Below are 55,411 nucleotides of genomic sequence, written 5' to 3' on the forward strand. Positions count from 1 at the left end.
AACACGCCCAAGAGATAGGCTTTGGGGCTGCGCCATAATGAGCCGGGCGCGCCAAGGCGTGGACCGGGCAGGGGGCGAAAGCCGCGGGCCGGTTCATGGGTGATGCGTGCGATCACACCCCACAGGACCAGCGCGGCTAAAGTCAACAAGATCCAGGCGGCCAGCGCATGGTTCCAGGCCATGATCTGGGCATAGATTGGCGTTAAAAATCCGCCCAACGCCGCCCCGCCCATGATGATAGTGGTATAAATCCCCATCATCCGGCCCATATCTTCACGGCTATGATGTTTGATGAAGGAGGGCAGCAAAGTCTGGGCAATGGAAATACCAATGCCCGCAAAAACCGCCGAGCTCATCAACCCGCTGGCATTATGGCCATAATAGCGCTGGGCAAAGGCCAAACCGATCAGGCTCAGCCCCATCAAGATCCCGATATATTCCCCCAAGATGCGCCGGATATAGGCCGCGAAGAAAGCACCCATACCCATTAGGGCAATCGGCAAGGTGGTCAGCAGGCTGACATTGCGCCCGGAAAGCCCGGTATGGGCTTGGATCTGATCGAGCATCGGTCCCAGGCTGGAAAGTGGCGGCCGAAGATTGACCCCAACAGCGATCATTAACAGCACAATAATGCCCGCCGACAGCGGTGAAGGGCGTAGCTGGGTCATGGCGAGCGATCCAGGTTTGAAGAGATGTCGTCAAATGGAAATGGCCCTTGCCCTTCGCAAGTGCAAGGCAGAGCCTATGTCTCAAGCCCGCTCACGGCTGCGTGCGTGATGCACGATTAAGCACAAACCCGTATGTGTACGGGGCATTGTCCTGAGACAATCATCGTCTTTTTAGAGGGAAAGGTGCGCAGAATTGCGGATTGAACCCTATTTTAGGGGGGACAGAAAAAGAATTCTCTTGCATACATACCAACTGGTTGGTACTTAAGGGGTGGATTCAAGGGAGGCTGAGATACTCAAACAAGGAAGCTCGCTTGAACACAAATCACACTGTGAGGTTTAGCGTTTTCAACTGACATCTTTGGGTCAGGAGATAGGCTAAAGCACCCACACTCATCGAGCACCAAACCGGCTCAAAACCTCAAAGGGGACTATGATGCGCGCCGTACCGTATTTAACATTCAACAGCCAATGCCGTGAGGCTTTTGCCTATTACGAAAAGCATTTAGGGGCCGAGATCCTCTCCATCATGGGCTATGAAGATACCCCGATGGCGCAGGAAGCTACGCCCGCCAATCCGAATGATGTCATGCATGCGGCGATGAAAATCGGCAGCTCCACCATTCTCGCTAGTGATGCCTTCAATGGTGGTTATGTTGCCCCGGCCGGTGTGTTTGTCGCGATCCAGATCGCTGACAAGGTCGAGGGCGAGCGCATGTTTAACGCGTTGGCCGAGGGCGGTGAGGTGATCATGCCGTTTGAGAAAACCTTCTGGGCGGAAGGCTTTGGCATGGCGTGTGATAAATTTGGCGTTCGCTGGATGGTCAATTGTGACCCAAGTGTAGAAGCATAAGCTCATAAAAGAAGGGTGCGCGCCGGTCAGGCTATAACGCGCGTACCCTTTGCCTTAGTCGAACAGGCACTTTTGCCCTGATTGGGGTGCGCCATACCCATCAGGATCATTCAGGAAGGTTTGGGCTTGATCGCGCACGCCCTGAAGTGTTTCTGTGTCCATGCGCTCTAAATTGCGATAGGCGAGCGCCATGCGCCGATTGCCTTTGAAGCGCTCCTGATGGCGGGCCAGAAAATCCCAATATAAAAAGGTAAAGGGGCAAGCCTTGGGGCCGGTGCGCACTTTGGGATCAAAGGCGCACCCGGTGCAATAATCGGACATGCGCTCTATATAAGCACCTGAAGCGGCATAGGGTTTTGAGCCTAACACCCCGCCATCGGCAAACAGCGCCATGGCGTGGGTATTGGGTAATTCCACCCATTCGAACGCATCGGCATAAACGCCTAAATACCACGCCCCGACGGCCTTCGGGTCCAGGCCTGCCAGCAGGGCAAAATTGCCCGTGATCATCAGGCGCTGAATATGATGGGCATAGGCATGATCGCGGGTGTTCGCGATGGTCGTGGCCAGACAGCGCATCGGTGTTTTTGCCGTCCAGTAAAAGTCCGGTAAGGGGCGATGGGCCTCCAGGGCATTGGTTTCGCCATAGTCTGGCATCAAATAATCATAGAGCCCGCGCACATATTCGCGCCAGCCCAGGATTTGGCGAATAAAGCCTTCGACGGCATTTAAGGGCGCATCCCCGGCCGCATAGGCCGCTTCGGCGCGCTGACACACCTCACGCGGATCGAGTAAGCCGATATTGAGATAGGGCGCAATCAAGGCGTGATACACGAAGGGCGCGCGCGCCGACATGGCATCCTGGTAATCGCCAAATTGGCTGAGGCGATGGGTGATAAAATGATCCAGCTCGGCCAGCGCGCCTTCACGGGTCACGGCCCAGTTAAAGGCTTTCAAGGTGCCAAAATGATTGGGGAAATGGCTCTCGACCAGCGTTAAAACCCCTCGGGTTATGGCGTCTGGCTTATGGGGATAGCGCTGGGGCGGGCGCAAATCCTTGGGCAGGGCTTTGCGGTTTTCGCTATCGAAATTCCATTGCCCGCCCATGGGCTTATCACCCTCCATCAACAGGCCTGTGCGCCGGCGCATCTCGCGATAGAAATATTCCATGCGATAGGATTTGCGTCCCTTGGCCCAGTCGCGAAATCCGGCGCGCGTGCAGAAAAACCGATCATCGGGGCGGACTTCGACTGCGATGTCGAAGCGCGCGGGCCAGGCCGCAATCATCTCGCGCACGCGGTGCTCGCCTGGCTCGGTCACGATTAGTTTTTGCGGGCTGAGATCACGCCAGGCGCGCTCAACCTCGCTTGAAAAGCTTCCCGTATTCTCTGGATGATCCAATGAGATATAGCGCACCTTATAGCCCTTGGCGCGCAAGGCCATGGCGAAATGGCGCATGGCGGAAAGGATGAAGGCGATTTTCTGTTTATGGTGGGGGGCATAATGGGCTTCGGCGCTGACCTCCATCATCAAGACCTGATCTTGCGCGCGATCAAAGCTCTTCAAGGCTGAGAGGTTTAAGGACAGTTGATCGCCCAGGATCACAACGAGATGTCTCATGGCTGGACCTCATGAGCGGGGCTGGGTCGTGCGGCGCGGCAGCGGGCTGAGCAATATTTCACCTCATCCCAGACCGCAGCCCATTTTTTTCGCCAGGCAAAAGGGCGCTGACAGCTCCCGCAGATCTTGTGTGCCAGATCGCCTTTTTTCACCATCCGGGCCATGACTAGCCGACACTGGCGATGGCGGCGCGCCCGCCATCGACACCGAAGACTTGCCCGGTGATCCAGCCCGCCTGGTCGCTGATCAGAAAGTCAATCAGGCCCGCGACATCCTCAGGCTCGCCTAAGCGTTTCAGCGGGTGCATCTGGCCAATGGCTTCGGCCATTTTCTCTGAGCGCAAAATCGGCTGAGCCAAGGGCGTTTTCGTCAGGGAGGGCGCCACGCAATTGACGCGGATATGGGGGGCAAGCTCGGCGCTGAGCGCCACGCTCAACCCCTCTACGGCCGCTTTGGCCATGCTGATCGAAGCGTGGGCGACGAAGCCCTTGCGCGCCGCCACGGAGGAGACGAGCACGACGCTGGCATTGTCAGCGGCTTTAAGCGCGGGCAGAAGCGCTTGAAGGGTTTGCGCGGCCCCTAGCGCATTAAGGTGGTAATCGTTGAGGAAGTCTTCAGGTGTGAGCCGGGCAAAGGGTTTCAAATTGATCGAGCCCACCGCATAGACCAGGCCGCTCACCGGGCCGTCAATCGCTTCAGCGAGTGTCTTTAGATCCTCGCCCTTGTTGACATCGCAACGGGTGTAGCGGGCTTGATACGCCTCGCTTAACGCTTTTAGACGCTCTTCATTGCGCCCGACCAGATGGACGCGCTCACCGCGTGCATGGGCAAGGTGTGCGACCCGTGATCCAATGGCTCCAGATCCCCCGACGATAACCAGCGTCATACCAACCTCGTTCCTTTTTGTGGTAATTGACAAGATACGCGCGAGGTGCGCGCTTGGATCAAAATTATCCGACGCGCCGGGTGTGATCCAAAACGCGTGAGGCCACGTAATCCATAAGACGCCTGATCTTCACCGCAAAGGAATGGACCCATGCTACAGACGATCTTGTTATACGTGATTACGGTCGTGGTCTTTTTGGGCCTTGATTTTTTCGGGATTAAATTCCTAGTGCGCCCGGTCTTTGAACGCCATCTGGGTGATTGGTTGATGATCCCGCCGCGCATGGTGCCGGCTGCCATCTTCTACCTCTTCTATATTGCGGGGCTTTTATGGTTCGTCTCGTTACCCGCTTTGAAGGCGGGCTCCCCGATGCAGGCCTTGATCGGCGGGGCAATTCTGGGCGCGCTCTGCTATGGCACGTATGAATTCACCAGCTATGCGGTGTTGCACCGTTGGTCGTTTGAACAAGTGGTGATTGATGTGGCTTGGGGCAGTGTTTTGACCGGGGTTTGCGCCTGGGCCGGCGTGGTCGCCCTGACGGGTAAGCTAGCGTAATTTCGCCGCTAATTTCAGCGATAGCCCATAGGGCAGGATCCGGAAAAGCTTCATGAAAAGCGTAAAGCGTTTGGGATAATGGATCTCAAACGCTTTACCCGTTAAGCCCTTCAAGGTACGCCGGGCCGCTTCTTCAGGGCTGATCAAAGCGGGCATGGTGAAGCTGTTTTTGTCGGTCAGGCGGGTTTTGACAAAACCGGGACAGACCAGACGCACATCGACCTGGGGGGCAAGCTCTACCTTCAACGTCTCAGCCAAATTATTGACCGCGGCTTTACTGGCGCAATAGCCTTGCCCCTTGGGAAGGCCGAAATAGCCCGCGACAGAGCCAAATAGCACCAATTGCCCCCCCGGTTTGAGCAGGGATGGGGTCAACTGCGCGATGGCAAAACAGCCCAATAGATTGACCCGGATAAGCGCGTCCAAGCGCTGGGGATCGAGATCCATAACCCGAGAGGGATCATAGAGCGCGGCGGTGTTGATGACGCCATCCAGGGGCGTGCCCGCCAAAGCCTCAACCGCGCGTTCTAAACTGGCGCGTTCGCCCAAATCCACCGGCAAGACGCGGGCGGACTGACAGCCCTTGGCGAGATCCTCCAAAGCGGCTTCATCGCGCGCCGACAGGATCAGGTGAGCCCCGGCGTCATCCAGGGCTTCGGCCAGCGCACGGCCAATCCCGGCGCTCGCCCCGATAATCCAATAGGTTTTGCCCGCAAAGGCCTTGGCATAACTCATGATTTAAATCCGAAAGGCGGGTTGTAACAGGCTGGGGATCCAACCTTTGAACCGCAAGGGGGCGTCAGTGGCGGCCAGGCAAATACAGACCTCGCCCGCATCGGCGATGGGTTGGTGCATCAGGTCATCGCGGGCGGTTTGCACATCGCCGCGCTGGAAATGGCCTTCGCTATCAGAGAACGCGCCCTGTAACACCAAAGTCAATTCCAGTCCGCGATGGGTGTGATGGGGCACGGCGCGCCCGGGGGGAATGTAAAGCAGGCGCACCGATCCGCCCTGATCTTCATGCAGGATATGCTGACGGATCCCCATGCCCAGCGGCGCCCATTTGGGCGGTGCGCCCTTGAGCGCGGCCATAACCGGGGCGGGGAACGGGCCGGAGCCCTTTGGCGCGGGTGCAGGTTTATAGGCGGGATCATCCAGCGCGTTCAGCACATTAGCGCGCAGATCTGGATTGACCGGTTCGTGATCGCTGGCCTCCATCAACGCGCCGCCAATCATGTCGAGGGCATCGGCGCGCGCGCGGCAGGTATCGCACAGGCTCAGATGGGCGGCGACGACCAGGCTATAGGCCTGGGGCAGACGTCCCAGCGCATAGGCGTCAATCAAGTCATCACTGATATGGTGGTGAGTGTCGTGCATGGTCATCTCAAGTCTTTCAACTCGCGTCGTAACCGCTCCAATCCCAGGCGAATACGCGATTTGATGGTCCCTAGGGGCAGGTTGTTGATCGCGCTGATTTTGGAATGCGCAAGATCGTCAAAGAAGGATTGCTCTAACAGCTGTCTTTGCTCCGGGCTGAGCGCGGCCAAGGCTTGGCGAAGGCGTTCGCCCTCTTGTTCCAACGCTAGAATCTGAACGGCATCGGGTTCATCACTGACCTGCTCGGGCATGTCCTCGGGCGAAGGCGGCGGGGTGCGCCGGATCACATCAATCTGGCGATTGCGCGCCATGCGATAGATCCAGGCCCCGGCTTCGGCCCGGTGAGGATCAAACTGAGCGGCCTTATGCCAAACCCTCAACATGACATCTTGAACGACATCATCGGCATTCGCCGCGCCGAATTGTCCGCGTGACAACATGGCTTTCAGGCGCGGGGCGAAATAATCGAACAGCTTGGCAAAGGCCGCCTTGTCGCGATGATCGCGTACCGCGATCAGCCAGCGCGTGGTTTCATTAAATGTCGTGTCTTTGATTTTGGGCGTGTCGTCCACGATCTCCTCGCACTCCATTATGCCATCACGCACAGCATGAAGGGCCAAGGCTGTGTCGCCTTGCCATGCATCATAAGAGGGGGTCGTGTCTACGCGCAACATACCCCAATTACGCACACCAGCGCGATCTGGATCACACGCGCGAAAAAAAATAGACCGGACGACTTTTTATGATCCAAAATAGAGCCGCGCGCGTAACCCTTTTTGAAGTCTTAATGTGGAGTGTGCGCCTTGCCCTTTGATCATCCTCAGCCAAGTGCTCAAAATATTGCAATTATTGGCGGTGGGATTTCCGGGCTCGCCGCGGCATGGGCGCTATCGCCCCATCACAAGATCACCCTGTTCGAGGCGCAAGAGCGCATCGGCGGCCACGCACGCACGGTTGTGGCCGGGCGGCGCGGGGATCAGCCGGTCGATACCGGCTTTATCGTCTTTAACTACGCGACTTATCCGCACTTAACCGGCTTGTTTCGTGATCTGGATATCCCGGTTGAGCGCTCCGACATGTCCTTCGGGGTCTCGCTGGAAGGCGGCAAGGTCGAGCTGGGCTTTCATTCCGCAGGCGGGATCTTTGCCCAGCGCACAAATCTGTTTCGGCCTTCGATCTATGCAATGATCAAGGACATCCTCACCTATAATAAAGATGCTGAAGCGGCCGTGCGGGCTCATCCGGGCCTCACCATCGGGGCTTTGCTCGATCAGCTGGGCCTGGGTCAGGCGTTTCGCACCTATTATCTCTATCCGATGTGCGCGGCGATCTGGTCGACCCCGCCCCAAGACATCGAAGGCTTCCCGGCTGAGGCCCTGATCCGGTTTATGCGCAATCATGCCTTGATGTCTGTGGGCCATCACCATCCCTGGTGGACGGTGAAAGGCGGCAGCCAGACCTATGTCAAGGCGTTGGTTAAAGCCCTTGATGCGCGCGGGGTTGAGATGCGGGTCAATTGCCCGATTACCAGTGTGCGTCGTGACACGATGGGCGTCAGCGTCAAAACCGCCCGCGCCGAGGTGGAGGTCTTTGATCAGGTCATTTTCGCCTGTCACAGCGATGAGGCGTTACAGGCGCTGAAAGATCCCAGCCCGGCAGAACATAAGGCGCTCAGCGCAGTGCGGTTTCAGGATAATCACGCGGTGTTGCATTGTGATCCTCAGGTGATGCCCAAACGGCGCGCCTGCTGGTGTTCCTGGGTCTATCAAACCCCGGCCGGGCATGATCCGGCCCAGCCCGTAGGGGTCAGCTATTGGATGAACAGGCTGCAAAACATCCCCGATGATGACCCGATGTTTGTCACGCTGAACCCCGTGCATGAGATTGCCCCGGAACGCATTTATGATCAGGTGACTTTCCGCCATCCGGTGTTTGATCAAGGTGGCCTTCAGGCCCAGGATGATCTTCGCGCCCTCCAAGGACAAAACCGCACCTGGTTTGCCGGGGCTTGGCTGAGAAATGGCTTCCATGAAGATGGTTTTGCCAGTGCCATGCGTATTGCGCGCCAGCTCAACCGCAATGAGGCGCTGTTATGAGCATGATGACCCTGCCAGAGCGCTTGCGGGCGGGCGAGGTGCTCTATCACCGCGCCGAGGTGATGCATGCGCGCACGGGTGATTTCACACACCGCTTCACCTATGCGGCGGATTATATTCTTTTAAACCTGTCTGCAGCGCGCTCTAAAGCTTTGCTCGCTCGCAATCGCTTTAGTCTTTACAGCGTCTATGACCGCGATCATGGCGGTCAGCGCGGCGCAGGCGAGGGCGAGGCCTGGGCCTGGCAACGCTTTGCTGAGGCCGGGTTCGCGCACGGTGAAGACAGTGTTCTGGGCCTGATGACCCAGCCGCGCTTTTTAGGCTTCTGGTTTAATCCGGTCAGTTTTTGGTGCCTGTGGCAGGGCGAGGATCTGGTCGCGGTGATCGCTGAGGTCAATAACACTTTCGGTCAACGCCATAGCTATCTGTGTCACAAGGATGATCATAGCGCGATGAGCGCAACGGACAGCGTGCAGGCCCATAAAGTCTTCCATGTTTCGCCCTTTCAGGATGTCGAGGGCGGTTATGAGTTTCGCTTTCATCTCACCGCTGATCATAGCGCGATCCATATCCGCTATCAGGCGGGCGCGCGCGGTCTGATCGCCACGATGAGCGGGGCCTTGGCCCCTGTACGCGCCCGCCAGCTTGTAAAAGCCGCGCTTTTGCGCCCCGGTGGGGCACTGCGCGTGGTGGTTCTGATTGGCTGGCAAGCCTTGAAGCTTAAATCGAAAGGTGCGGCTTACCGCTCTGTCCCCCCCATCCCTCAAGAGGAGATCTCGCGATGAGACTGCCTGTGACCTCTGCCATGAAGCGCCGTGCCCTGGCCGCTCTTGAGCCCTTACGCCATGGTCGCTTGACCCTGACCACCCCTGAAGGGGTCTATGAATTTGGTCAAGGCGATGGCCCGCATGCCGATATGACCGTCAAAGACTGGTGCGTGGTGCCCGCCATGCTGGCGCGCGCCGATATCGGGCTGGGCGAGACTTTCATTGAACAGCATTGGCATAGTGAGGATCTGGAAAAGCTCCTCACTTTATTCATGCGCAATATCCATGACCTTCAGGATTATGCCAATCCCGGCCCGCTCAGCCGGATCGGCTTCGTGCTGCTCGATCGGGTGATGCGCAATAATTCGCTGTCCGGCTCTTCGCGTAATATTCGCGCCCACTATGATGTGGGCAATGAGTTCTACCAGCTATGGCTCGATCCGGGCATGACCTATTCCTCGGCCCTTTTTGCGCCCGGGGACACCGATCTGGAGCGCGCGCAGCAGCGCAAGAATGACCGCATTCTCTCGCGCTTGTCCGAAGGCGAGCGTATTTTGGAGATTGGCTGCGGCTGGGGCGGATTTGCCGAACGCGCCGCTGAAGGGGGCCGCCATGTGACAGGCCTTACCCTGTCGCCCTCGCAAAAAGGCTATGCCGATGCGCGTCTGGATGGCCGCGCCGACATTCGCTTACAAGACTATCGTCATTCGGATGGCAAGTTCGACAATATCGTCTCCATTGAGATGATTGAGGCGGTGGGTGAGCGCTGGTGGCCCAGCTATTTCGCCACCCTGAAAGCCCGTTTGAAAGAGGGCGGACGCGCGGTGTTGCAGGCCATCACCGTGCCCGACACCCAGTTTTCCATCTATCGTGCGAAATCTGATTATATCCGCCACCATGTGTTTCCCGGCGGGCTGCTGCCCTGTCATGCCGCGATGGCCAATGAAGGCGAAAAGGCGGGTTTGACCTTGCAAGATACTTTCTCCTTCGGTCAAGATTATGCCCAGACCTGTCGGATATGGGCGCAGCGTATGATGGACCAAAAAGAGCGGATCATGCGGCTGGGCTATGATGAGCGCTTCTTACGCGGTTGGCAGTTTTACCTGGAATGCTGCGCGGCGGCCTTCGCCACGGGCCGCACCGATGTGGTTCATGTGGAATTTGCCCACGCTTAAGACATGGCCAGCGCGGTCGTCTTTCTGGCCAGTGATCAGGTCCGCTTAAGCGCGAGGGCCGATTTTTTGCAACAAGGCCCGCAGGGTTTGACGTTCATCCGCGCAGAGGGCGCTTAACAGCCCCTCTTCGGTTTCGACGTGTGAGATCAGCATGTCTTCAACCAGGTCAAAGCCTTTTGGGGTTAGGCGGATTTTGATGGCCCGGCGATCGTCGAGATCATGTTCACGCACGATCAGGCCATCTTTCTCCAGCTTGTCCAGGCGATTGGTCATCGCCGAGGTCGACAGCATGGCTTCCTTGGCGAGCGCCGTGGGAGACAGGGCCACATCCTTACCCTGACGGCGCAGCGTCATCAGCACATCAAAGCGCGGAAAATCGAGCCCGAAGCGCTCGACATTCTGGGTGACGATTTTCTTGCTGTGATCATTGGCCCGCCACAAATCCCCAAAAACCGCCATCACCCGGGCGTCCAGCTCGGGGTGTTCACGCCGCCATTGGTCCACAACGTGATCGGTGGAGGTTTTGCTTTTTGCGTTAGATGTGCGTGAGGGGGCTTGCGCCATGGGAAAGCTGCCTTATATGTTTCGATATCAAATTATTTGATGTCGCGTTATCTTTCGTCGTCACACCTTAGCCCGCGCCGGTCGTACGCGTCCAGTCTCGATGCTAGAAAGGCAAGATCTTATGACCCGTTCTCCCGACTATCCGATTGATCCGATGTTTACTCAGCGCTGGTCGCCGCGTGCCTTTGATGGCCAGGCCATGGACGATCATGACCTGAAAACGATTATGGAGGCCGCACGCTGGGCTCCGTCTTGCTATAATTACCAGCCGTGGCGATTTATCTTTATCCACCGCGAAGATGCGCGCTGGGACGCCTCGATCGGGGTGCTGGATGCGTTTAATCAGCAATGGGCTAAGCATGCCTCAGCCCTGATCTTTGTGGTCAGTGATACCTTGATGGGCCCCAGCGAAGACCGTCTGGCCCCGTCACACTTTCATAGTTTTGATGCCGGCGCGGCCTGGGCGCATATGAGCTTGCAAGCCAATCGGATCGGCTATCATATGCGGGCCATGGCCGGGGTTGATTATGCCCGCGCGCCGGAAGTTCTACGCCTGCCGACGCGGTTCAAGCTGCAAATCGCTGTCGCGGTGGGCCGTCAAACGACACCCGAGCATTTACCGGACATGATGCAAAAAGACGAGGTTTTGACCCCACGTCGTCCTTTGCAAGACACCATCTTTGAAGGCGTTTTTGCCGTCACCGAAAACTAGGCCAGCCCTGAAGTGAATCCCCCTTGCGGGGTTTTCTTAAACCTATATAATTCGATATAGAATAAATGAATGGAGAGATTCAATGGGGCGAGATAAATTCTGGGCCATTGTGGTGACGCTGATTGCCCCGTCCATTTGGGGCTCATCCTATATCATTTTTACGCAGACCCTGCCGATTGATCACCCCCTATTGGTCGCGGCGCTGCGCGCGTTACCGGCGGGGATTATCCTGATGCTGCTGGGGCCGGGCCTACCGCCCAGGGATAAGCTGATAGCGCTGATGACGTTGGGGGTTTTAAACATTGGGCTTTTCTTTGGCCTGTTATTCTTTGCCGCATCGCGCTTGCCGGGCGGATTAGCGGCCACATTAAGCGCGACCCAGCCTTTGATCGTGGCCTTTCTGGCTTGGCCCCTTTTAGGTAAAGCCCCTCAACCGATCCAGATTGGGGCCGGTGTGGCGGGGCTCATCGGGGTGGGTTTACTGATCCTCGATCCCACTGCGCAACTTGACGCGTTGGGCATGCTGGCGGCCCTGGCCGGGGCGGGCGCGATGGCGGTCGGAACGGTGTTAATCTCGCGCTGGGGAAAGCTTGGCTCGCCCATGGGGGTGGCAGCCTGGCAATTGACCTTTGGCGGGATTTTGCTACTGCCCTTGGCTTTGGTGGTGGAGGGCATGGCGCCTGTGCCAACCGCGCTTAACTGGGTGGGCCTTAGCTATCTGGTCCTGGTCGGAACAGCCTTTGCCTATTGGATCTTTATCCGCGGCATTGGCAAGCTGGGACCGGATGCGGCCTTTCTGGGCTTCTTCAGTCCCTTAACTGCCACGCTTCTAGGCGCGATCTTCCTGGGCGAGTGGTTTAATGGCTGGCAGTGGCTGGGCATTGCTCTGATCCTGGCGGCGACATTCGTGGGTGTTGCCGTGGGCCGGGGCAAGTCCGCTGCACCCCAGGATTTGCCAAGGGGCGTTGGGGGGACTACATCCACACCCCATGAGCGCCATAACCTATGATGATCGCCGCCTTAGCGTGGCCCCGATGATGGATTGGACCGACAGGCATTGTCGGTCCTTTCACCGTTTATTGTCAAAGCGCACCGTGCTTTACACTGAAATGGCGGTCGATCAGGCCATCTTGCATGGCGATCGCGATTACATCATCGGGTTCGAGGCGGATGAACATCCCGTCGCCCTGCAAGTGGGGGGATCCGATCCCAAGCATCTCGCCGAAGCGGCCAAAATCGCTGAAGGTTATGGCTATCGCGAGATCAATTTAAATGTTGGCTGTCCCTCAGATCGGGTCCAATCGGGCCGATTTGGGGCCTGTTTGATGCGCGAGCCGGATCTGGTCGCGGAATGCCTGGCCGCCATGGCCGATGTCGTATCCATCCCCGTCACGGTTAAACATCGCATTGGCGTGGATGATCAAGACCCCGAAGCGGCGCTGTTCGGCTTTGTCGAGCGGGTCAAACACACCGGGACCAAAGTCTTTATCGTGCATGCGCGCAAGGCTTGGCTGAAAGGTCTCAGCCCAAAGGAAAATCGCGATATTCCGCCCTTGGATTATGGCATTGTTCATCGGTTGAAAGCTGCCCATCCCGATTTGGACATCCACCTCAATGGCGGGCTGCAAGATCTCGATATGGCGCTTAACGAGGCTCAGGGCCTGGATGGGGCGATGATCGGGCGTGCGGCCTATCATACGCCGTGGATTTTGGCGCAGGCTGATACGCGTATCTATGGCGAAGCCTCTGATCCATTTTGTGATCCGGTAGACGCCGTGCTCGCCTATCGTCCCTATATTGAGCGCCGCTTGGGCGAGGGCATCGGCCTTCATGCCATGACCCGCCATATTCTGGGACTTTTCCATGGCCGTCCTGGTGCGCGCAAATGGCGTCAAATCTTGTCGACCTATGCGACCCGGCCGGGGGCTGATTTTTCAATCGTGGAACAGGCGCTGCGTGCCATGGACCCCAGTGTGAAAGTCGCCTGATGGACATCTATATCCTTTTGATTATTGCCCTTTTGATCACGGGCGCGGTTGCGGGCCTGATTGCCGGCCTGTTCGGGATTGGCGGCGGCATCATCATGGTGCCTGCGCTTTACTATGTCTTCTCCGCCCTTGGCTTTGACGACACGGCCATGCATGCCGCCGTGGGCACATCGCTGGCGGTGATCATCGCGACGTCTTTGCGCTCGGTTTCGGCCCATGCCAAACGCGGCGCGGTCGATTTTGCGCTCATCAAAGTCTGGGCCCCCTGGATCATCATCGGGGCTTTGATCGGCTCTGCCTTGGCGGGCCTTGCTCCAGGGATCGTCTTGACGGGTCTCTTCGGGGTCGTGGCCCTGATCTTATCGGCGCAATTTTTCTTTGGTCGCCCGGATTGGAAATTGGCTGAAGATCTACCCGGCTTTCCGCTGAATGCCGGTCTTGGGGCCTTGATCGGGGGCTTATCCAGCGTGTTGGGCATTGGCGGGGGTGTTTTTGGCGTCACCTTGATGACGGTGTGTGGACGCACCATTCATACCGCCGTGGCGACCGCGGCCGGATTTGGCATCGCCATTGGTTTACCCGGGGCTTTGGGCTTTATTCTCTCGGGCTGGTCCGTTGAAGGACGCGCGCCTTTATCCTTGGGCTATGTCAATTTTGCAGGCTTTGCGATTTTAGCCGCCTCTGCGTTCTTCGTTGCGCCCTTGGGGGCGAAACTGGCGCATGCCTTGCCGGAAAAGACCCTGCGCAAAGCCTTTGCTGTGGGGCTTTTCATCATGGGCGTGAATATGATCCGCGAAGTGGTGATGGGTTAGTATGGCAAACAGCGCCTAAGCTTTTTAACGCACCTAGGCGCTGTGATGGAACGGATTTGTTCAAGATAGGTGCTCTAAACCTTCACCACCATCTTGCCGGTGTTTGAGCCGGAAAATAGCCCCATAAAGGCTTCGGGCGCGCGCTCAATACCCTCATAAATGGTTTGATGGTTTTTGATCTGTCCCTTCATCATCCAGGTCGAGAGCGCTTCGATGAAGCGCGGCTGTAAGTCCATATGCTGGGTTACGATGAAACCCTGCATGCGTAGCGACTTGGTGACGACATTGATAATATTGCTGGGTCCAGGTTGGGCGCGATCATCATTATAGCGCGAGATCATACCGCACGCCGCGATCCGGCCCAGGGGCTTTAAGGTATTGAGCGCGGCTTCGAGATGGGCTCCGCCGACATTCTCAAAATAGGCATCAATCCCGCCGGGCGCTTCGCGTTTCACCGCTGCGGTGAGGTTATCCTCGGCCTTATAATCAATGACGCCATCGCAGCCTAACTCTTTGAGGAGGGCGCATTTCTCGGCCCCGCCCGCACTGGCAATAACATGTGCGCCCATGGCCTTGGCCATTTGTATCGCCGCGCAGCCGACCGCCCCCGCCCCGGCGGAGATCCAGATCGTTTCGCCGTCTTTCAAGTCCAAAATCCGGGTCAGGCCAACATAGGCGGTAAAGCCGGTCAGGCCCGCCAGGCCCAGATAGGTTTCGACCGGTAGTAAACGCGTATCGACAGGGGTCAGGCCCTTGCCATCACTGACATAGCCTTCGCGCCAGCCCAGCATGGACAGCACATGATCGCCGACTTTGAACTTAGGATGGTTCGAGCTTTCAATGATCCCGACCGCGCCGCCTTCCATGGCTTTGCCGATCTCAAACGGGTCGATATAGGTTTTGAGCCCCGCCATGCGTGGCCGCATATAGGGATCCACACTCAGCCATAAATTTTGCACGCGAACTTCACCCTCGCCGGGGCTGGGTAGATCGCGGCTTACAATGTCAAAATATTCAAGGCTGGGCGCGCCCGTGAAATACTGTTTCAGGTGAACTTCTTTGATCTTCATGGGTTTTCCTCCCGCAGGATAAGCGGCGTGATTTTTGCTTTATGGGGCGAGTGTAAGGTGAATACACCGCTTGCCAAGGCCCCTTGGCGCGGGTGTGTTAGCCGATGAAACACATTGTTAGTGTGATCAGGCGCATCGGCGCATTGCGCAATCGCGCTGGCCTGAGTATGGACAAGACATGACACACACCACTTCCCCCCTTCGCGCCGGGGTCATTGGCGCAGGCGTCTTTGGCGGTTATCACGCTGCTAAATATGCTGCCCATGAGCGTACGCAGTTTGTTGGGGTCTTTGATCCTGTCTCTGATCATGCCCGAAATTTGGTTGAGGCCCATGGCGGGGCCGCATTTTCGTCTTTGCACGATCTGATTGATGCGGTGGATGTGGTCACCGTGGCTTCGCCGGCCGTGTTTCACCATGATGGGGCCAAGCGTGCCTTGCTGGCGGGTAAATCGGTTCTCATCGAGAAGCCTATTGCGGCGACGGTGGAAGAGGGCGAAGAGCTGGTCGAGCTCGCGCGCTCCAAAGGGCTGATCATCCAGATCGGTCACCAGGAACGCTTTGTGTTTGAGGCGATGGGCCTATTCAATAAAGCCCTTCCCAAAGTTCAGGCGCTGGAAGCCCACCGCATGGGCACGCCCTCTGCGCGCAATCTGGATGTGTCCGTGACCTTGGATCTGATGATCCATGATATTGATCTGGCGCTGGCTCTGGCGGGATCAGAACCGGTGAAAATCGAAGCGGATATGGGCGAGAACCGCGCCGGGCTGGCCGATCATATCACTGCCTTCCTGACTTTTGCGGATGGCTCCACCGCGCGCCTGGAATCGAGCCGCGTGGCGCGTGATCGCGATCGGGTGATGAGCGTGGATTTCGCCAATGGCGATGAGGTTGAGGTCGATTTCATCGCCAAGACCTTCAAAACCTCCAACGGTTTGCCGCTTAATCCTGATTTCGCCGAAACCGCGATGGCCAAGGATTCCCTGGGCGCCAATGTCGATGCTTTTATCCGGGCGGCTTTGGGCGAGACGACCACGGGGGCCAGCGGGGCCGATGGCCTGGCCGCAATGCGCACCGCGCTCGCCATTGATGCGGCCGCAGGCTCACGCAGCCGGTTCTAAACAGTAAGTGAGATTTGCCATCGCCCGCCAAGAGGGCTATGGGTCCAGATAAGGGGCGGGGCGTACAGGCTCCGCCCTTCCTCTATGGGCTATTCGCCCCTTTGTTGTGACCGCTCGCCTGTTAAGGACCATCAGACCATGAGTGTAAAAGTCCGCTTTGCGCCAAGCCCAACCGGTAAACTTCACGTCGGCAATATTCGTACCGCCTTGATGAATTACTTGTTTGCCAAGTCCCAGGGCGGGCAATTTGTCTTGCGCATTGATGATACGGATACCGAGCGCTCCACCCAGGCTTTCGAAGACGGTCTGCGCCAGGATCTCAGCTGGCTGGGTCTCAACTGGGATGAGACCTTTAAGCAGTCAGATCGCTTCCAGCGCTATGAAGAAGTGGCTGAGGATCTCAAAGCCAAGGGCCTTCTTTATGCCTGTTATGAGAGCGAAGACGAGCTGGACCGCAAGCGTAAGATCCAACGCGCCCAGGGTCGCCCGCCGGTTTATGATCGCGCCGCGCTCAGCCTCAGCGAAGATCAAAAAGCCGCCTATGAAGCCGAAGGGCGCAAGCCCCACTGGCGCTTTAAACTCTCAGGCGGGCGTATTGAGTGGAATGATCTGGTGCGCGGTCCCTCGCATATCGAAACCAGCTCGGTCTCTGACCCGATTTTGATCCGCGCCGATGGCAGCTATCTTTATACCTTGCCCAGCGTGATTGATGATGTCGATTATGCCATCACGCATATTCTGCGCGGGGAAGATCACGTCACCAACTCCGCCGCGCAGATTGAGATTTTCCACGCGGTTGCCGGTAAGCCTGAAGCGCCCATTATGGGCCACCAGCCGCTGCTGGTCGGGGCCGATGGGGAGAAACTCTCCAAACGCTTGGGCGCATTGTCTATCGAGGGCCTGCGCGAGGAAGAGGGCGTTGAGCCTTTGGCCATCCTCTCGCTGCTGGCAAAAATTGGCACTTCCGATCCGGTTGAAGTGCGCGATAGCCTGGAAGGTTTGGCGGCTGACTTCGCGATTGAGAAAATCTCACGCTCGTCTGCGCGTCTCGATCCGGCCGATCTTTATCGCCTCAATGCGCGCCTGCTGCATGAGATGAGCTTTGCGGAGGCCGAGCCTAAACTGAAAGCCTTAGGTATTGAGGTTGAGGAAACCCTTTGGCTGGCCGTGCGTGCCAATCTGGAGCGGATCGCCGACGTCAAAGCCTGGGTTAATCTGATCGAAGGCCCCGTCACGCCGGAGATTGAAGACGAAGCCTATGCCCAGGACGCGATCACCCATCTGCCTGCGGGCGATATTACCCCCGAAACCTGGGGCCAGTGGACCAATGCCTTGAAAGAGGCGACCGGGCGTAAGGGCAAACAGTTGTTCATGCCGTTGCGCCTGGCCCTGACCGGTCAACCGCGCGGGCCAGAGATGGATGTCCTGATCCAGCTTATCGGGCGCGATAAAATCATCGCCCGGTTAAAAGGCGAAGTGGCCTAATATCAAGCCCTCCCCACGCGGAGGGCTTTTTTATGGACGGCCTTAGGGGGCATACCTTCTCTGTCATGCCAGACTTGATCTGGCATCCATGCCGTGAGTGCGCAGTATATTTTGCGCAACCAAAACCTCGCTCAACCCTTACGGCATGGACCCCAAATCAAGTTTGGGGTGACGGTTTTTTTTGTGAAGTATCCTCGCTTCGCTGCGGTCGGCCTTTGGCCTTGCGAACCCTGTCGGGTTCGATTCTAGACCCCGGATCAGGTCCGGGGCCGCGACTTTCATTGGCATCCACGCTGGGTTGCGTGCTCGCTTTGAACCACCCTGACAGAATGTCAGGTCTTATTGACATGTGTGCAGCTTTATGTAAGGTGATCCTGACATGCAGTCGTGTTGACCTGATGAATTGGTGGGAGGACTTACCATGACACAACGCAGCCCCCTAACGCGCCAAGCCCGTGTGAAGCGCGACATGCCCTTTATCGTTCTGGCGATCGTGGCGACAGTCTTCGTCGGCGCTTTTGCTGCCAACAGCCAGGGGCAAGAGCCCCGCTTCGAAGTCGAGCGCAGCGGGAATGAGGCCGGGCGCGATATCATCTTGATCCCAGGGCTTGGCTCGGCGGGCGAGACCTGGACGGGGACCGCGGCGCATCTGGCGGACGCTGGCTATGATGTTCACACCATGACCCTGGCGGGGTTTGCCGGTGTGCCTGCCGGACCTGTGGTGGAGGATTTCACGCGCGCAAATGCCCAGGCGCTTAATGCCTATATCGCCGATCAGGCCATGGAAAACCCTGCGGTGGTTGGCCACAGCCTGGGCGGACAGGTGGCGCTATTGATGGCGATAGAGAGTGATCAGATCGATGATGTGATGGTGGTTGATAGTGTGCCTTTCCTGGCGGCGCTGTTTAATCCGCAAGCGAGCTTACAAAGCGCGCAAGGCTTTGCCGAAGTGATGGGAATGCAGCTGGAACGCCTGGACGATGCGGGCTTCGAAGCCATGCAGCGTCAAGGCATCGCCATTCAAAGCCGCGATGAAGCGACCCGGGAAAAGGTCCTGCAATGGACACTCGATTCTGATCGCGCCGTCTTCATTCAGGCCCTTAAAGAGGTGATGGGGCGTGATTATCGCGCTGACATGGCCCAGGTTCAGGCCCCGGTGGAGATCGTCATCGCTCATAATGCCAGAATACCGATGAGCGCAGAGCGGTTGAGTGCGATGTTTGATGCGCAATATCAAGCCCTTACTCAGCCTTATGAGATCCATGTGGTTGAGGAGAGTGGGCATTTCTTGATGCTCGATCAGGCGCAAGCCTTTTATGCCATTCTCGACACCTGGTTGGAGGACTAAGCATGGAATTCAAACCAGAGTGTGGATCAGCCACTCAAAGACAAGCGGTCAAAGCCTATTTCTGGCGGATGATATTGGGGTTTGTCGGCTATACGGTCACGGTGATCGGTATTAATCTGATTGATGACGCGATGTCGCTCTCTATGGCGACGCGCATTGGGATGAGCTTGCTGCCGGTTCTGTGTGCGGTTTTCATCTTGATCACCATTGTGCGCTTTGTGCGACAAATGGATGAGGTGCAATCGCGGATCGTCACTGAAAGTGCTTTGATCTCTGCGGGTATCGTCGGCATTGGGACGTTTACGTATGGGTTTTTGCAAGGTGCTATTGAGCTGCCGGATATTTCCCTGATTTGGATTTTACCCAGCCTGTTTGCGGGCTTCGGCGTGGCCCAGATCTTTGTCGGGTGGTCGTATCGGTGAAAAATCGTATACGCGTGCTGCGCGCTGAATATCGCCTCAGTCAGGCGGAGTTGGGCGAAAAGGTTGGGGTCTCGCGCCAGGCCATCAATGCGGTGGAAACCGAAAAGCATGATCCCTCCCTGGCGCTGGCCTTCAAAATCGCGGACGTTTTTGACGTAAAGGTCGAAGATGTCTTCGATCCGAAGGGTTAGGTCTAAGGGGTGGGAATCGTTAGGGTGTATCAAAAGTGGCATCCCGGCCTTGAGCCGGGATCCATGCCGTAACGGTTGAGGCAACTTTAACTGCTCAGGACTTACTGGAAACTCACGGCCTGGATGCCTGATCACGTCTGGCATGACATGGATCAAAGTCTCGCTTAGGATCGCCTGGGAACCCAGTTGGAGTTTGATCGGGCCTCAGGCCCTATACGACAACCCGGTCCAAGGCGGGAAGTTGGAGAGATGATGATGAAAGCTAAACTCACATTGAGTTTATGCGCTTTGCTGCTCAGCGCTTGTGCAACATCCACCCATATTCAGCCGTCGGCGGATCTTGAGCAAAGGGTGAATGAATGTTTTAGGGATTGTACAGAGCGGACAGCGGAATGTTCGGAAGAATACATAGATATTTTAAATGATATTCGCAAAAGTTTTAGGAATATATCTGATCGCTATGATGGCTTCAAATATATTGATTTTATGTGGATTTTAGCGCCAGGATCTATTACGGAGTATTCTAGCGGCATCTATTATGTGCATTTAGAAGAAATGGCATCTATACATTGCCACTTATTAGATCCAATAGGTGATTTATACTTTGGATCATATATTAGAAGTAATTCAGATGATTTTAAAATAATATATATTTATAATAATGAAGAACGTGATGTTTCAGAACAATTTCTGGCTTGCTTAAACAGTCAAACTGGATATTATTAAGAAGGATTCGTTGTGGGCATTTTTAAATATAGCCGTAAGGTTCGTGAGAATTTATTCTTAACGCCTCCGTCGATCCGTGATCGATCTCACCGAAATACGGATTATTGGGCGGCCAGTGGCTGGACGCCTGAGTAAGTCTGACGTGACATGGATCCCTAGAAGATCACACTGCGTACATACTTATCTTGTCATCCCGGGCAAACGAAGTGCGACCCGGGATCTATTGTGTTTGCCTTTAGGCCGATAGATCCCCGATCAAGTCGGGGATGACAGGGTTTAGGGTAGGGTGTCATGCCAGACGAGATCTGGCATCCATGCCGTAAGCTTGCTGTATAATCTGCAAGATCAGAACTAAGCTCAACCCGTCCGGCATGGCCCCCAAATCAAGTTTGGGGTGACAGGATAAAATATGGATCCCGGCTCAAGGCCGGGAACACGCCTGGTCGTCTTCACACAACGCGGCCCCGGACGTGATCCTGGGCCTATGCCTGTTCGGCGTCCGCCCCAACACAGGCCAAGGCTTCGTCCACACTGTCGGTGAAGAGAAAGCCTTCCGCCGCGCCGCTGGGGGCGAAGGCATGGCTATGGACTTGTTCGAGCATGGCTTTGAGCGGTGCCCAATAGCTGGCCCCCAGAAATGCCACTGGTTTCTCATGCTGGCCCAAACGGCGGCGCGACAGCATGTCGAACACTTCTTCCAAAGTGCCGGTGCCGCCGGGCAGCACGATGAAGCCATCGGCTTCTTCGATCATCATGGCTTTCCGCGCCGACATGGTGGCGACCACGCGCAGCTCCACATCCTCGTGGGCGTTTTCGCGATCTTTCAAAAACTCCGGGATCACACCCAGAACCTCGCCCTGGACGGCTAAGGCCGCATTGGCGACCACGCCCATCAGGCCAATATCACCGCCGCCATAGATCAGGCGAGCCTGCGATTTGCCAATCGCTGTGCCGGTTTGCGCGGCTAAATCCTTATAGGTGGGGTCATTGCCCATCATCGACCCACAAAAAACGCAAATACTGCGCATTTTCGCCACGCGCCTCCTTCATAATTATGTCTCTATCGAGTCACTGTTATTTGAAGCATAAAGGGCTTCGCATTTCGGCGCGAGGCTTGCATGATGTAAAAACGTGCAAGATCAGGACACCCGGAGGTGCCCCATGACCGCAACGCGGTCCTTTATTATCGCTACCGCCCTGTTAGTGGGCGCTGTCGTCGCTGCGGCGGCCTATGTGGTCACGCGTCCCAATGGTGAGCCACAACCGGCCTCGCAAACCCTTTCTGAGAGCCCCTTGGCTCCCGCCCCCGCCAGTGATGAGGCCCCGGCCTTGGCCCCGCCCAGCTTTGATGTCGTGCGCGTGGACCCGCGTGGCACGGCCGTGATTGCAGGGCGCGGTGCGCCAGGTTCCAACGTGATTTTGCTGGCTGGTGAAGATGAAATCGCCCATGCCGATGTCGATAATGCCGGTGAGTGGGTGATGATTATCGAAACCCCGCTGCCGACCGGCACGGTTGAGCTCAGTCTTTTGATGCGCACCGCGAGCGGGCAGGAAATCCGCTCCGATCAAGTCGTGGTGGTGTCTGTGCCACAATCGCGCGCCGAGACGCCTTTGGTGGTTTTGGGACGTCCCGGTGAAGCCAGCCGTATCCTGCAAGGGCCCTTTGATGGTGTGGCCATGGGGCCACTGGTCTTGGAGACTGTGGACTATGACGAAAGTGGCAGTGTTATTTTCTCAGGCCGCGCAGAAGCTGGTAGCCGGGTTCGCGTCTTCGCCAATGATCAATTGGTCGGTGAAACCCTGAGCGATAATAATGGGCGCTGGTCTTTGAAGGCCGGCACATCGTTCGCGCCCGGCGTCTATAATCTTCAGGTCGATATGCTCAATTCTGAGGGCCAGGTCACGGCGGTGATTGTTCTGCCGTTTGAGCGCGCCAATCCGCGGGATTTACAACTGGGCCAGGGCCGCGTTGTGGTTCAGCCCGGTAATTCCTTGTGGCGGATTGCGCGTCGTCTTTATGGCGAGGGCTTCCAATACACGGTGATTTACGAGGCCAACCGCGATCAGATCCGTGATCCCAATCTCATCTATCCCGGCCAGGTTTTAAGCGCCCCGGGTGAGGGTGGCGAAGACAATTAGAACCAAGCCCCGGTCCGCCGGGGCTTTTTTTGGTCTTTCTCTCGTTTTGCTGTGGTTGTCGATTCGATTGTGAACCTTGGATCGCGTCCGGGGCCGTGATTTTTTTACGTAATCCTCGCTTCGCTTCGCTGCGGGCGCGCGTTCGCGCTTGCGGGCTGATCGCCCGATTATCCTCCCCTGCAAAGCGGGGGAGGTGGTCCGGTAGGACCGGAGGGGGCGGTTTTCTCTGAGCTTTTCAGTGAGCACTGTCATCCCCGACTTGATCGGGGATCTATTCACTTTGATGGCAATCTCAATAGATCCCGGGTCTCACTGTGTGTGCGCTACCGCCTATCGGCTACTTGAGCGCTATCATTCGTCCGCGATGACACTATGGGGATGCTTTAAGAGTAAGCGTCTGTGTCGACACGCCCCCTCAGTCAGCTTCGCTGACAGCTCCCCCGTAAACAGGGGAGCACGCACGCTTTGTCATGCCAGACTTGATCTGGCATTCATGGCCTGAGCGTGCTCCACCCGCTCGGCATGGACCCCAAATCAAGTTTGGGGTGACACAAGTTTGGGGTGACAGATGTGAGATATGTCCTCCCCTGCGACGCGGGGGAGGTGGCCTGAAAGGCCGGAGGGGGCATCCAAGTCAATGGACTCCGGATCGCGTCCGGGATCCATATTAAATTCATCCTTCCACCCTTTAATCTGTGCATAGCGCGCCAAGTGGCCTTGTTATTGGTAGGTCTTAGCCCTAATTGAGCGTCCATGCCCAAACACACTCCGGCTTCTAAGCCCGTTTTCGATACCAGCCAGGTTCAGGGGCGTTTAGCCCCGGCCGTCGCGCGCTTGTTCAAGATTTTAGCCTCACATGAGATGCGCCGCTGGCGTCTACGGATCGTGATTGCTTTTATCCTGACCTTAGGCGGCAAGGTCCTAGCCATCACCGCGCCGATCTTGTTCGGGGAGGGGATTAACGTCCTCGCGCGTGCGGGCGAGGGTGGTTATGACGCGAGTGATATGAGCGCGCTGTGGCCTGTGATGGGACTTTTTATCACTTATGGCGTTTTGCGCATGGCGAGCCAAAGCGCGCCGCAATTTCGTGATGCCATCTTCTCTCCCGTGTCACAGGATGCCCAGCGGATCACGGCCGTGCAGGGCTTCGCCCATGTTCAGAACCTGTCGTTGAGCTTTCATCAGACCAAGCGCACTGGCGCGATGCAGCAGATTATCCATCGTGCCGCCGCCGCTATCGACTTTTTGATGAGCACCTTGACCTTCAACATTGTACCGACCGCGATTGAGCTGACTTTGGCGGCGATCGTCGTGGCCGTGCGTTACGGGATTTGGTTCTCGGTCATTACCGTTTTGGCGGTTCTGGCCTATGCCGGGGCGACCTATGTCTTGACTGAATGGCGCACGCGCCTGCGCCGTGAGATGAATGAGGCGGAAACCGAGGTCAGCGCGCGCGCCGTTGATAGCATGAGCAATTTTGAGACGGTCAAGGCCTTTGCCGCCGAACCGCGCGAGATTGCGGGCTATGATGAGGCGCGCCAGGTTTATGCCCGCGCGGCGACCAAAACCGAACAAAGCTTGGCGCTGCTCAATACGGTTCAAACCACGATTATGAGTGCGGGGCTGTTGGCCATGGCGATGTTGGGGGGGTATCGCGCCTTGCAGGGCCAGCTGGAAGTGGGCGATGTTGCTGCGCTGACTATGATCTTGATGAGTGTCTATCAGCCGCTGAATATTCTCGGCTGGGTCTATCGCCAGGTTAAACAAGGTGCGGTGGATCTGGAAAAGCTCTTCCATCTGATGGAGCAACGCCCTGAGGTCAGCGATAAGCCCGGCGCGCCCGCGCTTCATATCCAGGGCGGTGGGGTGCGCTTTGAAGGCGTCTGCTTTGCCCATGAAGGCCGCGATCGCTCGGTCGAGGGTGTCAGTTTCGAGATTGAGCCGGGCAGTTATGTCGGCCTTGCTGGACCTTCAGGGGCGGGGAAATCCACCCTGCTGCGCCTGTTGTTTCGGTTTTATGATGTGGAGGCGGGCCGGATCGTCATTGATGGTCAGGATATTCGCGAGGTCACGCAAGCGAGCCTGCGCCAAAATCTGGGCCTGGTGCCGCAAGAAGTCGTGCTGTTTAACTCCACCCTGGGCGCGAATATTCTCTATGGCCGCCCGGATGCCCATCAAGACGAGATCAACGCCGCGATCGATCGCGCGCAATTGCGCGCTTTTGTCGATTCGCTACCTGATGGGCTCAACACCCGGGTGGGTGAGCGCGGCGTAAAGCTCTCAGGTGGGGAGAAGCAGCGCGTTGGCGTGGCGCGCGCGATTTTGAAAGACCCTCCGATTTTGATTCTTGATGAAGCGACATCCGCGCTTGATTCTCAGACGGAGGCCGAAGTGCAAGCGGCGCTTAACGAAGCTGCCAAAGGCCGCACGACCATTGCCATTGCGCACCGGCTTTCAACCATTGCCGGGGCCGATCAGATTTTGGTGATGGAGGCGGGGCGTCTGGCTGAGCATGGCACCCATACTCAGTTGATCACGCAGAACGGCATCTATGGGGATATGTGGCGTCGTCAGGGCGAGCGCCAAGACAATCAGGTGTAGCGGGTGTAAGACGATGTCATCGCGGCCTTGAGCCGGGATCTATGCGCTTTGCTGGCACCCTCAACAGATCCCGGATCTCACTGCGTTCGTCCGGGATGACACTATTTTTTATTCTCGCTGCGCTGTGGGGGCACGCCTTAAAGGTCCTACCGGCTCTCGCCTGCTTAAGTTCGATGGCAAAAGAAAGGCGCAAACAGCAAAAAGCCCCGTCATGGACGGGGCTTTTTTGATTTACATCGCGGTGGCTCCCCGGGCCGGATTCGAACCAGCGACCGAGCGGTTAACAGCCGCTTGCTCTACCACTGAGCTACCGAGGAATGGCCGTCCGCGATGGAGGCGCATGTATATCCAGACCCCATGATGACGACAAGGGGTGAGATGCACAAGAGGCAGAAAAAATATCACCTCATGAACTTTAAGGAATAATCGCTCCGTATAAGGGCGGACATACGGCCGAAAACACACGCGCTTTAAAGGGCTTGGACATGGTTTTTTGGAAAGACAAGGGGCGTTTCGCCCGGTCCAGCCCTTAGCACAAAAAAAGTCGGGAGCCCGGAAGCTCCCGAAAAGGCATTGGGTGGATGGTGGGGTGTCTTCAAAGAAGACGTTCACAGGATTAGCGAGTCTCGGTTAATGAGGTCTTAATCGTTAACGATGCCCAGCAAGGACTTGGAGAGAATTCTGTACGCGAATTTTACCAAGCTTAACGAAAATCACTTTTCAAGTCCGGACTTTTTGCTAACCTAAGTTAACAAAAACAAAATATTAGACGGAGGAGACGACGCATTATGGCAGAGCGCATCTATCAGGACTTCGCCAGTTTCTGGCCCTATTATTTACGTGAGCATGCCCGATTTGAAACGCGGGTTTTCCACTATATCGGCTCGGCTGCGGCGCTGAGTGTGCTGGGATGGGCGGTTCTCTCGCTGACCTGGTGGGCGGTGATTCTCGTTCCAGTGGCCGGATATGGCTTTGCCTGGTTCAGCCATGCGTTGATTGAGCGCAATAAGCCGGCGACCTTCACCTATCCCTTATGGTCATTGATGGGCGATTACCGGATGTTTTTTCTGGCCATGATCGGCAAGCTGCGCCCAGAACTGGTCAAGGCCGGGGTCATCGACCACCCCGCCCATCGCCCGGATGTGACGCTGTAATCGCGCTATATAAAGAAAAAATGGAGGCACCGCCCGGAATCGAACCGGGGTACACGGATTTGCAATCCGCTGCGTCACCACTCCGCCACGGTGCCCCTGGATATGGTGAGCGAGGTTTGTACTCTTTCGCTTCGCGCCTCGCAAGCACCTAGATACACGCCTTTGCAGGGATTTGTCTGTTAGCAACAGTCATTGCGGCAATGGATGCATTGCCTCGCAAGGGTGAGGCGCGATATAAGCGCTTCAATCGCTTCGCGCGCGCGTCTGTATATGCGCGCCCCACCACGACCGGGAGTACCGCCATGAGCCTTTATGCTGAGGCCCGCCGCCATATGGTTGATAGCCAAGTTCGCCCTAATGATGTGACGGACCGTCGGATTCAGGACGCCATGGCCCGCTTGCCGCGTGAGACATTCGTTCCGCGCTCTAAAGTTGCCGAGGCCTATGGCGATAAAGAAGTTCTGATCGGGGAAGGGCGCTATATGATGCGTCCGCGTGATTTTGCCAAACTGGTCCATGCCGCACAGATTGATGCGCAAGATCTCGTGCTCGATATTGGCTGCGCGCGCGGGTATTCTTCCGCCGTAATCGCGGCCTTGTGTGAAACGGTCGTGGGCTTGGAAAGCGATCCAGCCATGGTTGAAAAAGCCATTGCAAGCTTAAGTGAAGTGGGCGCTGACAATGCGGTTGTCGTGGACGGCGATGTCAAAGCCGGTTTGTCCGACCAAGGCCCCTTCGATGTGATCTTCGTCAATAATGCGGTCGATCAAGTGCCGCAAACTTGGCTGGACCAATTGAAAGATGGCGGGCGTTTGGCGGTGATCGTGCGCCAAGGCCCTGTGGGCAAAGCGACAATTTTCACCCGTTCTGGCGCGGCTGTTGGCGAAAAAGTGATCTTCGATGCCTCACCAACTGTGCTAGCAGGATTTGAACGCGAAGCAGGCTTCGTCTTTTAAGCTGTAAAGACGTGTAAATCGTTCACGATTTCGCGGTGAACGCTGTTCACTTTTGCCTGTTCTTAGCTTATGTCCTATACCGAACAGGGTGGGACCTGACGTCTTTGGGATGGAGCAAAGGTAAATGAAACGGTTCTTTTTGGCGGCTTCAATCGCTGCCCTGATGATGGGTGCAGGTCAAAGCGCCGGGGCGCAAACCCTGGCCGAGACTTTGGCCACGGCCTATCAAACCAATCCGAGCTTGGCAGCCGAACGCGCGCGCCTTCGTCAAACCGATGAAGGCTTTTTCCAAGCGCGCGCCCAACGCCTGCCCAGCCTCAGCGCGGGGGCGGGCTATTCTGATACCCTTGATAGCTGGGGTGGAAATGCCGGCCTGGGCGGTGATGATGGCTCGGTCAGCTATTCTGTGACGGCCAGCCAGTCTTTATATTCGGGCGGTCGTATCTCTGGCGGTATTGATCAGGCCGTTGCGCGCATTCAGGCGTCTCGCGAATCGCTGCGGGCCAGTGAACAGCAGACCTTGCTGCAAGCGATACAGGCCCATGTGGATGTGCGTCGTGACAGCGAAGTGGTTCGCATCCGAACCAATAACGTCGAAGTCTTGAACCGCCAGCTGCAAGCTGCGCGTGATCGCTTCGAAGTGGGTGAAATTACCCGCACCGATGTGGCCCAGGCCGAAGCGCGCGTTTCGGGTGCCCAGGCGCAACTCTCTGGCGCGCAAGCGCAATTGGCCGCCTCGCGGGCGTTTTATGAGCGCGTGGTCGGGATTGCCCCGCAAAACCTGGAAGCCCCCGGCGACACACCCGCTTTGCCGCAAAACTATGATGGCGTTGTTGAAGTCGCTTTGGATCGCAATCCAAACCTTCGCGCGGCGCAATATGGCGAAGCGGCGGCTGAGCATAGCGTGCGGGTTGCGCGCGGGGCGCGTCTGCCTGATGTGTCTTTGCAGGCCAGTGCCTCTGAGCGGCGCGAATCAGATTTTTCAGGGCGCGGTGTGGGGTCTACTTCGATCCAAGCGCGCGTTTCCATCCCGCTCTTTACTGGCGGTGCGAACGAATCACGTATTCGCCAAGCGATTGCCGGTGTGGATGAAGCCCGTCTTCTGCTTGCCAGCGCGCGCCGTCAGGTGATTGAGGGCATTACCAATGCCTGGAACCAATATCTGACCGCGCAGGCGGTAATCGAATCAAGTCGTGAAGCGGTTCGGGCCAACGAAATTGCCTTCGAAGGCGTTGAGCAAGAGGCCTTCGTGGGCTTACGCACAACTTTGGACGTTTTAAACGCTGAGCAGGAATTGTTAAATTCACGCCTGGATTACGTCTCTGCAGAACGTGACATGCAGGTGGCCAGCTATGCGCTTTTAGTCGCGATGGGCGCATTAGATTTTAACACTTTAGGCCTAGATGTCGAAACCATTGATGTGCAAAGTCGCATCGACAATGCACAGCACAATTCTTTGGATTTAACACCGTGGAATTAACCGCTAAACGCGGATGACCGCTGGACAAGTCGCTTGGACAACGGTTTATTGGGGGGGGACGCACTCCCCCACCTACCGCGGACATAAGGACACGTTCGATGGCCGAGCAAACTGCCGATCAAGAACCCACAATGGAAGAGATCCTCGCCTCCATTCGTCGCATTATTAATGAAGACGATGAAGGGGAGCAGGCTGAAGAGGCACCCGAGGCGGTCGCCGAGCCAGACCCCGAACCCGAAATTGAGCCAGAACCCGAGCCCGAGCCCGAACCAGAGTTCGACGCTGAGCCTGAGTTTGAGGCTGAAGATGAGGATGATGTCCTCGACCTCACTGATCGTGTGGAAGAGGATGATGAGGCAGATGCAGGGCCGATGTCGGTCAGCGATGATCTGATGATCCTCGACCGCGAGGAAGAGATCGAGCCTGAGCCTGAGTTTGAAGCCGAGCCAGAATTTGAGCCTGAGCCAGAGCCTGCGCCTGTGGCCGCGGCGAAGGACGATGATGGGCTTCTGGGTGCTGAAGCCGCCGGTGCGACCAGCGCTGCATTTGCGGCGTTGAGTGCCAATCTCTTGGTGGCAAGCCAAAATGGCTTGACCTTGGAAGGCATTGTTCGCGAATTGCTGCGTCCGATGCTGAAGCAATGGCTGGATGAAAATCTGCCTGGCATCGTGGAAGAAAAAGTCAAAGAAGAAATCGAACGCGTTGCGCGGCGCACTCGATAGGCTGTCTTTGAAGAATTATGAAAAGGGCGTTGCATGGGCAGCGCCCTTTTTCTATGTGCAATTGCGAAGAAACTTTGCTTGCACGCTTTGAATGAGGCGTTAAAAATCCTGAGAGTTAAAACGAAACTCAGGTTGGGCCCTTGTCAAAACCTTCTCCTTTTACGGACTTCCTCGCGCTCAAAGAGCGTTATTACCATATAAGCCTGCTGCGTGTGGGTGTGCTGGGGTTGGGGCTCGCCGCCATGGCACTGGGGCTATGGTCATTAGGGCGTGTCATTACGCAAAATAACGCTAATTATGTCCCTTTAATTGTTGTCGGATGTGGCGTGGGGCTGGTGTTATGGCTGGGTGTGGCGGCCCATCTTCGTGCGCGTACGGATAAGCTATGGACTAAAGGCCAGGCTGTCATTTTCAAACATATTGCGCGTGAAAACAATTGGGCTTTTCGTCCGGCTGAGCCCTTCTATAGCTGGTGTGATGAGGATGACCCTTTCAGTTTCGCTGTTCCCAAAACTGAATTCATGGCGGAAGGGGCCAAGATTAAAGGCCAGATCAAGGGGCGCAGCTTTGAATTTGGTGATTTGGTTTTTGCTGATTTTTCGGGTCGATCCGACCCGGATACCCCTCACCAACGCGTGCATTACAAAGTGCGCCAACGCCTTTGTGTTTTACGTATCCCGTTAAGCCGAGATTTTGGTGTTCGTGTCTGCCATAGCGCGCAGAGCGATATTCTGCAACGCTTTGACGAAAGCCGCGTGCGCGGTGGATATGCGCCCAATGCTGGGGATGGCGACCCGGTGACGGCGCTTGGGATATTGCGCATTCAAGGCCAAGCGCCTGGCGTTTCCAAGCATTTACAAAGCCCGCGCACGCAAGAGGTCTTGGCCGCTTTGATTAGCGGTCTCAAGGGGCGTGAGTTTCGCCTTGTCGTGTGCCCTGAGGTCGACGCGGGGGAGGGTGATCAACGCGCCTGCGTCCTCACCGTGCTTATCCGGAGTGATCAAGCTTTAGGTGCGGATCTTAAATCAGCGCCGTCGGGTCTTGACGCGCTTGAGGCCGATCTCACGCGTCATGTCAAAACCCTTAAAGCATGCGTACATGCCTTGGCGATATAGGTGTTTTATGAAGTATAAGAAAAAGCAAAGTCGCCATGAATATTCATTGGCACGACATTTGAAGATGATTATTTTTCATTGCGCCAATTTTGTTGTTATCCCTTTAACTGTGTTATCTGGGTTTTCAATTGCATTGTCATCAAAATTTTCGGGCTGGCTCGCGCTATCCTTTCCTCTAGCGCATGTTGTCATTGCTTTTATAATTTTACCGCTTGTGATTTTTAAAGGCAATGACATTTATATAATGCGCGCTTTATTTGTTAACCGCATCGTTAACCAACTTTGCACGCGTCTAAACTTGCAATATGTTAAACCGCAATCTGCGTTTTGGCGTGATAAAACTGGACTGCTTTATGCGCTGACCCTGCATTCGCATTATGCCTCGACGTTAAGCGGGGTCCAGCGGCGGGTGAAGCATGCCAGTTATCGTCTTTATGAGACCCGCTATGAGCGTCACTTCGGAACGTCCAAATCGATGCGCAAGGTGAAGTATTATTATCGTCCAGCGGCGCGTGATTTCTGCCTCTCGATCTTTCTTGATCATCAAATCGCGCCGTGTGATTTTTTGCTGAATACCCGCAAGAAAGAAGCCAAGGCCTTTCAAAACTGGTTGGATGAAAACCATCCTGAAACGCGCGAAGACACGTTCGAAGGTCGACGTGAGGGTTTTCTGTTGCACGGGGCCGGTCCGGGGCTTGATCAGGTGGATGCCATGCTGAGCCCTGAATTTTTTAAAGCGTTCAAAGCTTTGCAAAAGCATCTTATGGGGCGTGAACCACGCATTATTGTGCGTCGGCGCACCGATCGGGGCCGTCCGGCACAATCCATTTTAATTTTGATCCGCTCGCACAGAGCTTTGGGGGCCCCTCATATCTGTTCGATCAAATCAGAAGAGGCCGCCTTAAAAGACGCACAAGTTCAAATTGAGCTGGTAGAGACTTTGGTCGCGGTTTTGCGCGGTGACGTGAAGGCGCGCGCCGTACACGCGTCCAAGCCATCCTACACGCCTCAAATTCGCGCCTAAACGCAGGCGAGGGGAAAAGATTGGGGCATTGGGGACTGGCCAGTCGTGCGTCTTATTAGATGGGGTAAGCCATAACAATCAGGAGAACCCCACCTAAAAATAAAGCGGGCAATGTCAGTTTTAAAGCTCGCATGGGACCTCCTTTCAGACTTCAAGAATAGCTGAAAAGGGGCGCGAACGGTGTGACGCTTTATATCTAAGGTTTACAGATCGAAAACGCCAACAATCGGCACGTGATCACTGGCTTTGTCCTTGGCGCGGGTGTCTTTGGCGATTGTAACCTCCTCAAGCGCATCAATCGCCTTGGGGCTACACATCAGATGGTCGATGCGGATGCCGTGATTTTTGGGCCAGGCTCCGGCCTGATAATCCCAGAAGGTATATTGGTGCGCACGCCCATCGCGCTCATCAAAGGCGCTGCGATAGCCTTGCCAGAGGAGGGCATAATAGCGCTCACGCGAGGCGGGCAGGGTCAGGGCATCGCCGTCCCATTTAGCAGGATCATGCACGTCATCATCGGTGGGGATTAGATTGTAATCACCGGCCAGAATGACGGCTTCTTCAAAGCTGAGAAGATTTTGCGCATGGGCGTTGAGCCGATCCCACCAGGCAAGCTTATACTCATATTTCGGACCTGGCGCGGGGTTGCCATTGGGCAGATAAATGGAGGCAATGCGTACCGGACCGCTGTCGGCACTGATCACCGCCTCGATATAGCGCGCTTGTCCATCCTCTTCGTCGCCAGGAAGGGCGCGATGGGCGATCTCTTCGATCGGGCGTTTAGACAGGATCGCTACGCCATTATAGCTTTTCTGGCCGACGGTCTCGACATTATAGCCCAGATCTTCGATCTCCAGACGCGGGAAGTTCTCGTCGATGCATTTAATCTCTTGAAGGCAAACCACATCGGGAGATTCTTCGCGCAGCCATTCGCAGACGTTAAGAAGACGCGCTTTGATGGAGTTCACATTCCAGGATACGACCGACAGCATGGCTTGCCTCTTTCATCATCATTTTGAGGGGCAAGATGGTCCTATTTGCAGATCAGGGGAAGGGGCGCGGGGCAGCGTTCGGGCTCATGAGAGAACACTCTGTCATCCCCGACTTGATCTGGCATCCATGCCGTGAGCTTGACGATTATTCTGATTGATCAGAACCTGGCTCACCCCGTCCGGCATGGACCCCAAATCAAGTTTGGGGTGACGCTTTCTTAGGCAAATCCTCGCTTCGCTGCGGGCGGCCTTTGGCCTTGCGGGCTGTCGCCCGACTTTTTTTAGGCAAATCCTCGCTTCGCTGCGGGCTGTCGCGCGATATGTCCTCACCTGCAAAGCGGGGGAGGTGGCCTGAAAGGCCGGAGGGGGCGTTTTCCTCTTAGCTTTTCGATAAATACTGTCATCCCCGACTTGATCGGGGATCTATGTGCTTTGCTGGCACCCTCAACAGATCCCGGATCTCATTTTCATTCGTCCGGGATGACAGTTTACGCTTTGTCATGCCAGACTTGATCTGGCATCCATGCCGTGAGCTTGACGATTATTCTGATTGATCAGAACCTGGCTCACCCCGTCCGGCATGGACCCCAAATCAAGTTTGGGGTGACGCTTTCTTAGGCATATCCTCGCTTCGCTGCGGGCGGCCTTTGGCCTTGCGGGCTGTCGCGCGATATGTCCTCCCCTGCAAAGCGGGGGAGGTGGCCTGAAAGGCCGGAGGGGGCGTTTTCCCTTAGCTTTTCGATAATTACTGTCATCCCCGACTTGATCGGGGATCCATGTGCTTTGCTGGCACCCTCAACAGATCCCGGATCTCATGATCATTCGTCCGCGATGACAACAGGGTTATGAACTCAGGTGCTAAAAGGGATCAGATCGCAAAGCTCGTCCCGCACCCACAGGCGGCTGTGGCGTTGGGATTGTGGATCTTAAACGCGGCCCCGATCAGCTCATCGACATAATCAATCTCAGAATCTTTCAAAAAGTCGATGGACATGGGGTCGATCAACACGGTTGCGCCATCGCGCTCCAACTTCAGATCGTCTGCTTGGGCGTCCTGTTCCAGATCGAACTTATAGGAAAAGCCAGAACACCCGCCCCCGATGACCGAGACCCGCAGATAGTGTGCGCCTTCCGCCTCCATAATCACTTTGATCTGACGCGCGGCAGAGGCTGATAGGCGGATATTGGCGGTGTTCAAAACCTCGGACATGATCTGGGTCTAACTCCAATGATTTGCATTCTTAGCAACACACGATAAGACACACCATATAAGGGCCCTTGGCGCGTTATGCCAGCGCGTAAGCCTTTTTGTGAGCCGTGAGGGAGGTCCAGCCATGTATACGCCGCACGCACCCTATGCCTGTGATCCGAACACCAGCCGGGGCCGCCATCACCCCCAAACCGAGAGCGCCATGCGCAGCCCCTTTCAAAGGGATCGCGACCGGATCATCCATTCCAGCGCCTTTCGCCGGTTGAAAGAAAAGACCCAGGTTTTTGTGGCCCATGAGGGCGATGATTATCGTACCCGCCTGACTCATTCGTTGGAGGTGGCGCAGATTGCCCGCACCTTGGCGCGTGCTTTGAATGTGGATGAGGATCTGGCTGAGGCGACCTCGTTGGCCCATGATCTGGGCCATCCCCCCTTTGGGCATTCAGGTGAAGATGCACTGGCCGAGATGATGAAGGGCTATGGCGGTTTTGATCATAATGCCCAGACTTTGCGCGTGATCACCAAGCTGGAAAACCGCTATCCCGAGTATGAAGGGCTGAACCTGACCTGGGAAACCGTTGAAGGCGTGGTCAAGCATAACGGCCCCTTGATGAAGAAGGGCGATGATCCGGCAAATCTGCCTTGGGGCTTTACCGCCTATGAGGGCTGGGAAGATCTGGAATTATGGAGTCATTCCTCGGTTGAGGCGCAAATCGCCGCGCTCAGCGATGATATTGCCTATAATAATCATGACATTGACGATGGCCTGAATTCAGGTCTGCTGAGCATTGAGCAATTGATGGATGTGCCCTTGGTGGGCGAAGTGTTTCATCGCTGCCGCTTGCGTCACCGCGATATTCCGCGTCAAATCCTGATCTATGAAGCAGTACGCGATATGATCGGCCTGATGGTCGGCGATGTGTTGGAAGAAAGCCGTCGGCGGCTAAGCGAATCGGGCGTCAAAAGCGCCGAAGACGTGCGCATGCTGGGCTATCCGGTGGTGGCGTTCTCCGATGATATGACGATGAGCCTCTCGGAGTTACGCCGCTTTCTTTATGCCAATATGTATTTGCAGTACAAAGTCAAGCGCATGAAAGAAAAGGGTAAGATGATCGTGCGCGAGATTTTCGCCCGTTTTGTCGAAGATCCAGGCTTGTTGCCCACGCGCTTCCAGGCGGGAACTGATGGCCCCGGCGGGCAGAAAACGGCGCGCGTGGTGTGTGATTATATCGCGGGTATGACCGATCGGTTGGCGCTGGAAGAGCATAGAAAGCTGTTTCATGTGGAAGGATGGTCATAAATCCGGTACGGGGGCTCGCGAATCACGGGCGAGCAGAGTACATATAAGACTTGGTTAATGCTGCGGACGTGGCATCCTTAATCCATTGGCGCCAGCGGTGAAGTGAAAAGCATGTCTGAGGAAGAGCCTAAATTGGGGGCCTATGCCCCCCCGGCCGAGGAATATGAAACCTTTGATGCGCGGGTGGAAGAGCGTGACCGCCCCGGTCCGTTATTGCTCTTCGCCAGCTTGGCCTTTGTCGTCTTGATGGTCGCCGTGGTTTATAGCGCCTATAAACAAGGCGTGCGCGAGGGGGGGCGCAATGCCGCGCCGCGCATCACCGCCGATGCAGAACCCTATCGCGAGCTGCCTGCCGATCCGGGCGGATATGAAACGCCGGGCCAGGATATTGAGGCCTATGAGCGCCGTCAGGGCAATGGCGGCAATTCCATCGAAAGCATTGACACCGCCAGCGTGCGTCCCGGCCCGGAAGAGCCCGTCGATACGCGCCCGTCTTTGCAAGTGGAAACCACCAGCGCCGATCAAATGGGCGCAGATGAAGCGCAGACCTCGCCTGCGCCTCAGCCCCAAGAGACGACCCGTCAGCCTGAGCCGCAACCTGTTGTGCGCCAGCCCGAACCTCAACCCACGCCAACGCCCGCTTCTCAGCCGAGCGCGCGCGAAAGCTTGCCTCAGCCCCAAGCCCCGGCCCGTACTGTACCCCAGCCCCAGCCGCGCCAAGAAACACCCCGCGAAACGCCGCCTGCAAGTGCGACGCCAGCGGCCAGCACCCCGGCCAATACGAATGGCGATTATGTCGTCCAGATCGGGGCCTTCCGTTCGACCGAAGAAGCCGATCAGGCGTGGGCGCGCTTTACTAGCCGCCATGCCAGCCTGGCGCGCGGTCATGGGCGCGATGTGATCCGTGTCGATCTGGGTGATCGCGGGATTTATCACCGCCTGCGTATCGCGGGTTTTGAGACCCGTGATGAGGCCAGCACCTATTGTACCGCCCTTAAAGGGGAGGGCCAGGATTGTCTGGTCGCGCGCCGATGAGCGTTCACAGTGTAATTTATGGCCTAGAGGGCCTGCGCCTGACCAAGGATGAAAAAGCTTTCTTCCGTGACAGCGATCCGTGGGCGTTCAATCTGTTTGCGCGTAATGTTGATAGTCCCAAGCAAGTCATGGGGCTCAATGATGAGCTGCGCGATTGTCTGGGTCGTGAGTGCTTTATCTTTATCGACCAGGAAGGTGGCCGGGTTCAACGCCTGCGCCCGCCCCATTGGCGTAAAGCCCCGCCCGCAAATGTCTTTACCGCGCTGTGGGATCGTGAACCGGAATTGGCCTTGCTGGCGGTGAAGCTCAATCACCAGCTGATTGGCGCAGAATTGCGCGGGCTTGGCATAGATGCCGATTTTGCTCCCGTGGTTGATCTTTCCATTCCGGGCGCGGATGATGTGATTGGCGATCGCGCTTACCATACTGAACCTGGGGCCATTGGCGCGATGGCCCGCGCGGCGCTGGAAGGGCTTAACGCCCAGGGCGTTGCCGGGGTGATCAAGCATATTCCCGGCCATGGCCGCGCTGATGCGGACAGCCACCATGCCCTGCCGATTGTACGCGAAGAGGCTGACCTCCTGATGGAGACAGATTTTGCCGCGTTTAAGGCCATTCATGATGCGCCGATGGCGATGACGGCCCATGTCGTTTATGCCGCCTATGATGATGAGCATCCCGCGACTGTCTCCAGCGCGGTGATCGACACCGTCATTCGCGGCGCGATTGGCTTTGATGGCCTGTTGATGAGCGATGATGTCTCGATGAAGGCGCTGGCTGGGACTTTGCAGCAGCGCGCTGAGCGTTCTTTGAGGGCGGGTTGTGATCTGGTCCTGCATTGTAATGGTCTGATGAGTGAGATGGTTGAGGTCGCCCATGGTCTGAAGGCTCTGGAGGGTAAAGCTTTAGCGCGTGCCAACGCTGCCGAAGCGACCCGAGGCCCGGCTAAAGCGCTGAATGTTGAGGCTAGTCTTGAGACCTTAGAGGGCTATTTCAAAGAGGCCGGGCTGGAGCTGGAAATCGCCTAAATGGATGATGGCTTTGAAGAGGATGTGGAGTTTAAGGCGGCCGAGGAGGCCGATGAAACGCAGGCTCTGATCCTTGATATTGACGGCTGGGAAGGCCCCTTGCACTTGCTTCTGGCGCTAGCGCGCAAGAACAAAGTGGATTTGGCGAAAATCTCGATCCTGGAACTGGCCAATCAATATTTAGGCTTCATCCATGAAGCGCGCCAATCGCGCCTGGATGTGGCGGCGGATTATTTGGTCATGGCGGCATGGCTCGCCTATCTCAAATCGCGCCTGCTCTTGCCCAAGCCGCGCCCTTTGGATGATGAGCCGGAACCGGAAGAGCTGGCCCAGGCGCTGGCGTTCAGGCTATTGCGCCTGGAGGCGATGCGCACGGCGGCCAAAAGCCTGTATCGGGGCCAAGTGCTGGGCCGCGATGTCTTCACGGCAGGAAACCCTGAAGGGGTGCGTGCCATCACCACCCCGCAGTATGAAGTCGGTCTGTTTGATCTGATGAAAGCCTATGGCGAGGCGCGCGAGCGCGAGGTTTTTGCCACCTATAGCCCGCCCAAGCCCAAGGTTTATAGCCTGGAAGAGGCGCGCGAGCGCTTCAAAGGTCTGGTGGCGAAATTGGCGCAATGGCAAAGCTTTGATACGCTGCTGCCTGAGGATAGCGTGATGCCACCGGCGTCCGTGCGTGCCAGCTCGCTCTTGGCCGCGCTGGAATTGGCCAAGGAAGGCGCGCTTCACGTGCGCCAGGAACAGACCTATGGTCCGATCTGGATGAAATCAGGAGAGTGTGTCGATGCCTGATGATGGTCATATCAAGCCCGCCGGGGATGCCAATAGCTTTGCCGCGGCAATCCGCGCGGTGAAGGCAGGCGCAGCGCGGCCCCGAAACCTTGCACCGTTTAGCGGTGATGAAGTGGGCCTTCGCCAGATTGAAGCCCTGTTATTTGCGGCGGCGGAGCCTTTGGACTTGGCGACCTTGAAGGCGCGGGTCAAAGGCGATTTCGATATTCGCGCCTTGCTGGCGCGCCTACAGGCCGATTATGCGCCGCGCGGCATTCATCTGGTGGAAGTGGGTGAGGGCTGGCGCTTTCAGACCGCGCCCGACATGGCCGAGATTTTGGAAATCGTGCGCGAGGAGCCCAAAAAACTCTCCCAAGCGGCCAGCGAGACCCTCGCCATCATCGCCTATCACCAGCCGATTACGCGCGCCGAGATTGAAGAGATCCGCGGCGTGGCTGTCTCGAAGGGGACGCTTGATATCCTGTTTGAAATGGGATGGCTGCGCTATCGCGGGCGTAAACGTACCCCGGGCAAGCCCGTGACCTATGGCACGACGGATCGGTTTTTAGAGTATTTTGGCCTGACATCGCTGAGTGACCTTCCTGGCGTTCATGATTTGCGCGCGGCGGGGCTGTTATCGGCGCGCATCCCGGCGGGCTTTTCCATGCCCGATCCCGGCGCGCCCCTTTTATCGGGCGATAATCTTGATCATGATATTGATCAGCCTGATTTCCATGTTGATTTCCTTGCCGAGGATGAACCGAACTAGGGCCTGGTAGGCTCGGGTTCTGCGCATCGTCATGACGACAATATAAAATGTCATCCCCGACTTGATCGGGGATCTATCTGCGTTCATGGCAAGCCCAATAGATCCCGGGTCTCACAAAAGTTCGCCCGGGATGACATTTTTTCTTTAAGTTTCCTCGCTTCGCTGCGGACGGACATTCGTCCTTGCGACCCTTCAGGTCGAACCTGTCATCGCCGACTTGATCTGGCATCCATGGCGTGAGCGTGCCGTATAATCTACGCGACCAGAACCTTGCTCTACCCGCACGGCATGGCCCCCAAATCAAGTTTGGGGTGACAGGTTTGTGCTTTATCCTCCCCTGCAAAGCGGGGGAGGTGGCCTGAAAGGCCGGAGGGGGCGTTTTTTTTGAGCTTTTTAGTGAGCACTGTCATCCCGGCCTTGAGCCGGGATCTATAAACCTAAATGGCAAATTCAAGAGATCCCGGATGTGCGCTGTCCGGATGTGCGCTGTGTTGTGCGCTATCGCCGATCGGCGAGTTGAGCGCTGACGCTTCTGCGGGATGGCGGGTCTTAAAAGATATCCTCGCACCGCAAAGCGCCCACCCTCACCCTCAAAAAAATGCCCAACAATGACAACAGAAGCTGTGTGGGGGAGATTGGACTTTTTGCGATTTTCCGCTACTCACTGTGAGATGTCTTGCAAGTGACGTGAAGGAGAGGGCCTATGGCACCTCATTGGACTGGGTTACTCATCGTCGGTTTACTCTTATTGGTGCTCTTTGGCGGGCGCGGTAAGATCTCGTCTTTGATGGGCGATGTCGCCAATGGCATTACGGCCTTCCGCAAGGGCCTGAAAGATGACAATGAGGCGGAAGAGGCAAAGCCTCAATCCCCGACCAATTTGCCAAAAGATGAGATCCGCGAAAGCGAAAAAACCGGGGGCTAATCGGTTATGAACCCGGGCGTTGGCGCACCGGAACTCCTGGTCATTTTAATCCTGGCGCTGGTCGTTGTGGGGCCGAAAGATCTGCCCTTGATGATGCGCAAGCTGGGACGCTATGTGGCCCAGGCCAAAGCCATGGCCCGTGAGTTTCAACGCAATTTCGAAGAGCTGGGCCGTGAGGCCGAGATGGAAGAATTACGCCGTGAGATTGAGGCCTTGAAAAAGGTCAATCCGGTGGGCGATGTCTCGCGTGAGATCAATTCGGCCGTGCGCGAAGCCAGCGATTTTCGCTCTAAGCCTGCCCCTCAAGACACTGCAGATAAGCCCCGCCCCACGACCGCTGCGCCGGTTCGTGATAATGTGGGGGATAAGCCGCATCCCCGTTTGCCCGCCAGCACTGGTGCGGATGACGCTATGCCTGATACGCGCGTATCACAGCCCGCTGAAGCTGGGATTGCGCCAGAGGCTGATCCTCAATCTTCTAAGACCTCGCAAGGACATTGACGGTGAGTGCTGCCCCTAAAGCGGACGAGGTCGAGGCCAGCCGCGCGCCTTTAATGACCCATTTGATGGAATTGCGCTCGCGCTTGGTCGTGGTCCTGTTGGCCTTGGCCGTGGGCTTTGGGATTTGCTTCTTCCTGGCCGAGCGGATCTATAATTTCCTTTTAGGGCCGTTTGAAATGGCTGCCCACCGCGTGCGCGGCGTGGATCAAGATGCGCTGGAATTACAGCTGATCTTTACCGCACCGTTGGAGTTTTTCTTCGTCAAGTTGAAGCTCGCGCTCTTTGGGGCGATCATTTTGGCCTTTCCTGTGATTGCCTATCAGGTCTGGGCCTTTGTCAGCCCCGGGCTTTATAAGAATGAGCGCCTGGCCTTTACACCTTTCCTCCTGGCGGCACCGGTGCTGTTCGTGGCGGGCATGGCCATGGTGTATTATTTCATCCTGCCTTTTGTGATGGGCTTTGCCTTGGGCCAGGAGCAATTGGGCGGGGATGGACGCGCGAGCATCCAATTGCTGACGCGGGTCTCTGAGTACCTCAATCTGGTAACGACTTTGATCCTGGCCTTTGGCATTTCTTTCCAATTGCCGGTCTTGTTGTCCCTATTGGGCAAGGCGGGGATTATTACCTCGCAGACTTTGATTCAGTTCTGGAAATTTGCTCTGGTGGGTATTGCCGCCTTTGCCGCCTTTGTTACCCCGCCCGATCCCATCTCGCAGATCTTTCTGGGTGCTGCGATGTTTGGGCTTTATGCGATCTCGATCCTGGCGGTAAAATTGGTCGAGCCTAAGGATGAAGCGGACAAGGGCGCGGACTCCGCTTCCTGATCCACCTCTGCCGTCTTTTTAGCGCACCACGCCACCTAGACGGATGAGACGCAACTGGCTATCACCGGCTTTCTAACCTTTTTTGTTCCACGCCGATCCGGGGATTATCCCATGCATGATATTCGTTTTATTCGCGAAAATCCCGATGTCTTTGATGCGGCGATGGCCAGGCGCTCTCTGGAGCCACAGGCCGCGCGCTTAATTGATCTCGACAGTGATCGGCGTTCGGCAACATCGGCCCTGCAAGAGGTTGAGACCCAACGCAATGCGATGTCTAAGCAAATCGGAGCCGCCAAAGCCAAGGGCGATGAGGGCGAGTTTGAGCGTTTGCGCGCTGAGGTTGAGCGCTTAAAAGGTGAGATGGATCGCCTGAACGCTGAAGCCGAAAAAGCCGATGAGCTGCTTAATCAGCATCTCGCCGCCCTTCCCAATATGCCGTTTGATGATGTGCCTGAGGGCGCAGATGAAGCGGATAATGAAGAAGTGCGAGGCTGGGGTGAGCCGCGCGAATTTGACTTCGCGGTCAAAGATCATGTCGATCTGGGCGAGGGCCTGGGCGGGCTGGATTTTGAGCGCGCCGCGGCAATGTCAGGCTCACGCTTTGCGGTGCTGTCTGGGCCTTTGGCCCGGTTGGAGCGCGCCCTGGCGGCCTTCATGCTGGATATTCATACCACCGAGCATGGCTTTAAAGAATATTCGCCGCCTTATCTGGTGCGGGACGAGGCCATGTTCGGCACCGGGCAATTGCCAAAATTTGCCGATGATTTATTCCGCACCACCGATGATCGCTGGTTGATCCCAACCGCTGAGGTCTCGCTAACCAATCTGGCGCGCGACACCATCCATGGCGAAGACGCCTTGCCGATGCGCATGACGGCTTACACGCCGTGTTTCCGCGCCGAGGCAGGCTCAGCCGGGCGTGATACGCGCGGTCTTATTCGCATGCACCAATTCCAGAAAGTGGAAATGGTGTGTGTGGTGAAGCCTGAAGAGTCAGAAGAGGAATTGGAGCGCATGACCCAGTGCGCGGAAGAAATTCTGCGCCGGTTGGAGCTACCGTACCGCGTCATGCTGCTATGCTCAGGGGATATGGGCTTTTCAGCGCGCAAAACCTATGACCTTGAGGTCTGGTTGCCGAGCCAGGACACCTATCGCGAGATTTCCTCTTGCTCAAACTGTGGTGACTTCCAGGCGCGCCGCATGAATGCCCGTTTCCGCCGTGAAGGCGAAAAGCGTCCCGATTTCCTTCATACCCTCAACGGGTCTGGGGTTGCGGTCGGGCGCGCCTTGCTGGCGGTTCTGGAAAATCACCAGAACGCCGATGGCTCTGTGACCATTCCTGCGGCCCTGCGTCCTTATATGGGCGGGCTCGAAGTTTTGAAGGCTTAAATCATGTTGGGCGACAATCCGCGCATCTTGTTGACGAATGACGATGGGATCCATGCTGAGGGGCTGAAAGTCCTTGAAGAGGTGGCCCGCGAATTTTCAGATGATGTCTGGATTGTCGCCCCGCATGAAGAGCAATCGGGGATGAGCCGCGCGCTCACCCTGCATACGCCGCTGCGCGTGCGTGAGTTTGGTCATCAGCGCTATTCGGTCAACGGTACGCCGACAGATTGCGTGCTGATGGCGGTGCAGGGCTTGATGGAGGATAAGGTGCCGGACCTGGTTCTCTCTGGCATCAATCACGGGCAAAACATGGCCGAAAGCGTCACTCTGTCGGGCACTGTCGCCGGGGCCGTTCAGGGCATGCAGCTGGGCATTCCTTCGGTTGCGTTTTCGCTGGCCTATGGCTTTAACCGCGATGCGAAACTGCGCTGGGATACGGCGCGCACCCTGGCACCGCGGGTCTTGCGTCACCTCCTGGAAACGCCGTGGTCGGAAAATGTCATCATGAATGTCAATTTCCCCGACCGTGATGTCGATGACGTCGCCGGGATTGAAGCCACCGTTCAGGGCCAGCGCGATGAGCATATTATTCATGCCGATAAGCGCGAGGATTTGCGCGGGGGAACCTATTACTGGCTGGGCTTTAACGGCAAGCTTTCTAACCCGCCGGTAGGCACTGATCTGCGCGCAATTTACGAAGGACGGGTTTCGGTAACGCCTTTGCAACTTGATCTGACGCATTATGACACCCGTGATCGCCTCGCCGAGGCGCTCCATGGGGACATTTTGCGCGATTAAGCGGGGTTATCATGTTTGGACACGATCCACGTGTCATTCAGCTGGTTATGCAATTGCGCCGCGCCGGGGTCAGCGATAAGGCTGTGCTGGGCGCGATGGAGCGCACGCCGCGCGATGTCTTTGTCGAGGCAGGCTTTTTAGATCAGTCCTATGATGACCGCGCCCTGCCCATCAATTGCGGCCAAACGATTTCCCAGCCGCTGGTCGTGGCCCAGATGACCCAGGCTCTGGCGCTGAATGATCGCTGTAAAGTGCTGGAGATCGGCACTGGCTCTGGCTATCAGGCTGCGGTTTTGGCGCAATTGGCCCGCCGGGTCTACTCGGTGGAGCGTTATCGCACCCTCTCGGTGCAGGCGCAAAAGCGTTTTCATCAACTCAACTTACATAATATCACCACGCGAATTGGCGATGGCATGGCCGGCTGGCCTGAACAAGCGCCCTTTGATCGAATTATCGCGACCTGCGCAGCGGCCGATCGCCCTTATGATTTGCTGGAGCAATTGCGCGAAGATGGCGGCATTGCCATCGCCCCGGTGCAAAACGGTCATATCCAGACTTTGATGCGCTATGAACGCCAAGGCGATGAGATTTTCGAAGAGGTACTCTTCGATGTACGCTTTGTGCCGATGGTGGCCGGTATCGCCAAGGCGAGCTGAGTCGCGCGCGTCTCTTCAGAAATTTTGAGTTTGGCTAACTCCCGGTTAACGCCCTGCATGCCATGTTTACCCTGATTTTCGTCCAGGGTGAGTGGGCAAAGGTGAGCACGCGCAACGTTATTCGGCTGGTTCTAGTCATAGGAACGCTGGCCCTTGCTGGATGTGCCTCGCAGCCGCGGGGTCCAGCGGGTGTGGATACGCGTGCCACATCGTCATCCTCCTCACGCACATCCTCTGAAAATTGTGGGCGCAGCTATACGGTGCGCCGGGGCGATAGCTTATCGACCATTGCTGCGCGCTGCGGTGTGGAATGGCGTGATCTGGCGCGTGAAAACAATATTCGTTCTCCGTATTCGCTCAATCCTGGCCAGACGCTCACCCTGCCAGGGCCTTCCACCTATACCGTGCGCCGGGGCGATAATCTTTACCGGATTGCGCTCAATCATGGGCTTTCCACCCAAGAGCTGGCGAGCCTCAACGGGATCTCGACCAGTTCGACGATTTATCCCGGTCAAGAATTGCGCGTGCGGGGTACGCCGCGTGCCCAGCGCACATCGCCGCCGCCGCGCCGTGTCGCGCAAACCCCACCCTCTTCGACCTATTCACCCCCGGTAACCCCGCCGCCCACAACTGGGCGCCCGCCCGCGCGGGTTGAGCCGCAAGATCCGCAATTGGGGGGAGGCGTGCCGCGCTTTACCTGGCCCGTTGAGGGCCAAGTCTTGGAAGGCTTTGGTCCCCAAAGCTCAGGCAAGAGCAATGACGGGATAAAAATAGCAGTTGAGCCCGGTGCCCCGGTACGGGTCGCTGCTGATGGCGCGGTGGTTTATGCGGGCAGCGAATTGCAAGGCTATGGCAATCTTGTGCTGGTGCGCCATTCAGGGGGCTATGTGACTGCCTATGCGCACAATTCGGTGTTGCGCGTTGGCGAAGGCGCACAAGTGCGCAGCGGCGATATTATCGCCCAGGCCGGGTCATCGGGCTCAGCCGATCGCCCGATGTTACACTTTGAAATCCGGCGCAATGTCACCCCGGTCAATCCTTTAGAGCTTTTACCGAACCGTTAAGCCTTGTTGCAATGGCTCGCGCTCCCGATATAGTCCGGGCGAACATTGTTTATAGGTCTTGATGCGCTTTATATGAGGCGATCAAGCGTGGAGGGAGAGGCGTTTATGGAAGCTGCGCTGTTACAATTTGCACCGTTCATCGCGATCGGTTTGATTTTCTATTTCATGATTATTCGCCCACAGCAGCAGCAGCGCAAACGTCATCAAGAGATGGTTGATAATTTGCGCCGCGGCGATGAAGTTGTCACCAGTTCTGGCCTCATCGGTAAAATCGTACGCGTTCAGGATCAAGAGCTGAGCCTGGAGCTGGCCGAAGGTGTACGCGTTCGCGTTTTGAAGCAGACCGTTGCTGAAGTGCGCAATCGTACTGAACCGGCGAATGATACGTCTGATAAAACAGATAAAATTGTCGAAAAGAACTAAATCCTTATGGCGCTTTTTTAAAGCGCCATAAGGATATGACTTGATCCTATTTCCGGTTTGAGGCCGAGCCTATGCTGTATTTCTCTCCCTGGAAGGTCGTGCTCATTTTGGGCGTGGTCCTGTTGGGCTTTTTCTTCTCTCTTCCTAATTTTGTTCCGGCTGAAAACCGCTATGTCGATCCGGCCAATCCCGATCAAACCAAAGGAATATGGACGATATTGCCCAGCCAAACCGTGAATTTAGGTTTGGATTTGCGCGGTGGCTCGCATCTGGTCTTTGAAGTGGATATCGAAGATGTCCGCCAAGAGCGCCTGGGCGATTTGGCTGAAGAGGCGCGGGTTGTTTTGCGCAATGACCCGCCCATCTTTACCGCGCGCCCGGCAGTTGTCGGTCAGCAGGTCGTGATTCGCGTCACCAATCCGGAAGATTTAGGGGCAGCCTATGAGCGCCTTCGCGAGCTGAATGGCCCCGTTACCGGAGCCAATGGTGGCCAGAGCCTGGACCAGCGCTTATCTATCACTCAAGATGACAGTGATCGCACCATCCGGATTGCGATCACTGAGGCGGAAATTTCCTCTATTCGTCAACGCACCGTTGAACAATCCATCGAGGTTATTCGTCGCCGGATCGATGCGACGGGAACGACGGAGCCGACCATCACCCGTCAGGATGAAGATCGTGTCCTCGTGCAGGTTCCAGGGGAAAGCGATCCACAGCGCGTGATCGACCTTGTGGGGACGACGGCGCGGATGACCTTCCACATGGTTGATCGCTCGGTTCAGGTGGGTCCCGATGGTCAGGCCCGCACCCCGCCAGATGTCATGATCTTACCCAGCGATGATGGCTATGAGAATTTTGTGGCCGTGAAGCGCCGTGCGGTTTTAAGCGGTGAGAATCTCGCCTCAGCCAGTCAGAGTTTTGACCAGAACGGTCAACCCGCTGTCGCCTTCCGTTTTGACACAACGGGCAGCCAGGTCTTTGGTGAGATTACCAGCCAAAATGTGGGTGAGCGTTTTGCCATTGTCCTCGATGGTGTTGTGATCACGGCACCACGTATTCGCAGCCCCATTCTGGGCGGCTCGGGGATTATTGAAGGCTCGTTCACGGTTCAAGAGGCCAGCGACCTTTCTACCATGCTGTCTGCCGGGGCCTTGCCTGCCAAGCTGACGCCCGTGGAGCAGCGCTCCATCACGGCCTCCATGGGCCAGGATGCGATTGAAGCTGGTGCCGAAGCGATCCTTTTGGGCTTTGCGCTGGTGATCGTGTTCATGGTCTTGGCGTATGGTTTTATGGGTGTGGTTTCAACGACCGCTCTATTGATCAACGTCTTGCTGATTTTGGGCGCACTGTCCGGTTTGCAGGCGACATTGACCCTGCCTGGGATCGCCGGGATCATTTTGACCATTGGTATGGCGGTGGACGCCAATGTGCTGATTTTTGAGCGTATACGCGAGGAAATCCGCCAGGGCCGTAAAGTCATCAATGCCATTGAGATCGGTTATAACCGCGCCTTCGCGGCTATTTTGGACGCCAACGTGACTACTTTTATTGCTGCGGCCGTCCTCTTTATGATGGGCGCAGGGCCCGTGCGCGGTTTTGCCGTGACTTTGGGCATTGGTATCGTGACTTCGGTCTTTACCGCCTTCACCTTCTCGCGCTTTGTCGTGGCGGTCTGGCTGCGCTTGCGTAAGCCTCAATCCATCGGTTTTTAAGGGAGGCTGGAGCTATGTCTTTCGCCCTCGTTCGTTTTATTCCTGTGCAATCGAATGTCCCTTTCATTAAGGGGCGCTGGATCGCCTTTATCTTTTCCGCCCTGTTGATCGTGGGCTCGCTTGGCGTGTTTTTCGCCAAAGGTCTCAATTACGGGATCGACTTTCGCGGCGGCACCATGTTGGAAGTGCGCACCGAAGGCCCTGCGGATCTGAGCGCCATTCGCACAACCATGTCCGGTTTGGGCCTGGGTGATGTTCAGGTGCAAGGCGTGGGCACGGATCGCGATTTATTCATCCGCGTGGAAAGCCTGAGCTTGGAGCAGATCCGCCAGATCGCCCCCGATCTCGTCACGGAAGATACCAGTGAAAACGGCGCTCAACAGATCGTGCGCCAATATGTTGAAACTGCGCTGGTGGAAAGTTTTCCCGGTATTGAACTACGCGGATCCAGCGTGATCAGCCCGAAAGTCTCTGATGAGCTGGTCGTCAAGGGCTCTATGGCCGTCGGCATCGCGCTTATTTTGATGTTGGTCTATATCTGGTTCCGGTTTGAGTGGCAGTATTCGGTCGGGGCCGTTCTGGCGCTGGTCCACGATGTCATTGCCACGATTGGCATGTTCTCGCTGACCGGGCTGGAGTTCAATCTTTCTACCATTGCTGCGATTTTGACCATCGTTGGCTATTCGATGAACGACACCGTTGTGGTTTATGACCGGGTGCGTGAGGAATTCCGCAAATATAAGACCTTGGAGATTTCTCAGGTTCTCAACATGTCGATCAACCTTACCTTGTCGCGCACCATTTTGACCTCTGGCACCACTTTGGTGGCGCTGGTGTCTTTGGCGATCTTTGGCGGGCACGCCCTTCAGGGGTTTGCCTTCGCGCTGATCTGGGGCATTGTGATCGGGACCTATTCGTCAATCTTCGTGGCTGCCCCGCTGTTGATGCTAACCGGCGTTAAGCGCACCAGTGAGGAAGACGAAGCGGAGGCGCGGTTTGCCGACAAGCGTTAATCCAAATGCCCGGGGCCAAGATCGCGGCGCGCAGGCCAAAATTACCCTGCCGCCCATTGATGCCTATGGTGATGGGGGCTTTCGCATTGGCGGGGTGCGTTATGATGGGCCAACTTTGATGGTCGAAGATCAGGTTGCAGCGTGGCCCGTCAACGATCTTCAAAGCCTTAGCCTGGCCGATTTCGATCGTTTCTTGCAGGCCGAAAAGAAGCCGGATTTGGTGATTTTGGGCGTTGGTCCCTCGATCGCCCATCCGCCCCAGGGCGTGCGTGAAGGCTTTTTGGCGGCCGGTATCGGTTTGGAAGTCCTCGATAGTGCGACGGCATGCCGGGTCTATAATATGCTGGCCGGTGAAGCGCGCCGCATTGGCGTCGCCTTACTGCCCGCAGACTAGGCTCACACACGATACACAAAAAAAACCCCGCAAAGCCAAGCTTTGCGGGGTTTTTTATGCGAACTCAAAAAAAAGCGCTTACGCGTTTTTCAGATTTTCAGCCGCGAAGTCCCAATTGACCAAATGCTCTAAGAACGCCCCCATATAATCCGGGCGGCGGTTTTGGTAATCGAGATAATAGGCGTGTTCCCATACATCCATGGTCAGCAGCGGGGTGACACCGGCTTCGGTCAGCGGGGTTTCCGCATTGGGGGTTTTGCGCACTTCCAACTTGGCGTCTTTCACGACCAACCAGGCCCAGCCCGAACCAAACTGGCCCGCACCTGCGGTGGTGAATTCTTCTGCAAACTTGTCGAAAGAGCCGAAATCGCGATCAATCATAGAGGCCAGCTCGCCAGAGGGCTTGCCGCCGCCATTGGGCTTCATAGAGTGCCAATAGAAAGTGTGGTTCCAGATCTGGGCGACATTGTTGAACACGGCCATGTTCTTGTCGGCCCAGGACTTGGCGATGGCCTCTTCCAGGCTGGCATCGGCCAGATCGCTACCCTCAACCAGGCCATTGGCTTTATCGACATAGGTTTTGTGGTGCTTGCCATGGTGGAAGCTCAAAGTCTCCGCAGAAATGTGCGGGGCCAGACCGTCTTGAGCATAGGGAAGGTCGGGAAGAGAAAATGCCATGAGAAGCTCCTTAAATGTAAAACCCTTGCGCTTATGCCAAGGGCGCTGCACAACGACGGCCTTTGAGGGTGGGCCGAACGCATCACCAGACACATATGGGGGCTAGACCCCATCTGTCCAGCATGTCAGACGCATAGCATGATAGATTTTGACGCGTTAGTAGAAAAAAATGATCCTGATCGCCGGATGGCGGCGCTGTTTGCGCCCGCTGAGATCCGTGCGCGTCTGATGACGCTTTATGCCTTTTATCATGAGATCGCCAAGATCCCCGATAGTGTCAGCGAGCCGGTGATCGGCGAGATGCGCCTGGCCTGGGCGCGCGATGCGATTGAGGATCTGTTTGCAAGCCCGGCAAAAGTGCGCCGTCATGATATTTATGAAGGCTTGTCTGAATTGCGCGAAGCCCCCGGTGGACCCGATAAAGACAGTCTTATCACCCTGATTGAAGCGCGCTCAGCCGATCTGGGCGAGGGGCCCTTTCCCACCCATCAAGACCGCTTGGACTATATCGACCGTACCGCCGGGATATTATTGCGCTTAAGCGCGCGCTTGTGCGCGCCGCAGGTCAATTTCAGCGGTGAAGCCTTGATGGCGCTGGCCGCGGGCGCGCGGATCTGGGGCCTGGTGGGCTTATTGCGCGCCTTCCCCAGCCTCGCCGCAGCGGGCCGGGCCCCCTATACGCGCGAAGAGATGCTGGGCGCTGAGCTGAGCGAAGTTGAAGTGCATAAGGGACTAAGCCCAGAAAAAGCCGATCTGGCCCTCAAAGGGCTGTGGCGCGATCTTGAGGACGCGCAATCCCTGTGGGCGCGCACCCGCAAATCCCTACCGGCAGAGGTCTTTCCCGCTATCGGCTATATCGCCCTCACCAAGGGCTATGCGCGCCAGATCGCGCGCGCCGATACGCCCTATAGCCTCGATCCAGAACGCCCCTTGCTAAAGCGCCAGGCCCGCTTGATCTGGGCCAGCCTCACAGGACGGATCTAGGGCAAGGCGTGTGAATATGGGCATGTGGTCGGAGCCAACATTCGGGCCGCTATGAAACCCTGTAGGGGTGAGCCCTTCGCCGATAAAGACATGATCTAAAGGTAATCCCAGGAAGGGGATCGGGCTATGCCATGTTCGCGACCAACGCGGATCGGCAACGCGCTTACCGGGTAAGTTTTTATAACTCATACTCCAGGGTGTCGTGTTGAAATCTCCCATAAGAATAAAGCGGTCTTTATCGGTGAGATGGGCGTGCAGCACGTCAATAAGCGTGCGTTGTTCCTCGGCCCAAAACGGTAGGGCAGGCGGGGCAGGGTGCGCGATGAGGAGATCAAGGCTGCAGCCGTTTAAGCCCAGACGCGCTTCAATGGGGCTGCGATGCCCACTATGGGAAAAAGCAGGGGAGTGGACTTGCTCGAAAGGGTGCTTTGAAGCCAGCATGAGCGTTGTTTCATAGTTTCGCCCAAAAATATCTATGCTTGCGGAGCGTTGGGCTTGATAAGGCTACTCATTTAATGACGCTATAGTGGCCGAGCTTAAACTTTCAGGAAATTCCGCAAAAGCAATCACATCACTCTCGCGCGTTTCGCGAAGTGCCAGAAAAGCAATGACCGCGCTTTCACTCTTTTGACTATTGAGAAAAGCTAGGCTGAGATCGGGCCTGATTGAGGGCTGCAGCGATGTGAAATCTGGAATAAGCCAAAATTTTGAGGTGATGAGTAATGCTGCGCCTAGGCTTAATCCCAGTTTTAGCGGGGCCTTGCGCCAATACAGCGCCATATATGCGAGCCATATCCCGGATATGATCATGAGATAAAATGTAAAATGCACGGCGAGACTGAAAGGCCAAGGTAGCGGGAGCCAAAGGCCCATGGCGAACAAGCCGATACCAAGAGATACATAGACTTTCATTTTATGACCTAAATCAAAATCACATTCAGCACGTGGTAATTCTTATAAATTGTCCTAAGGCGGCTTTTGTTCGGCGCTCGGTGATCTTACATGCGGGGTGTTCAGTTCCTAACTTTATACCCGATAACGCGATGAAAACTCACCGGGATTAAGATGGCTGAACAGGCCGGTTTTCATGCCCGCCAGCGTGCGCATCATCTCCACGCGCAGCCACGGCGTGTGGCACATTGGTGCGAAGGTCAGATCACGCAGCGTTGAAAGCCATGCTGTGTCCGATTGAAAGAAAGGCGTCATCCAGGCGCTGGCGATCAGATAGAACATCACATGCGCACGGCGTTGATTATTATACTGGGCGAGGGCCTGATCGAGATCAGCGACAGTATTCAGGCATGTGCTCAAGATATAGGCATCAATCAGGCCCATATTCGCGCCTTGTCCCAGCTGAGGGCTCATCGCATGGGCTGCATCGCCGATAAAGGCGAGGCGGCCTTCCACCCGGCGCTTGAGGGTTTTATGGCCATAGCGCGCCCATTGCAGATCATCATGGCTGTGGAACTGGTCCAGAAAAGGCGCGAGGTCGGGCCAGAGCGTCGTGACCTCGTCTTTCCAGACATCGAGCGGGCGCGCGCGCCATTGCGTCTGGTCTTCATTGCGCAGGCTCCAGAAGAACGCGAAATGAGGCGAAGCGGCATTGGGGAGGGTGTTGAGCGGGAGAACCCCAATCATCATGCGCGCCTGGCGATAGCGTTGGTGCAGGGTATCCTGACCCATACTCTGATCAGGGTCGCGGCACACGCCCCAGAGCGCGCCATAGGGATAGGACCGGTCATATTTGATCTGTCCATAGGTCGCGGCGAGGGCAGAATGGTGACCACTGGCATCAATCACCAGATCAAAGGTCTCGATAATCCCATGATCGCGCGCGGCGGGGATGAGAAAACGCCCATCACTGAGACGTTCAAGCGTATCAATCGTCATCCCTGTGGTCAGGTGAACGCCTAGGCTTAAGGCCTTGTCCAAAAGCGCTTGGAAAATCTGTCCGCGATGGACGCCTAAAGCAAAGCTGTTGGGATTGAGCAGGCCATAATGAAGATCAAAGATGGGACGGCCCTGCTGGGTGCGCCCTTGAAGATGGGTGATCCTCGCGCAGCTGTCTTTTAAGCGCTCATCCAGGCCCAAACGCGCCAAGACGCCCAGTCCCGTGGGTTGGATCATCAAGCCTGAACCGACGGGGCGCGCGTGTGCAAATCGCTCAAAGATATGAACGTTATGGCCCGCCTCGGCCAGGAAGCTGGCGCATGCCAACCCCGAAATCCCCGCCCCGATAATGGCGATCGTGTATGATGGCATGGCCCTCTCCCCTATCGGGCAGGTCATAACGGCTCTTAAATTGCGCGCAATTCTCTTTTGACAGAAATAAAAGAAACAGCCCTTCGTTCTTCAGGAAAGGTTGCTTTACCAGTTATTTTACTTATTGAAGATGTTCGTCAAGAAAGCGCTCCATCGCGGTAAAAACCGCAAGGCGGGTTTCATAGCTGGTTAGCCAGTGATCGCCATGTTCGATTTCAATATAGCGCACTGATTTGTCGCTATTGTCTAAGGCGCGGTTCATTCGCCGACTTTGTTCGACAGAGACCACAGAATCTTCGCCGCCATGCATCAGTAAGATAGGCGCTTGAATGGCATCCACCGCGCGCACGGGCGAGCGTTGTTGAAGAAATTGCGTTTCATCGCTGGGGGGATTAAGGCCCAGCATTTGGGTTTGCCAATAGGTGTGAGTGTCTCTGTCCTCGCCATAACGATTACGCTCAAACCGAATCATTTCTTCAAGATCACTGACCCCACTATATGAGATGGCGCATTTATAAAGATCTGGCGTGAAGGCTGCACCGGCAAGGGCGGCATAACCGCCATAGCTGGCACCAACGATACAGATGCGTTCTGGATCGGCTAGCCCGGCATCAATGACGGCCTGACGGGCATCAGTAAGGTCTTGCTGCATCAAGCCTTTACCCCATTCACCATAGCCTTCAAGAATATAGGCATTGCCATAACCGGAAGAGCCACGGAAATTGGGTTGGATCACGCCATAGCCACGGCTGGCAAAAAAATGCGCCCAATCGTCAAAACCGGAATAGTCGCGCGATTGCGGACCGCCATGGGGTAAAACAATGAACGGGTGGGGGCCTTCGCCGCTGGGAAGGGTCAGGTAGGCGGGAAGGACTTGACCATCTTGGCTTTGATAGGAGATAATGGATCTTTGAGGTAAAATTGTTGAGCCGAGCTCTGGGTAGACCCAGCCTAGCAAGCTAATTTCCCCGGTTTCGGGTTTGAACAGACCGTAATAGGGGCTAATATAATTTGTCTCACCATAGAAAATTATCGTCTTGCGATCCGGTGTCCAATCGAGAAGTGAAATGGATGAGTTTGGAATTTGAACATTCATGGCCGCTTTGATGCTGGTGTAAATCAGCTCCATATCATCATCGAACCAGATATAGTGAAGCTCACTATCCTCATAGGCCGCATACATTAACTCACCACTGAAATCACGGGTCAGGTGGAAACGTGCATCAAGTTTGTCGTGCTGAAAGATAGTCTCTATGCTTTGGTCTTGCGTATCGATCCTGAATAGGCCGGATGTATCTTCATTGCCCATGCTGCGTGTGTATACAATTAAGGAGCCATTTTCTCGATCGTAGCCAACAAGGTCTATTTGTGGAAGGTCACTCTTTTCTTCAAGTGCAACACGCCATTGATTGCCTTGGCGGATTTGAAGTTGCAAGGTGTCTTCACTTTGGTTGCGTTCTTCGCGCGCCAAAAGTTCACCTGTTGTGCTGACAATCCAATCTTCGGTGTAGGGCGATCCGCGATCCACGCGTTCAGAGCGGCCCGTGCGCGCATTGACTTTGAATAAGCCATAATTTCTTTGATCGTCAAAGGCAGGCATATACACGTCTTCGCGCTCGCGATCGATTTGGATAATCCGGCCGAGAGAGAAGTTTAGCCCGATGCGAGATGAGCCGTGGAGGAGTTGGCGGGGCGCTATTTCGCTTCGGGTCAGATCAATCGCATAGACCGCCCCGACATCTAAAACGCCATAGGCGCGATGGTGTCGGCGGGCCGTTGAAGCCTGGATCAACAGGATATCATCATTGATCCAAATTAAATTCGTGGGGCGCACCTGGCTGGCATCAATGGCGCGGCTTTCCTGTGTATTCAGTCTTTGGATTACAAGCGTTTTTTGGTCTTCTGTATTGGATATATAGGCCAATAATTGACCGCTGGGCGAGAGCGCAGGGCTATCAATGGCAGGCAAGCGAGCAAAAGCTTCAACAGGAATTTCGCTTTGCGCATAAAGTGAAGCTGAAGCACTTAAGGCAAGAACCACGCACAGGCTGACAGATTTAAACACTTTAAAAAACATCGCACTCCCCCTCGCATAAGGGGAGAGTAGTGCGACGCGCCTTCATCGTAAAGGAGAAAGCGTTGACCATGCCGCTAAATCGACCAAAGCGCGCGCGCTCATTGCGCGTTTCTTGGCATTGGTCTTTTCTTTACCCCTTAACCGTTTGCCATCGGCGTCTTTGGTCGGGCCTTCAATGTCCGGGAAGAGGCCATAATTGACATTCATCGGCTGGAAAGCGCCTTTTTTGCCGGGCACATGATTGGTCGTGACATGGGCGAGCAGCGCGCCGAGCGCCGTGGTCGCCGGTGGCGGCGCAATCGCCTCGCCCTTGGCATCGCAGGCGGCAAAGCGCCCGGTGATGAGCCCCATCGCGGCGCTTTCCACATAGCCTTCCACGCCGGTAATCTGGCCAGCAAAGCGTAAAGAGGGCCGCGCTTTGAGGCGCATCGTGCCATCCAAAACCCGCGGCGAGTTCAAGAAGGTGTTGCGGTGGATCCCGCCCAGGCGCGCAAATTGCGCCTCCTCCAGGCCAGGGATCATTTTGAAGACCTCGCCTTGAGCGCCATATTTCATCTTGGTCTGAAAGCCGACCATGTTGAACAGCGTGCCATGGGAATTATCCTGGCGCAGCTGAACCACCGCATGGGGCTTCACGCTGGGATTATGGGCATTGGTCAGGCCGCGCGGTTTCATTGGGCCAAAGCGTAGGGTTTCGCGTCCGCGCTCGGCCATCACCTCGATGGGCAGGCAGGCCTCGAAATAGGGGGTATCCTTTTCCCAGTCCTTGAATTCGGTTTTCTCGGCGTTCAACAAGGCATCAAGAAAGGCGTTATATTGCGCCTCATCCATTGGGCAGTTGATATAGGCGGCCTTGTCGGCCTCATCATCGCCCTTGTCATAGCGCGACTGCTTCCAGGCCACATCCATATTGATGCTGTCGGCATAGATGATGGGCGCGATGGCATCAAAGAAAGCGAGCTCGCCTTCACCGGTCAGGG

The 55,411-nt window shown here is 56.2% G+C and carries 58 protein-coding genes and 2 tRNA genes (2 of these 60 only partly in view); 40 read left to right on the top strand and 20 right to left on the bottom strand.

Features of this window, described 5'->3' with window-relative positions; genetic code table 11:
- Nucleotides 1-668: the 5' portion of an MFS transporter gene (locus tag H151_RS16085; RefSeq protein WP_019961447.1), read on the bottom strand. The gene continues 529 nt to the left of window position 1, outside the view; 668 of the gene's 1,197 nt are visible here — the first part of the coding sequence; it begins with the start codon at nt 666-668; its stop codon lies off the left edge, out of view.
- A 436-nt stretch (nt 669-1,104) separates the two neighbouring features.
- Here H151_RS16085 and H151_RS0109585 point away from each other — a divergent pair, with 436 nt between their 5' ends.
- Nucleotides 1,105-1,521: a VOC family protein gene (locus tag H151_RS0109585; RefSeq protein ID WP_019961448.1), complete on the top strand. Its 417-nt coding sequence runs from the start codon at nt 1,105-1,107 to the stop codon at nt 1,519-1,521.
- Between the two features lie 54 nt (nt 1,522-1,575).
- On the opposite strand, the gene H151_RS0109590 is transcribed toward H151_RS0109585, so the two are convergent.
- The 3 genes from H151_RS0109590 to H151_RS0109600 are packed head-to-tail and all read right to left on the bottom strand — an operon-like array spanning nt 1,576 to nt 4,027.
- Nucleotides 1,576-3,141: a cryptochrome/photolyase family protein gene (locus H151_RS0109590; RefSeq protein WP_019961449.1), complete on the bottom strand. Its 1,566-nt coding sequence runs from the start codon at nt 3,139-3,141 to the stop codon at nt 1,576-1,578.
- Nucleotides 3,138-3,305: a DUF2256 domain-containing protein gene (locus H151_RS17805; RefSeq protein ID WP_019961450.1), complete on the bottom strand. Its 168-nt coding sequence runs from the start codon at nt 3,303-3,305 to the stop codon at nt 3,138-3,140. The genes H151_RS0109590 and H151_RS17805 overlap by 4 nt, the downstream gene beginning before the upstream one ends.
- A gap of 2 nt (nt 3,306-3,307) precedes the next feature.
- Nucleotides 3,308-4,027 carry an SDR family NAD(P)-dependent oxidoreductase gene (locus H151_RS0109600; protein WP_019961451.1) on the bottom strand — a complete coding sequence of 240 codons (720 nt, stop codon included), beginning with the start codon at nt 4,025-4,027 and terminating at the stop codon, nt 3,308-3,310.
- 150 nt (nt 4,028-4,177) lie between these two features.
- Between H151_RS0109600 and H151_RS0109605 the strand changes: the two genes are divergently transcribed.
- Nucleotides 4,178-4,582, top strand: a complete 405-nt coding sequence (locus H151_RS0109605; protein WP_019961452.1) for a DUF2177 family protein — start codon at nt 4,178-4,180, stop codon at nt 4,580-4,582.
- On the opposite strand, the gene H151_RS0109610 is transcribed toward H151_RS0109605, so the two are convergent.
- From H151_RS0109610 to H151_RS0109620, 3 genes are read right to left on the bottom strand one after another with little or no spacing between them, the layout of a single operon-like run.
- A complete protein-coding gene (locus tag H151_RS0109610; protein WP_019961453.1) occupies nt 4,574-5,317 on the bottom strand; it encodes an SDR family NAD(P)-dependent oxidoreductase in 744 nt (247 codons plus the stop codon). The two genes, H151_RS0109605 and H151_RS0109610, sit on opposite strands and share 9 nt — an antisense overlap.
- 3 nt (nt 5,318-5,320) lie before the next feature.
- Nucleotides 5,321-5,959: a ChrR family anti-sigma-E factor gene (locus tag H151_RS0109615; RefSeq protein ID WP_026353944.1), complete on the bottom strand. Its 639-nt coding sequence runs from the start codon at nt 5,957-5,959 to the stop codon at nt 5,321-5,323.
- 2 nt (nt 5,960-5,961) lie between these two features.
- Nucleotides 5,962-6,633 (bottom strand): sigma-70 family RNA polymerase sigma factor, encoded by a 672-nt coding sequence (locus tag H151_RS0109620; RefSeq protein WP_019961455.1) that lies wholly within the window; start codon nt 6,631-6,633, stop codon nt 5,962-5,964.
- Nucleotides 6,634-6,762: 129 nt separating this feature from the next.
- Between H151_RS0109620 and H151_RS0109625 the strand changes: the two genes are divergently transcribed.
- The 3 genes from H151_RS0109625 to H151_RS0109635 are packed head-to-tail and all read left to right on the top strand — an operon-like array spanning nt 6,763 to nt 9,997.
- Nucleotides 6,763-8,055, top strand: coding sequence for an NAD(P)/FAD-dependent oxidoreductase (locus tag H151_RS0109625; RefSeq protein WP_026353946.1), 1,293 nt, complete (start codon nt 6,763-6,765; stop codon nt 8,053-8,055).
- Nucleotides 8,052-8,840 (top strand): DUF1365 domain-containing protein, encoded by a 789-nt coding sequence (locus H151_RS0109630; RefSeq protein ID WP_019961457.1) that lies wholly within the window; start codon nt 8,052-8,054, stop codon nt 8,838-8,840. The genes H151_RS0109625 and H151_RS0109630 overlap by 4 nt, the downstream gene beginning before the upstream one ends.
- Entirely contained in the window at nt 8,837-9,997 is a 1,161-nt protein-coding gene (locus H151_RS0109635; RefSeq protein WP_019961458.1) for an SAM-dependent methyltransferase, read from the top strand. Before H151_RS0109630 ends, H151_RS0109635 begins: the two co-directional genes overlap by 4 nt.
- A 45-nt stretch (nt 9,998-10,042) precedes the next feature.
- On the opposite strand, the gene H151_RS0109640 is transcribed toward H151_RS0109635, so the two are convergent.
- Nucleotides 10,043-10,561 carry a MarR family winged helix-turn-helix transcriptional regulator gene (locus H151_RS0109640; RefSeq protein ID WP_019961459.1) on the bottom strand — a complete coding sequence of 173 codons (519 nt, stop codon included), beginning with the start codon at nt 10,559-10,561 and terminating at the stop codon, nt 10,043-10,045.
- 121 nt (nt 10,562-10,682) lie between these two features.
- Between H151_RS0109640 and H151_RS0109645 the strand changes: the two genes are divergently transcribed.
- The 4 genes from H151_RS0109645 to H151_RS0109660 all read left to right on the top strand — a co-directional run bounded on the left by H151_RS0109645 (nt 10,683) and on the right by H151_RS0109660 (nt 14,073).
- The gene (locus H151_RS0109645) at nt 10,683-11,273 is read left to right on the top strand and encodes a nitroreductase family protein (protein ID WP_019961460.1); all 591 of its coding nucleotides are present in this window, start codon (nt 10,683-10,685) and stop codon (nt 11,271-11,273) included.
- Between the two features lie 82 nt (nt 11,274-11,355).
- Nucleotides 11,356-12,282, top strand: a complete 927-nt coding sequence (locus H151_RS0109650; RefSeq protein ID WP_019961461.1) for a DMT family transporter — start codon at nt 11,356-11,358, stop codon at nt 12,280-12,282.
- Entirely contained in the window at nt 12,263-13,261 is a 999-nt protein-coding gene (gene dusA / locus H151_RS0109655; protein WP_019961462.1) for a tRNA dihydrouridine(20/20a) synthase DusA, read from the top strand. The genes H151_RS0109650 and dusA overlap by 20 nt, the downstream gene beginning before the upstream one ends.
- Nucleotides 13,261-14,073: a sulfite exporter TauE/SafE family protein gene (locus H151_RS0109660; RefSeq protein ID WP_019961463.1), complete on the top strand. Its 813-nt coding sequence runs from the start codon at nt 13,261-13,263 to the stop codon at nt 14,071-14,073. The genes dusA and H151_RS0109660 overlap by 1 nt, the downstream gene beginning before the upstream one ends.
- A 74-nt stretch (nt 14,074-14,147) precedes the next feature.
- On the opposite strand, the gene H151_RS0109665 is transcribed toward H151_RS0109660, so the two are convergent.
- Nucleotides 14,148-15,143 carry an NADP-dependent oxidoreductase gene (locus H151_RS0109665; protein ID WP_019961464.1) on the bottom strand — a complete coding sequence of 332 codons (996 nt, stop codon included), beginning with the start codon at nt 15,141-15,143 and terminating at the stop codon, nt 14,148-14,150.
- Nucleotides 15,144-15,321: 178 nt separating this feature from the next.
- Between H151_RS0109665 and H151_RS0109670 the strand changes: the two genes are divergently transcribed.
- From H151_RS0109670 to H151_RS17560, 6 genes are all read left to right on the top strand, one after another.
- Complete coding sequence (locus tag H151_RS0109670; protein ID WP_019961465.1) at nt 15,322-16,263, top strand: Gfo/Idh/MocA family protein; 942 nt, start codon at nt 15,322-15,324, stop codon at nt 16,261-16,263.
- A 138-nt stretch (nt 16,264-16,401) separates the two neighbouring features.
- Complete coding sequence (gltX, locus tag H151_RS0109675) at nt 16,402-17,748, top strand: glutamate--tRNA ligase (protein WP_019961466.1); 1,347 nt, start codon at nt 16,402-16,404, stop codon at nt 17,746-17,748.
- A 421-nt stretch (nt 17,749-18,169) separates the two neighbouring features.
- Nucleotides 18,170-19,096 (top strand): alpha/beta fold hydrolase, encoded by a 927-nt coding sequence (locus tag H151_RS0109680; RefSeq protein WP_019961467.1) that lies wholly within the window; start codon nt 18,170-18,172, stop codon nt 19,094-19,096.
- A 2-nt stretch (nt 19,097-19,098) separates the two neighbouring features.
- A complete protein-coding gene (locus H151_RS0109685) occupies nt 19,099-19,518 on the top strand; it encodes a hypothetical protein (protein ID WP_019961468.1) in 420 nt (139 codons plus the stop codon).
- A complete protein-coding gene (locus H151_RS0109690; protein WP_019961469.1) occupies nt 19,515-19,709 on the top strand; it encodes a helix-turn-helix transcriptional regulator in 195 nt (64 codons plus the stop codon). The genes H151_RS0109685 and H151_RS0109690 overlap by 4 nt, the downstream gene beginning before the upstream one ends.
- Nucleotides 19,710-19,964: 255 nt before the next feature.
- Nucleotides 19,965-20,435 (top strand): hypothetical protein, encoded by a 471-nt coding sequence (locus H151_RS17560; RefSeq protein WP_156823455.1) that lies wholly within the window; start codon nt 19,965-19,967, stop codon nt 20,433-20,435.
- A 482-nt stretch (nt 20,436-20,917) separates the two neighbouring features.
- On the opposite strand, the gene H151_RS0109695 is transcribed toward H151_RS17560, so the two are convergent.
- Nucleotides 20,918-21,463 (bottom strand): LOG family protein, encoded by a 546-nt coding sequence (locus tag H151_RS0109695; RefSeq protein ID WP_019961470.1) that lies wholly within the window; start codon nt 21,461-21,463, stop codon nt 20,918-20,920.
- Nucleotides 21,464-21,596: 133 nt separating this feature from the next.
- Here H151_RS0109695 and H151_RS0109700 point away from each other — a divergent pair, with 133 nt between their 5' ends.
- Nucleotides 21,597-22,574 carry a LysM peptidoglycan-binding domain-containing protein gene (locus tag H151_RS0109700; protein ID WP_019961471.1) on the top strand — a complete coding sequence of 326 codons (978 nt, stop codon included), beginning with the start codon at nt 21,597-21,599 and terminating at the stop codon, nt 22,572-22,574.
- A gap of 753 nt (nt 22,575-23,327) precedes the next feature.
- A complete protein-coding gene (locus tag H151_RS16090) occupies nt 23,328-25,175 on the top strand; it encodes an ABCB family ABC transporter ATP-binding protein/permease (RefSeq protein ID WP_019961472.1) in 1,848 nt (615 codons plus the stop codon).
- A 242-nt stretch (nt 25,176-25,417) separates the two neighbouring features.
- Here H151_RS16090 and H151_RS0109710 read toward each other — a convergent pair.
- Nucleotides 25,418-25,492, bottom strand: a tRNA-Asn gene (locus H151_RS0109710).
- A gap of 471 nt (nt 25,493-25,963) precedes the next feature.
- On the opposite strand from H151_RS0109710, the gene H151_RS16095 reads away from it, so the two are divergent.
- On the top strand, nt 25,964-26,329 hold the full coding sequence (locus H151_RS16095) for a DUF962 domain-containing protein (protein WP_019961473.1): 366 nt from the start codon (nt 25,964-25,966) through the stop codon (nt 26,327-26,329).
- 21 nt (nt 26,330-26,350) lie between these two features.
- Here the strand turns inward: H151_RS16095 and H151_RS0109720 are convergent.
- Nucleotides 26,351-26,424, bottom strand: a tRNA-Cys gene (locus H151_RS0109720).
- A 207-nt stretch (nt 26,425-26,631) separates the two neighbouring features.
- Here H151_RS0109720 and H151_RS0109725 point away from each other — a divergent pair.
- The 5 genes from H151_RS0109725 (at nt 26,632) to H151_RS0109745 (ending at nt 31,626) form a co-directional block, all read left to right on the top strand.
- Complete coding sequence (locus H151_RS0109725) at nt 26,632-27,285, top strand: protein-L-isoaspartate O-methyltransferase family protein (protein WP_026353947.1); 654 nt, start codon at nt 26,632-26,634, stop codon at nt 27,283-27,285.
- A gap of 124 nt (nt 27,286-27,409) precedes the next feature.
- Entirely contained in the window at nt 27,410-28,765 is a 1,356-nt protein-coding gene (locus tag H151_RS0109730; protein WP_019961475.1) for a TolC family outer membrane protein, read from the top strand.
- Nucleotides 28,766-28,863: 98 nt separating this feature from the next.
- Entirely contained in the window at nt 28,864-29,487 is a 624-nt protein-coding gene (locus H151_RS0109735) for a DUF2497 domain-containing protein (protein WP_019961476.1), read from the top strand.
- A 140-nt stretch (nt 29,488-29,627) separates the two neighbouring features.
- Nucleotides 29,628-30,602 carry a hypothetical protein gene (locus H151_RS0109740; protein ID WP_026353948.1) on the top strand — a complete coding sequence of 325 codons (975 nt, stop codon included), beginning with the start codon at nt 29,628-29,630 and terminating at the stop codon, nt 30,600-30,602.
- Between the two features lie 244 nt (nt 30,603-30,846).
- Complete coding sequence (locus H151_RS0109745; RefSeq protein WP_156823456.1) at nt 30,847-31,626, top strand: hypothetical protein; 780 nt, start codon at nt 30,847-30,849, stop codon at nt 31,624-31,626.
- A gap of 203 nt (nt 31,627-31,829) precedes the next feature.
- Here H151_RS0109745 and H151_RS0109750 read toward each other — a convergent pair whose 3' ends face one another.
- Together H151_RS0109750 and erpA are read right to left on the bottom strand one after the other, a co-directional pair.
- A complete protein-coding gene (locus H151_RS0109750) occupies nt 31,830-32,618 on the bottom strand; it encodes an exodeoxyribonuclease III (RefSeq protein ID WP_019961479.1) in 789 nt (262 codons plus the stop codon).
- 868 nt (nt 32,619-33,486) lie between these two features.
- Nucleotides 33,487-33,828, bottom strand: coding sequence for an iron-sulfur cluster insertion protein ErpA (gene erpA, locus H151_RS0109760; protein ID WP_019961481.1), 342 nt, complete (start codon nt 33,826-33,828; stop codon nt 33,487-33,489).
- A gap of 124 nt (nt 33,829-33,952) precedes the next feature.
- On the opposite strand from erpA, the gene H151_RS0109765 reads away from it, so the two are divergent.
- The 16 genes from H151_RS0109765 to H151_RS0109840 all read left to right on the top strand — a co-directional run bounded on the left by H151_RS0109765 (nt 33,953) and on the right by H151_RS0109840 (nt 48,430).
- The gene (locus H151_RS0109765) at nt 33,953-35,128 is read left to right on the top strand and encodes a deoxyguanosinetriphosphate triphosphohydrolase (RefSeq protein WP_019961482.1); all 1,176 of its coding nucleotides are present in this window, start codon (nt 33,953-33,955) and stop codon (nt 35,126-35,128) included.
- A gap of 111 nt (nt 35,129-35,239) precedes the next feature.
- Nucleotides 35,240-36,163, top strand: a complete 924-nt coding sequence (locus H151_RS0109770; protein ID WP_019961483.1) for an SPOR domain-containing protein — start codon at nt 35,240-35,242, stop codon at nt 36,161-36,163.
- Nucleotides 36,160-37,191 carry a beta-N-acetylhexosaminidase gene (nagZ, locus tag H151_RS0109775; RefSeq protein ID WP_019961484.1) on the top strand — a complete coding sequence of 344 codons (1,032 nt, stop codon included), beginning with the start codon at nt 36,160-36,162 and terminating at the stop codon, nt 37,189-37,191. The genes H151_RS0109770 and nagZ overlap by 4 nt, the downstream gene beginning before the upstream one ends.
- Nucleotides 37,192-37,983, top strand: a complete 792-nt coding sequence (locus H151_RS0109780) for a segregation and condensation protein A (RefSeq protein WP_019961485.1) — start codon at nt 37,192-37,194, stop codon at nt 37,981-37,983. It begins immediately after the preceding gene.
- Nucleotides 37,976-38,731, top strand: coding sequence for an SMC-Scp complex subunit ScpB (scpB, locus tag H151_RS0109785; RefSeq protein WP_019961486.1), 756 nt, complete (start codon nt 37,976-37,978; stop codon nt 38,729-38,731). The genes H151_RS0109780 and scpB overlap by 8 nt, the downstream gene beginning before the upstream one ends.
- A gap of 703 nt (nt 38,732-39,434) precedes the next feature.
- Nucleotides 39,435-39,656 carry a Sec-independent protein translocase family protein gene (locus tag H151_RS16100; RefSeq protein ID WP_019961487.1) on the top strand — a complete coding sequence of 74 codons (222 nt, stop codon included), beginning with the start codon at nt 39,435-39,437 and terminating at the stop codon, nt 39,654-39,656.
- 6 nt (nt 39,657-39,662) lie between these two features.
- Nucleotides 39,663-40,157 (top strand): Sec-independent protein translocase protein TatB, encoded by a 495-nt coding sequence (tatB, locus tag H151_RS17100; RefSeq protein WP_019961488.1) that lies wholly within the window; start codon nt 39,663-39,665, stop codon nt 40,155-40,157.
- Nucleotides 40,154-40,981, top strand: coding sequence for a twin-arginine translocase subunit TatC (tatC, locus tag H151_RS0109800; protein ID WP_019961489.1), 828 nt, complete (start codon nt 40,154-40,156; stop codon nt 40,979-40,981). The genes tatB and tatC overlap by 4 nt, the downstream gene beginning before the upstream one ends.
- Before the next feature lie 111 nt (nt 40,982-41,092).
- Nucleotides 41,093-42,370 (top strand): serine--tRNA ligase, encoded by a 1,278-nt coding sequence (serS, locus tag H151_RS0109805; protein ID WP_019961490.1) that lies wholly within the window; start codon nt 41,093-41,095, stop codon nt 42,368-42,370.
- A 3-nt stretch (nt 42,371-42,373) separates the two neighbouring features.
- Nucleotides 42,374-43,168 carry a 5'/3'-nucleotidase SurE gene (gene surE / locus H151_RS0109810; protein WP_019961491.1) on the top strand — a complete coding sequence of 265 codons (795 nt, stop codon included), beginning with the start codon at nt 42,374-42,376 and terminating at the stop codon, nt 43,166-43,168.
- A gap of 11 nt (nt 43,169-43,179) precedes the next feature.
- Nucleotides 43,180-43,824, top strand: a complete 645-nt coding sequence (locus tag H151_RS0109815; RefSeq protein WP_019961492.1) for a protein-L-isoaspartate(D-aspartate) O-methyltransferase — start codon at nt 43,180-43,182, stop codon at nt 43,822-43,824.
- Between the two features lie 191 nt (nt 43,825-44,015).
- Nucleotides 44,016-44,888 (top strand): M23 family metallopeptidase, encoded by an 873-nt coding sequence (locus H151_RS16110; protein ID WP_169336734.1) that lies wholly within the window; start codon nt 44,016-44,018, stop codon nt 44,886-44,888.
- A 105-nt stretch (nt 44,889-44,993) separates the two neighbouring features.
- Nucleotides 44,994-45,311, top strand: coding sequence for a preprotein translocase subunit YajC (yajC, locus tag H151_RS0109825; RefSeq protein WP_019961494.1), 318 nt, complete (start codon nt 44,994-44,996; stop codon nt 45,309-45,311).
- 71 nt (nt 45,312-45,382) lie between these two features.
- Nucleotides 45,383-47,023: a protein translocase subunit SecD gene (gene secD / locus H151_RS0109830; RefSeq protein ID WP_019961495.1), complete on the top strand. Its 1,641-nt coding sequence runs from the start codon at nt 45,383-45,385 to the stop codon at nt 47,021-47,023.
- A 14-nt stretch (nt 47,024-47,037) separates the two neighbouring features.
- Nucleotides 47,038-48,036 (top strand): protein translocase subunit SecF, encoded by a 999-nt coding sequence (gene secF / locus H151_RS0109835; protein WP_019961496.1) that lies wholly within the window; start codon nt 47,038-47,040, stop codon nt 48,034-48,036.
- Nucleotides 48,020-48,430 (top strand): Mth938-like domain-containing protein, encoded by a 411-nt coding sequence (locus tag H151_RS0109840; protein ID WP_019961497.1) that lies wholly within the window; start codon nt 48,020-48,022, stop codon nt 48,428-48,430. The genes secF and H151_RS0109840 overlap by 17 nt, the downstream gene beginning before the upstream one ends.
- 78 nt (nt 48,431-48,508) lie before the next feature.
- Here the strand turns inward: H151_RS0109840 and H151_RS0109845 are convergent, their stop codons facing one another.
- On the bottom strand, nt 48,509-49,108 hold the full coding sequence (locus H151_RS0109845) for a superoxide dismutase (protein WP_019961498.1): 600 nt from the start codon (nt 49,106-49,108) through the stop codon (nt 48,509-48,511).
- A 138-nt stretch (nt 49,109-49,246) separates the two neighbouring features.
- Between H151_RS0109845 and H151_RS0109850 the strand changes: the two genes are divergently transcribed.
- On the top strand, nt 49,247-50,092 hold the full coding sequence (locus H151_RS0109850) for a squalene/phytoene synthase family protein (protein WP_019961499.1): 846 nt from the start codon (nt 49,247-49,249) through the stop codon (nt 50,090-50,092).
- Here H151_RS0109850 and H151_RS0109855 read toward each other — a convergent pair.
- From H151_RS0109855 to trmFO, 5 genes are all read right to left on the bottom strand, one after another.
- Nucleotides 50,042-50,569, bottom strand: coding sequence for an endonuclease/exonuclease/phosphatase family protein (locus tag H151_RS0109855; RefSeq protein ID WP_324602832.1), 528 nt, complete (start codon nt 50,567-50,569; stop codon nt 50,042-50,044). The two genes, H151_RS0109850 and H151_RS0109855, sit on opposite strands and share 51 nt — an antisense overlap.
- A 27-nt stretch (nt 50,570-50,596) precedes the next feature.
- A complete protein-coding gene (locus tag H151_RS0109860) occupies nt 50,597-51,004 on the bottom strand; it encodes a hypothetical protein (protein WP_019961501.1) in 408 nt (135 codons plus the stop codon).
- 114 nt (nt 51,005-51,118) lie between these two features.
- Nucleotides 51,119-52,354 (bottom strand): FAD-dependent oxidoreductase, encoded by a 1,236-nt coding sequence (locus H151_RS0109865; RefSeq protein WP_019961502.1) that lies wholly within the window; start codon nt 52,352-52,354, stop codon nt 51,119-51,121.
- 121 nt (nt 52,355-52,475) lie between these two features.
- Nucleotides 52,476-54,431, bottom strand: a complete 1,956-nt coding sequence (locus H151_RS0109870; RefSeq protein WP_019961503.1) for a S9 family peptidase — start codon at nt 54,429-54,431, stop codon at nt 52,476-52,478.
- 42 nt (nt 54,432-54,473) lie between these two features.
- Nucleotides 54,474-55,411, bottom strand: the 3' portion of a protein-coding gene (trmFO, locus tag H151_RS0109875) for a methylenetetrahydrofolate--tRNA-(uracil(54)-C(5))-methyltransferase (FADH(2)-oxidizing) TrmFO (protein WP_040759343.1). The gene runs 460 nt beyond the window's last position; 938 of the gene's 1,398 nt are visible here — the last part of the coding sequence; the start codon falls outside the window, past its right edge; the stop codon is at nt 54,474-54,476.

This window comes from Woodsholea maritima DSM 17123, from assembly GCF_000382325.1.
Classification (GTDB): Bacteria; Pseudomonadota; Alphaproteobacteria; order Caulobacterales; family Maricaulaceae; genus Woodsholea; species Woodsholea maritima.

What these genes read in the sequence shown, in the direction of transcription:
- H151_RS0109585 (WP_019961448.1), top strand. Translation starts at nt 1,105, where the DNA reads ATGCGCGCCGTACCGTATTTAACATTCAACAGCCAATGCCGTGAGGCT.
- H151_RS0109680 (WP_019961467.1), top strand. Translation starts at nt 18,170, where the DNA reads ATGACACAACGCAGCCCCCTAACGCGCCAAGCCCGTGTGAAGCGCGAC.
- H151_RS0109735 (WP_019961476.1), top strand. Translation starts at nt 28,864, where the DNA reads ATGGCCGAGCAAACTGCCGATCAAGAACCCACAATGGAAGAGATCCTC.
- H151_RS0109650 (WP_019961461.1), top strand. Translation starts at nt 11,356, where the DNA reads ATGGGGCGAGATAAATTCTGGGCCATTGTGGTGACGCTGATTGCCCCG.
- H151_RS17805 (WP_019961450.1), bottom strand. Translation starts at nt 3,305, where the DNA reads ATGGCCCGGATGGTGAAAAAAGGCGATCTGGCACACAAGATCTGCGGG.
- H151_RS0109610 (WP_019961453.1), bottom strand. Translation starts at nt 5,317, where the DNA reads ATGAGTTATGCCAAGGCCTTTGCGGGCAAAACCTATTGGATTATCGGG.
- H151_RS0109645 (WP_019961460.1), top strand. Translation starts at nt 10,683, where the DNA reads ATGACCCGTTCTCCCGACTATCCGATTGATCCGATGTTTACTCAGCGC.
- H151_RS0109660 (WP_019961463.1), top strand. Translation starts at nt 13,261, where the DNA reads ATGGACATCTATATCCTTTTGATTATTGCCCTTTTGATCACGGGCGCG.
- H151_RS0109845 (WP_019961498.1), bottom strand. Translation starts at nt 49,108, where the DNA reads ATGGCATTTTCTCTTCCCGACCTTCCCTATGCTCAAGACGGTCTGGCC.
- H151_RS0109605 (WP_019961452.1), top strand. Translation starts at nt 4,178, where the DNA reads ATGCTACAGACGATCTTGTTATACGTGATTACGGTCGTGGTCTTTTTG.
- H151_RS16095 (WP_019961473.1), top strand. Translation starts at nt 25,964, where the DNA reads ATGGCAGAGCGCATCTATCAGGACTTCGCCAGTTTCTGGCCCTATTAT.
- H151_RS0109730 (WP_019961475.1), top strand. Translation starts at nt 27,410, where the DNA reads ATGAAACGGTTCTTTTTGGCGGCTTCAATCGCTGCCCTGATGATGGGT.
- H151_RS0109590 (WP_019961449.1), bottom strand. Translation starts at nt 3,141, where the DNA reads ATGAGACATCTCGTTGTGATCCTGGGCGATCAACTGTCCTTAAACCTC.
- H151_RS0109615 (WP_026353944.1), bottom strand. Translation starts at nt 5,959, where the DNA reads ATGCACGACACTCACCACCATATCAGTGATGACTTGATTGACGCCTAT.
- nagZ (WP_019961484.1), top strand. Translation starts at nt 36,160, where the DNA reads ATGAGCGTTCACAGTGTAATTTATGGCCTAGAGGGCCTGCGCCTGACC.
- H151_RS0109620 (WP_019961455.1), bottom strand. Translation starts at nt 6,633, where the DNA reads ATGTTGCGCGTAGACACGACCCCCTCTTATGATGCATGGCAAGGCGAC.
- erpA (WP_019961481.1), bottom strand. Translation starts at nt 33,828, where the DNA reads ATGTCCGAGGTTTTGAACACCGCCAATATCCGCCTATCAGCCTCTGCC.
- secD (WP_019961495.1), top strand. Translation starts at nt 45,383, where the DNA reads ATGCTGTATTTCTCTCCCTGGAAGGTCGTGCTCATTTTGGGCGTGGTC.
- yajC (WP_019961494.1), top strand. Translation starts at nt 44,994, where the DNA reads ATGGAAGCTGCGCTGTTACAATTTGCACCGTTCATCGCGATCGGTTTG.
- H151_RS0109630 (WP_019961457.1), top strand. Translation starts at nt 8,052, where the DNA reads ATGAGCATGATGACCCTGCCAGAGCGCTTGCGGGCGGGCGAGGTGCTC.
- H151_RS0109635 (WP_019961458.1), top strand. Translation starts at nt 8,837, where the DNA reads ATGAGACTGCCTGTGACCTCTGCCATGAAGCGCCGTGCCCTGGCCGCT.
- H151_RS0109750 (WP_019961479.1), bottom strand. Translation starts at nt 32,618, where the DNA reads ATGCTGTCGGTCGTATCCTGGAATGTGAACTCCATCAAAGCGCGTCTT.
- H151_RS0109695 (WP_019961470.1), bottom strand. Translation starts at nt 21,463, where the DNA reads ATGCGCAGTATTTGCGTTTTTTGTGGGTCGATGATGGGCAATGACCCC.
- H151_RS0109815 (WP_019961492.1), top strand. Translation starts at nt 43,180, where the DNA reads ATGTTTGGACACGATCCACGTGTCATTCAGCTGGTTATGCAATTGCGC.
- H151_RS0109850 (WP_019961499.1), top strand. Translation starts at nt 49,247, where the DNA reads ATGATAGATTTTGACGCGTTAGTAGAAAAAAATGATCCTGATCGCCGG.
- serS (WP_019961490.1), top strand. Translation starts at nt 41,093, where the DNA reads ATGCATGATATTCGTTTTATTCGCGAAAATCCCGATGTCTTTGATGCG.
- H151_RS0109670 (WP_019961465.1), top strand. Translation starts at nt 15,322, where the DNA reads ATGACACACACCACTTCCCCCCTTCGCGCCGGGGTCATTGGCGCAGGC.
- H151_RS0109765 (WP_019961482.1), top strand. Translation starts at nt 33,953, where the DNA reads ATGTATACGCCGCACGCACCCTATGCCTGTGATCCGAACACCAGCCGG.
- H151_RS0109745 (WP_156823456.1), top strand. Translation starts at nt 30,847, where the DNA reads ATGCGCGCTTTATTTGTTAACCGCATCGTTAACCAACTTTGCACGCGT.
- gltX (WP_019961466.1), top strand. Translation starts at nt 16,402, where the DNA reads ATGAGTGTAAAAGTCCGCTTTGCGCCAAGCCCAACCGGTAAACTTCAC.
- H151_RS0109665 (WP_019961464.1), bottom strand. Translation starts at nt 15,143, where the DNA reads ATGAAGATCAAAGAAGTTCACCTGAAACAGTATTTCACGGGCGCGCCC.
- H151_RS0109685 (WP_019961468.1), top strand. Translation starts at nt 19,099, where the DNA reads ATGGAATTCAAACCAGAGTGTGGATCAGCCACTCAAAGACAAGCGGTC.
- H151_RS0109600 (WP_019961451.1), bottom strand. Translation starts at nt 4,027, where the DNA reads ATGACGCTGGTTATCGTCGGGGGATCTGGAGCCATTGGATCACGGGTC.
- scpB (WP_019961486.1), top strand. Translation starts at nt 37,976, where the DNA reads ATGCCTGATGATGGTCATATCAAGCCCGCCGGGGATGCCAATAGCTTT.
- H151_RS0109860 (WP_019961501.1), bottom strand. Translation starts at nt 51,004, where the DNA reads ATGAAAGTCTATGTATCTCTTGGTATCGGCTTGTTCGCCATGGGCCTT.
- H151_RS16090 (WP_019961472.1), top strand. Translation starts at nt 23,328, where the DNA reads ATGCCCAAACACACTCCGGCTTCTAAGCCCGTTTTCGATACCAGCCAG.
- H151_RS0109780 (WP_019961485.1), top strand. Translation starts at nt 37,192, where the DNA reads ATGGATGATGGCTTTGAAGAGGATGTGGAGTTTAAGGCGGCCGAGGAG.
- H151_RS0109770 (WP_019961483.1), top strand. Translation starts at nt 35,240, where the DNA reads ATGTCTGAGGAAGAGCCTAAATTGGGGGCCTATGCCCCCCCGGCCGAG.
- surE (WP_019961491.1), top strand. Translation starts at nt 42,374, where the DNA reads ATGTTGGGCGACAATCCGCGCATCTTGTTGACGAATGACGATGGGATC.
- H151_RS16100 (WP_019961487.1), top strand. Translation starts at nt 39,435, where the DNA reads ATGGCACCTCATTGGACTGGGTTACTCATCGTCGGTTTACTCTTATTG.
- secF (WP_019961496.1), top strand. Translation starts at nt 47,038, where the DNA reads ATGTCTTTCGCCCTCGTTCGTTTTATTCCTGTGCAATCGAATGTCCCT.
- H151_RS0109725 (WP_026353947.1), top strand. Translation starts at nt 26,632, where the DNA reads ATGAGCCTTTATGCTGAGGCCCGCCGCCATATGGTTGATAGCCAAGTT.
- H151_RS0109870 (WP_019961503.1), bottom strand. Translation starts at nt 54,431, where the DNA reads ATGTTTTTTAAAGTGTTTAAATCTGTCAGCCTGTGCGTGGTTCTTGCC.
- dusA (WP_019961462.1), top strand. Translation starts at nt 12,263, where the DNA reads ATGAGCGCCATAACCTATGATGATCGCCGCCTTAGCGTGGCCCCGATG.
- H151_RS17560 (WP_156823455.1), top strand. Translation starts at nt 19,965, where the DNA reads ATGAAAGCTAAACTCACATTGAGTTTATGCGCTTTGCTGCTCAGCGCT.
- tatB (WP_019961488.1), top strand. Translation starts at nt 39,663, where the DNA reads ATGAACCCGGGCGTTGGCGCACCGGAACTCCTGGTCATTTTAATCCTG.
- H151_RS0109640 (WP_019961459.1), bottom strand. Translation starts at nt 10,561, where the DNA reads ATGGCGCAAGCCCCCTCACGCACATCTAACGCAAAAAGCAAAACCTCC.
- H151_RS0109865 (WP_019961502.1), bottom strand. Translation starts at nt 52,354, where the DNA reads ATGCCATCATACACGATCGCCATTATCGGGGCGGGGATTTCGGGGTTG.
- H151_RS0109700 (WP_019961471.1), top strand. Translation starts at nt 21,597, where the DNA reads ATGACCGCAACGCGGTCCTTTATTATCGCTACCGCCCTGTTAGTGGGC.